Genomic DNA, 56,261 nt, shown 5'->3' on the forward strand with positions numbered 1-56,261 from the left:
GGCCGTCGGCAGCTCGACGTGATCGAGGGTATGGCCGCCGATCTCGTGGCCGTCGGCCGCGAGCGTCGCGACGTCGTCCCACGTCATCGTGGTCTGACGGCCGAGCTTGCTGGTGTTGACGTAGAACGTCGCTGGCACGCCCGCGGCCGCCAGTGGGCCACGCGCGGTCATCTGGCTGGCCAGCCCGTCGTCGAAGGTGAACGACACGACCGTCGGGGCCGCCGTCGCCGCGGTGGCCGTCAGGGACCATGCCACCACGACGCCGAGTGCCAAAGCGCTCGTCCGGTGCATTCCCGCAGCCTGCCCCGCCCGACCGGCGAGCGGTGGGGAAGTACGCCGGGGCCGGCAGGGGAGAAACGTCCCCGGCCGGCCCCGTCCCGCTGAGCGCCTAGGCGTTCAGCTTCTGCTTCAGCGCGTCGAGCTGGGCCGTGATCGCGGCCGGCAGACGCTCGCCGAACTTGGCGAGGTGGGCCTCGATCTGCGGCAGCTCGGCCTTGACGGCCTCACCGTCGACCGAGAGCAGCTGCTCGAGGTCGGCGTCGCTGATCTCGAGCCCGTCGGTGTTCAGGTCGGTCGCCGGCGGCACCAGGCCGATCGGCGTCTCGACCGCCTCGGCGTTCCCGTCGCAGCGGCGGAAGATCCACTCCAGCACGCGGCTGTTCTCGCCGAAGCCGGGCCAGATGAACTTGCCGTCGGCGTCCTTGCGGAACCAGTTGACGTAGAAGATCTTCGGGAGCGTCGCGCCTTCCGTCGCCCCGATCTTCAGCCAGTGGGCCATGTAGTCGCCCATGTTGTAGCCCGCGAACGGCAGCTGCGCGTAGGGATCGAAGCGCAGCTGACCGACCGTGCCGAAGGCCGCGGCCGTCTGCTCGCTCGACATCGTCGCGCCGAGGAACACGCCGTGCTCCCAGTCGAACGACTCGCGCACCAGCGGCACGACCGAGGCGCGGCGACCGCCGAAGAGGAAGGCGTCGATCGGCACGCCGGCCGGGTCCTCCCAGTTCGACGCGATCGACGGCGCCTGTGCCGCCGAGACGGTGAACCGCGAGTTCGGGTGGGCGGCGGGATGATCGGCGTCCGGCGTCCAGTCGTTGCCGTGCCAGTCGATCAGGTGGGCCGGGACCTCGTCCGTGAGGCCCTCCCACCAGATGTCGCCGTCGTCGGTCAGCGCGGTGTTGGTGAAGAGCGTGTTGCCCTCGATCGCGGCGATCGCGTTCGGGTTGGTCTTCTCGCTCGTGCCCGGGGCGACGCCGAAGAAGCCGGCCTCGGGGTTGATCGCGTAGAGCCGGCCGTCCTCGCCGAACTTCATCCACGCGATGTCGTCGCCGACGGTCTCGACGGTCCAACCTGGCAGGGTCGGGACCAGCATCGCCAGGTTCGTCTTGCCGCAGGCCGACGGGAACGCGCCCGTCACGTACTTGACGCCACCCTCGGGCGAGGTCAGCTTGAGGATGAGCATGTGCTCGGCCATCCAGCCCTCGTCGCGGGCCTGGACCGAGGCGATCCGGAGCGCCATGCACTTCTTGCCCAGCAGGGCGTTGCCGCCGTAGCCCGAGCCGTACGACCAGATCTCACGGGTCTCGGGGTAGTGGACGATGTACTTCGTGTCCCGGTTGGTGGGCCACGTCGAGTCCTTCTCGCCCGGGGCCAGCGGCGCGCCGATCGAGTGGACGCACGGCACGAACTCGCCGTCAGCGCCGAGCACGTCGAGCGCCTTCTTGCCCATCCGGGTCATGATCCGCATCTGGACCACGACGTACGGCGAGTCGGTCAGCTCGATGCCGATCTTGCTCTTGTCCGAGCCCAGCGGGCCCATCGAGAACGGCACGACGTACATCGTGCGACCGACCATCGACCCGCGGAAGATGCCCTCGAGCTCCGCCCGCATCTCGGCGGGCTCGCGCCAGTTGTTGTTCGGGCCGGCGTCGACCTCGCGCTCGGCGCAGATGAACGTCCGGTCCTCGACCCGAGCGACGTCCGACGGATCGGACAGCGCCAGGTAGCTGTTGGGCCGCTTGGCGTCCGAGAGGCGGCGGAACGTCCCCGCGTCGACGAGCTCCTGACAGAGGCGGTCGTACTCCTCGGCCGAGCCGTCGCAGAAGACGACCTGCTCCGGCTGGGTCAGCTGAGCGATCTCGTCCACCCAGGCGAGGAGCTTGCGGTTCTCGGTTAGCACGGTGGTGTCAGGCACAGGGAAATTCCTCCGGAGGTCCAGTAGGGAATTCGAGGGATTGAAGCGGAACCGGCGGGTCCGCGCGTTGCGCATGCCTCCAACCGCCCCATACGCCCTACCGCCGTTCAATCGTGGTCGATCATTACCCACCAAAACCGCGCAAGAAGCCACGGAAACACCGAGCGAAACACCGGTCCAGGACGACACTAGACCCCTGACGTGGGACCATCCGCCCGTGCTCCGTCGGCGCCCCCGCGAACCGCTCTTCGAGACCGTGCTCGTCGAGGACGGCCGAATCCGCCTCTTCGATCAGCACCTGCTCCGGCTCCGCCGCGCGGGCGCGACCGGCCACCAGCTGACGGCGGTCCGGACGCTCGCCGGAACCTGGATCCGGACCGCACGGACCCCGACCACCGTGCGCTTCGACGTCGCCGCCGGCGCCCGGGTGACCAGCCGCCCCCGCACCCCCCTCGCCCCGACCCCGGTCCGGCTCGCCACGGTCGCCGGCTACGACCCCGGGAACGCCGACCGCGAGCAGAAGCGGGCCGCGCGCGACTGGGCGACGCCGGCCGAGGCCGAGGCCCGTGCCCGTGGCGCCGACGAGCCGCTGTTGCTCTCCCCCGACGGGCTGGTCGGCGAGACCAGCCGCGCGAGCCTCTTCGTGGTCGCCCCCGACGGGACGATCGCGACGCCGCCGGTCCGGGGGCTGCTGCCCGGCGTGACTCGCGCCTGGGCGCTGGAGACCCTCGCCGCGAGCGAGCTGCCGCTGAGCACCGCCGACCTCGAGACCGCGCGGGCCGCGTTCATCACCACCGCCGGTCGCGGGATCGTGCCGGTGACCGCGATCGACGACCGACCGCTGGGCCGCGACGAACGGGTCGACCGCCTCGCCGAGGCCTGGCGCGCGCTCCGCTGAGCCCGGGCCCCCGCTGCCTCACTCCCCCGGCGGCACGGCGGGGTCGTCCAGCGGCTCCGAGACCCCCGCCAGCAGCACGCCGACCATCCGCGCGAAGAGGTCGTGCGGGACGGCCTCCGGCTCGGCCAGCTTCTGGCGGGCGATCCCGTCGGCGAGCGCGTCGAGCGCGATCGCGACCTGCTCGACCGGGACCGTCAGCCGCAGGCCGAGCTCGCGGGCCCCGAGGTCGAGCAGCCGGCAGATCGCCGCGCGGACCTCGGCGAACTGGGCCGCGACCCGCGGACGGATCTCGGGATCGCGCACGGCGTAGGTCCAGAACTCGGTGTGGAGCAGGACCATCTCCGGCGTCCGCTCGACGATCTCCATCCAGTGCTCGGCGCCGCCGTGCACGCGCGCGGCGACGGTCGGGCCACCGGCCGCGGCCGCCTCCAGCTCGGTGACGTTCTCCCGCAGGTGGGTCTCGACGACCGCCAGGAACAGCTCCTCCTTCGACCCGAAGGCCGAGTAGACCGCCCCGGTCGTGAAGCCGGCCCGCTCGGCCACCTGGTCGACCGAGGCCGCGTGGTACCCGTGCGCAGCGAAGACCTCGCCGGCCGCCGCGATCAGCCGTGTGCGCGTCTCCTGGCGGCGTTCCTCACGGGTCATGCGGCGGGTCTCCATCTGTGTCGATCCTCTCACAGGCAGACACTCACACGAGCGGCCGTTATTCGGATAGCGTCGGTTATGACAGTGCGTCAACGGCGCGCTCGACCGACCGGAGGATCGACATGGCCCAGACGCAGAACCCGCCGCCCGCCGCCCCCACCGCCCCGCGGTCGGGCGCGCGCCCGACCGACAAGATCAGCTACACCGACCTCTACCGGCGCTGGGAGCGTGGCAACTGGAGCGCGATGGACCTGGACTTCAGCCAGGACGCGATCGACTGGCAGGAGCGGTTCACGCCGTTCGAACGCGAGGCCGCGCTCTTCAACTACGCGCTCTTCTTCTGGGGCGAGGACGCCGTCGCCGACAACCTCTCGCCCTACATCGACGCGGCCCCGCTCGAGGAGCAGAAGTACTTCCTCACCACCCAGCAGGTCGACGAGGCGCGCCACGCCGTCTTCTTCAAGCGGTTCATGCACGAGGCGCTCGGCATCGGCAACGGCGACGCCGCCTCCGGCCTCCAGCAGATCCGCCCGCTGCTGAGCTGGGGCTTCAACCAGGTCTTCGACCGGCTCGACCGGATGGCGGACGAGCTGCGCGCCGACCGCTCGATCCCCAACCTCTGCCGCGCGGTCACGCTCTACCACGTCGTGATCGAGGCGACGATGGCCCAGCCGGGCCAGCACATGATCGCCTCGTACCTGGAGGAGCGGGACGTGATGCCCGGCTTCCGCGAGGGCATGGCCCACGTCTCCGCCGACGAGCTGCGCCACATCGCCTTCGGCGTCAAGCTGCTGGCCGACCTGACCCCCGGCAACGAGGAGGCCCGGGCGGCGGTCGCCGAGATGCTGCGCGAGGTCGTGCCGTGGCTGGGCAGCGTCTTCCGCCCGCCGGGATGGGACGAGCGCTACCTGACGACCTTCGGCTGGTCGTTCGACCGGATCGGCGAGGAGTCGATCCACTCGATGGAGACGAAGCTGCGCTCGGCCGGGCTCGCCTTCGAGACCCTGCCCGGGCCGGAGGTCGTCCCGCTCGACCTCTCCCCCGTCGAGCGCTCGCGGGTCGGCATGCAGCTCGCCAAGGGCGGGATCATGGGCCCCGGCGACGAGCGGCCGTCGCAGGACCCGGAGACGATGCGGCTGCTGTTCGACGTGATCCGGCGCGGCGTCGGCCCCGACCACGGACTCGGCGCGCCGGCCACGATCGAGTGGGACTTCACCGACGCCCCCGCCTGGCACGTGCGGATCGACGGCCCGCAGGCGACCGCGGTCGCCGGCCACGCGCCCGATCCGAACCTGCGGCTGCGGGTCGCCTACCGCGACTGGGTCGACGTGGTCGGCGGTCGCGCCGACGCGCGCCGGCTGCTGGTGACCGGTCGGCTGCGACCGCACGGCTCGCTGCGGCTGTTCGCCCGGATGCCGAGGATCTTCCCCCGCTGAGCCCAGGCCGAGGGGTATCTCGGGCGCCGGCGAACGTCGTCGGCGCCCGGTCCCGTCCCCCGCCCACCCGGATCGGTTCCGGGAGCCGGCGCCACGGTGGCGCCGGCTCCTCCCGATCGCGATCAGCGGCGGACGCGGTCGAACTCGGCGACGAGCAACGCCCCGTCGCCGGTCGCGTAGGCCTCCTCGCCGTGGCTGACGAGGTCCATCCCGAGCGCCTCGTCGTCCGCGCTCGCGCGCAGCGGGGCGAACCGCTGCATCAGCTTCAGCAGCACGTAGGTGGCCACGAACGCGTAGGTCGGCGTCGCCAGCACCGCCAGCACCTGCCACAGCAGCTGCTCGGCGTTGCCGTAGAGCAGGCCGTCGGCGACCCCGTTCCAGCTCTTCTGGGCGAAGAAGCCGATGAACAGGATCCCCGTCAGCCCCGCCGTGCCGTGGGCGGCGAGCACGTCGAGGGTCTCGTCGACGCGGGTCCGCGGGCGCCAGATGATCAGGACGTAGCTCGGCAGCGCGACGACGATCCCGAGCACCATCGCCCAGAGCGGGCTGACGAAGCCGGCGGCCGGGGTGATCCCGACGCAGCCGACCACGATCGCCGTCGCCGCACCGATCGCCGTCGCCTGGCGATTGCGGATCAGGTCGAGCACGAACCAGGTCGCCAGGGTGAAGGCCGGCGTCAGCAGCGTGTTGGTGAAGGCCAGGATCGTCGAGTTGCCGGTCGAGAAGCCGCTGCCACCGTTGAAGCCGAACCAGCCGAACCACAGCAGGCCCGCCCCGAGCAGCACGTAGACCGCGTTGTGGGGCAGCAGCGCGACCCGGCCGTAGTCGCGCCGCGCGCCGACCACCAGCGCCGCCGCGAGCGCCGAGAAGCCGGAGGCCATCTCGACCGGCACGCCGCCGGCGAAGTCGAGCGTGCCGCCGGCCTGGAGCCAGCCGCCGCCGAAGGCCCAGTGGGCCAGGACCGCGTAGACCAGCACCGACCACAGCGCCGAGAAGACCAGGAACGGCACGAACCGCATCCGCTCGACGACCGCGCCCGAGACGAGCGCCGTGGTGATGATGCAGAAGGTCGCCTGGAAGGTCATGAACAGCAGGTGCGGGATCTTGGTGCCCTCCCGCGGCTCGAACCCGACGTCCTTGAGGCCGACGTGGCCGAGGCCGCCGATCAGGCCGCCGTCGCCGTCGAAGGCCAGCGAGTAGCCGATCAGCGCCCAGGTGATCGTCGCCACCGCCAGCGCCGCGGCGACCATCATCAGCGTGTTGAGCGTGTTCTTGGACCGCACCAGGCCGGCGTAGAAGAGGCCCAGGGCTGGTGTCATCAGGAGGACCAGCGCGGTCGCCGCCAGCATCCAGGCGGTGTCGCCGCTGTCGATCCCGGTCACCGCGTTCATGCGTTGGTCGGCGTGACGGCCTGGTGGTCGGTCTCGCCGGTCCGGATCCGGACGACCTCCTCGAGATCGACCACGAAGATCTTGCCGTCCCCGACCGCGCCGGTGTGCGCGCCGGTCCGGAGCGCTTCGACCGTCGGCTGGACGAAGGCGTCGGAGACCGCGATCTCGAACCGGACCTTGTCCGCCAGGCCCATCCGCACGGTGGTCCCGCGGTAGGTCTCCTGGCGGTCCAGCTCGCCCCCGTGGCCCTGGACCTTGGTCATCGTGATGCCGCGGACATGCGCGTGGTACAGCGCCTCCAGCACCTCGTTCGTCTTCTCGGGACGAATCACCCCGATCACGAGCTTCATGTCGAACCATCGCTCCTTCGGCGCGCGTGTCGCGGGCGGCCGTCGGCCGCCCCGCAAGCACGCCGCCGGAGCATTGCGGCATGTGCACACCGAACACCTGTCCCGATGTCGAGAAGCCCCGGTGGTGGGCTTGGACAGATGACCAAACGTGTTTCTCGTGGCCGTTCCGGGCGCCCGGATCACGGCTGCGTCGGGCGGAATCCCGCCGTCGCCCGGCCCCCGCCGGGGCGCTCCGCTCAGCCGGTCAGGCGCACGACATGGGTTGCCTGGAGCAACCCTCCGGCGCTGCCGGTGCCCGCCGCAGCGGCAAGCAGCGGGTCGGGCAGCGGCAGTCGCTCGACACGGAAGTCGGCCTCCGGCAGCAGGTTCTCCAGGACCGGCAGGCTCGGCACGTAGGCGAAGCGCCCGCCCGGCTTGAGCGACTGCAGGATCCGCAGGTAGGTGCGCTGGTCGCGGCGCGCCGCGGCCTCGTCGGCCTGCCGCGCCCAGGCGTGGAGCGAGAAGGCCAGGTGCGAGACGACCGTGCCCCAGACCTGGCGGCCCAGGTCGAGCTCGTGCCAGTCGCCGCGGATCACGCCCGGCGCGTCGCCGTGGCGGTCGATCCCGAGCGCCTTGATCCCCGCGCCGCGCAGGCTCTGGACCAGCGCACCGGTCGGCCCGCAGCCGAGGTCGAGGACGGGACTCTCGGCCATCCCGGGGGCGAGCCCGAGCGCCTGGAGCTGGAGCGCCGGCGCGTAGTGCCCGCTGACGACCTCCTGCACGCGCGGCCCGAGCTCGCTGTCGAGCAGCCGCGCGATCCGCTCCTGGTGGCGGGCGAAGACCGCCGCCGCGCCGTCGGCGATCTCGTCGTCGGGGAAGCTCTCCAGCAGCTCGGCGAGGTCGTGGGCGCCGTCGCGGTAGAGCTCCAGCACGCGGTCACGCCACTCGGCGTCGGGCTGCGCGAACTGGTGGCGCTCCTCGAACCAGCGCAGGAGGCCGGCACCGAGCGCCGGAGCCCCGCCGTCGGGGTCGTCGACCCCGCCGCCGGCCCGCAGCCACCGCCGCAACGGCTCGCGCTGCTCGATCAGGAGGGTGACCAGCTCGGCCGGGGGCTGATGGAACCGCGGGTCGCGACCGCGCAGCTCGCCGAAGGTCGATCCCGACCACAGCGCCGCTCGTGCTCGCAGCTGGTTCATCAGGGCCCAACCTGCCCGCTCTGCCGACTCGGGCGCGTCCACGGTCCGAGCGTATCGCTGACGATCGCTCCCGCGCGCGCACGCCGCTCTGGCAGGCTGGCCCTGATCCCGACCGTCACCACCAGGAACGACCGATGAGCACCACCACCCCGACCGGCGACGCCGCCACCGTGACCACGCGACTCCTCAACCCCGCCGCCTACGACGCCGCCGAGTTCGACGCCCCGACCCGCCGGGTCCTGCTGGCGACGATCGCCTGGTTCGAGGCCAAGGGCAAGGTCCGCCTGACCAGCGAGACCCTGACCGACGAGTGGTACGCGGACTTCATCGACTTCCTCGCCCGCGAGCGGGTCTTCGCCACCCTGCTGACCCCCGCCCGCGACGCCGACGGTGCCGAGGGCAAGCGCTGGGACACCCGTCGCAACGCGGTCTTCAACGAGATCCTCGGCTTCTACGGGCTGCCCTACTGGTACGCCTGGCAGGTCACGATCCTCGGCCTCGGACCGATCTGGCAGAGCGACAACGACGCCGCCCGCCAACGCGCCGCGCGATTGCTCGAGGACGGCAAGGTCTTCGCCTTCGGGCTCTCCGAGCGCGACCACGGCGCCGACATCTACTCGACCGACATGGTCCTGACGCCGGACGACCACGGCGGCTTCCGGGCCACCGGCGGCAAGTACTACATCGGCAACGGCAACGTGGCCGGGATGACCTCGGTGTTCGGCCGCCGCAGCGACGTCGAGGGGCCCGAGGGCTACGTCTTCTTCGCCGCCGACAGCCAGCACCCGGCCTACCGGCTGGTCAAGAACGTCGTGCACTCGCAGATGTACGTCAGCGCGTTCGACCTCGAGGACTACCCGGTCGCCGCCGAGGACGTCCTGCACACCGGCGTCGAGGCGTTCGAGGCCGCGCTGAACACGATCAACGTCGGCAAGTTCAACCTCGGCTTCTGCTCGATCGGGATGTGCGAGCACGCCTTCTACGAGACCCTGACCCAGGCCGAGGACCGGATCCTGTTCGGCAAGCGGGTGACCGAGTTCGGCCAGGTCCGCCGGATCCTCAGCGAGGCCTACGCGCGACTGCTGGCGGCCAAGCTCTACGGCGCCCGCGCGGTCGACTACGTCCGCAGCGCCAGCCTCGAGGACCGCCGCTACCTGCTCTACACGCCGCTCAACAAGATGCAGGTCACGACCGAGGGCGAGCGCGTGATCAGCCTGCTCGGCGAGGTGATCTCGGCCAAGGGCTTCGAGCGCGACAGCTACTTCGAGTCGGCGAAGAACATCATCGGCGGCCTGCCCAAGCTCGAGGGCACCGTCCACGTCAACCGGGCGCTGACCCTGAAGTTCCTGCCCGGCTACCTGTTCGGCAGTGCCGAGCTCGACGCGCCCCCGGCGCGTCCGGACGACGCCGACGACGCGTTCCTCTTCCGCCAGGGCCCGACCCGCGGCCTCGGCCGGATCGCGTTCCCGGCCTGGCGGCCGATCTTCGACGCGTTCGCCGCGGTCCCGAACGTGGCCCGTTTCCGCGAGCAGGCCGAGGGCCTGGTGACGCTGCTCCAGGAGGCGCCGCTGAGCGAGGCCCAGATGCAGGACGACCTCGACTTCCAGCAGTCGCTGGCCCAGGTCTTCTCGCTGGTGCCGTACGGCCAGCTGATCCTCGAGCAGGCCCAGCTGGCCGGCACGCCGACCGACGTCGTCGACCTGGTCTTCGAGACCCTGGTCCGCGACTTCTCGACCGGGGTCCTCGACCTCCACGGCAAGGCCTCCTCGACCGAGGCCCAGCAGGCGTGGGCGCTGGCCCACGTGCGCAAGCCGGTGATCGACGAGCCCCGCGCGGACCGGATCTACGCCGAGGTCCGGGCCCTGGCCGGCGCCTACGTGATGCCGGACTGAGGGGCGGCGGCGGGGCCTCAGGGCAGTTCGAGGTGCTCGCCGGCCGGCAGCGGCAGGCGCGCCTCGCGGAGGTCGACCCGGTCCGTGCCCGGGCGCATCGGGACGCCCTCGGCACGGAGCCGCGACCGCTGCTCGCCGCCGCCCGCGAGCGAGCCGTCGGCGCGGACCACCCGGTGCCAGGGAACGCTGCCGCCGCTCGTCCGCAGGACCCGCCCGACCAGCCGCGGGGCGAGCGGATCGAGGTCGCCGTAGGTCCGGACGTAGCCCTCCGGAATCGCCCGCACCCCGTCGAGGATCCGCCGCTGGCGATCGTCGTCGCTCATCGCCCGATGATCGCGCACCGGCGGCAGCGTTGGGCGCGGGTGTGGGCGCGGGGCGGACCAGCCCCCAGATCCGACCGCTCCTCGATGCGTTGTCCACCGTGACGGTGGACAACACATCGAGGAGCCCGGCCGCCGCGGCCGGCGTCGTTCCCCGATGCGTTTGCCACCTCCACGGTGGAGAAACGACCACCGGCGCCCGAGCGCCGGCCGACCTCACCCGCCTGAGCGCCCGCCTCCGTGTCCCGCCGCCAACGCCGTCCCGCACCGGCGCCCGCTCGCCCACGCCGCCCAACCGACACGCGCCGCCCAACCGACGCGCCGCCCGACCGACGCACCGCCCGACCGACGCACCGCCCCACCCCCGCCCTACCTGCACCGACCTCCGCCCGCGCCTGCGAGACTGCCCCGCGTGCGTGCGACCGTGACCCGTTGGCGTCGGAACTCGGTCGTCTCGACGATCGTGATGATCGCCGTGGTGATCGGCCTGGTCTTCACCGTCCAGGCGCTGGCGGTCAAGCCCTACGCGATCCCGAGCGGATCGATGCTCCCGACCCTGGCGATCGGCCAGCGGGTGCTGGTCGAGCGGGTCGGCCACCACCTCGGCGGGACGCCCGCGGTCGGCGACGTGATCGTCTTCCACCCGCCGGTCGGGGCGACCGAGCAGTCCTGCGCGGCCGACGACGAGGGCCAGGGCACGCCGTCGCCGTGCGCGACGCCGGCCGCCCGGCGCGCCGACGACACCTTCATCAAGCGCGTGGTCGGCGTTCCCGGGGACCGGATCGAGCTGCGCGAGGGACGGGTCGTCCGCAACGGCAAGCCCGCCCGTGAGCCGTTCATCGCTCCCTGCGCGTCAGGTGACGTCTGCGACTTCGGGCAGGCGATCACGGTTCCGCCGAACACGGTCTACGTGCTCGGCGACAACCGCGGCCAGTCCGACGACAGCCGCTTCTGGGGGCCGGTCCGCAAGGACTGGGTGATCGGCAAGGCGTTCGGCAGCTACTGGCCGCCGAAGAAGGTCGGCGGCCTGTAGGACTACTCGCCCGGGTTCTTCTTCGGGACCAGCACGCGGCGCTTGAACTCGGCGACCAGCAGGCCGTCCTGGTTGAAGACGCGGGTGTGGACGATCACGACGCCACGGTCCGGCTTCGTCCGCGAGGCCTTCTTCGAGAGCACCTCGGTCTCGACGAACAGCGTGTCGCCGTGGAAGACCGGGTTGGGGTGCGAGAGCTCGTCGGTGGCGAGGTTGGCGATCGCCAGGCCGGAGATGTCCGAGACCGAGATGCCCAGCGCCAGCGAGTAGACGTACGGCCCGACGACGACGTTCTTGCCCTGCTGTGAACGCTTCGCGTAGACGTCGTTCAGGTGCAGCGGGTGGTGGTTCATCGTCAGGAGGCAGAAGAGGTGGTCGTCCCCCTCCGTGACGGTCTTGGCGGGCCAGTGCTTGTACGTCGCGCCCTCCTCGAACTCCTCGAAGTACCGGCCGTACTGGTGCGCGCCGGTCGCGTGGCGGACCTCGGGAAGGTCATCGGTACCGGGCGTGAAGGTGGGCTCGTCGGACATTGCTGCTCCAGGTCTGGTGACGGATCTGACCGGGAGTCTGTCGAACCGACCCGCCGACTGAGGTTTTGGCAAATGATAACTTTAGGTGCATGGACGCCATATCGACGGGGTCGGCCCCGCCCACGACCGCCTCGGCGTCCCCTCCCGAAGGCGGTCTGAGCCCGCTCGAGGAGGCCCGGGCGAAGGGCAGGTTCCGCGGTCGGCTGGCCCTGCTCGGGCCGGCGTTCGTCGCCGCGGTCGCCTACGTCGATCCCGGCAACTTCGCGACCAACATCGAGTCGGGCTCGAAGTTCGGCTACCTGCTGGTCTGGGTGGTCGTGATGTCGAGCGCGATGGCGATGCTCGTCCAGTACCTCTCGGCCAAGGCCGGCCTCGCAACCGGCCGCAACCTGCCCGAGCTGGCCCACGACCGGTTCGGCAAGAAGACCCGCTTCGGCCTCTGGCTGCAGGCCGAGGCGGTCGCGATCGCCACCGACCTGGCCGAGTTCGTCGGCGCCGCGATCGGCCTCAACCTGCTCTTCGGGACGCCGCTGTTCGTCGCCGGCCTGATCACCGCGGTGGTCGCCTTCGGCGTGCTCGCCCTCGAGCAGCGCGGCTACCGCAAGTTCGAGCTGGCGATCGCCGCGATGCTCGGACTGGTCGCCTTCGGCTTCGTCTACGACCTGATCGCGGTCGGCCACCAGTCCGCCTCGGGGATCATGAACGGCCTCGTGCCCGGCCTCTCCGGCTCGGACTCGCTGCTGCTGGTGGTCGGCATCATCGGCGCGACGGTGATGCCGCACGTCGTCTACCTCCACTCGGCGCTGACCCAGAACCGGATCCAGCCGCGCGACGCGGGCGAGCGTCGGGAGCTGCTCAAGTGGCTGCGGATCGACGTCGGGCTCGGGCTCGGGATCGCCGGGCTGATCAACCTCTCGATGATGCTGATGGCGGCGGCGCTCTTCTACCGGATCGGCGACACCGGCATCGACTCGATCGAGGCCGCCCACGCCGGCCTCGGAACCTACGTCGGGGGCGGCGCAGCGCTGGCCTTCGCCGTCGCGCTGCTGGCCTCCGGGATGTCGTCGTCGAGCGTCGGCACCTACGCCGGCCAGGTCGTGATGCAGGGCTTCATGGGCTGGCGGATCCCGTTGTTCCTGCGGCGGCTGGTCACGATGACCCCGGCCCTGATCGTGCTCGCGCTGGGGCTCCCGACGACCGACACGCTGGTCATCTCCCAGGTCGTGCTGTCGTTCGGGATCCCGTTCGCGCTGGTCCCACTGATCATCGTCACCCGCAACCGCGCCGTGATGGGCGAGATGGTCAACCGGCGCGGCACGACGATCGCCGCGAGCGTGATCGCGGCGATCATCATCGGCCTGAACCTCTACCTGATCTTCGACACCGTCTTCGGCTGATCGGCGCCGGCGGGGGCTACGCCTCGGCGCCGGCGGGCAGCGGCACGCGCGTCCAGCTGGTCACGTACTCCAGCCCGCTGCGGACGTACAGCTGGGTGACCGGGCAGCGGCGCTCGGTCTCCGACTGCAGCCGGGCGAACTGCTCGGCGTCGGCGTCGGTCTCGACCTCGACCTCGAACATCACGCGGTCGAAGTTGGCGTTGCCCTCCGCTCCACCGGCCAGCACCGAGGGGTCGAGGTCGCCGACGGCGGAGGCCCGGAAGCTCCCGAGCTCGATCCCGAGGTCCTTGGCGACCAGCTGGGCCGTGATCTGGTTGCAGCCGGTCAGCGCGCCGAGCACGTAGGAGAGCGGGCTTGGCTGCGCGTCCTGCCCGCCGAACGCGGTGTAGGTGTCGGTGTGGAAGACGTGGTGGTTCGACTTCCCACCGACGGTGACCTGCTGGGCGACGCCCGTTCCCTCACCGGCGACGGTGATCGGGACGATCTGCTTCTTGGTGGTCGACATGCGGGCTCCTCGACGGATGGGTATAGAACTACCGAAAGCCTATCCATTTTCCCGGATATTCACTCCGTCCGGTCCGCCGCCCCGCTGCGGCTCGCCGGAGGGCGCGCGGGAACCCGCGCTCGGTCCGCACGCTTCCGGCGCTCCGCGTCCTGCCGCTCGTGCCAGCGCACGCTGTTGCCGTCGCGTTCGATGTCGACTGCCCGGGTCGGGTCGAACAGCCGCGTCCCGCTGGCGTCGAGACCGGGCCCGGCGACGTCGACCGCCGGGATGTAGCGCGCCTCGTTGCTGCCCCCGCCGATCCCCCGCAGCCTCCGTTTGCGCGTGCCGCTGCCGAAGTACAGGCGGGGAGCGAGGCCGCGGTTGGGCTCACGGGTCTCCTCGGCGATCACCTGGTGGGTCGAGCGGTCGAAGACGATCACCCGGTCCGCGAGCAGCCCCGGAGGCATCCCTCCCGCGTCCCGGCTCCGCGGCACCGCGGGGATCCGCACCGCGACCCGGTTGGCCGCGGCGAACGCCGGCGGCAGGTCGACGACCGTCACCCGCGAGCTCTCGGCCAGCGCCTCGAAGGCGGCGGCCTGCTGCTCCCCCGAGAGCTGCGGGGAGGTGGCCAGGTCGATCAGCGCCCAGCTCCGCTCGGTCGCCGGCGACAGCGTGCTGGTCCGATTCCCGAGGCCGGCCGCCGCCTGCACCGCCCACGCCCGCTGGCGGGCTGCGAGCCGGCCCTTCACCCAGCGGACGAGGGCATCCGGCTCCCGCGGGACGACCTGCGGGTCGGCGACCACGCCCGACACCCCGAAGCCGGCATCGTCGATGATCGTGGGCTTGCCGCTGCTGGCCGGCAGGACGTGCGTCCCGGGCCCGCTGTCGTCTCCGCGCAGCGACGCGAGCACCCCCGCCGACCGCAGCAACGGCTCGTTCTCAATCGCCCGCGGCGGCCGCATGCGGCCGTCCTGGTACGACTCGCCCCGCGGACCGCTCCAGACGTCCCGGACCCACTCGGTCTCCAGCACCGCCCGCTCGACCGAGCAGCTGCTGCACCGTCGTCCCTCCAGCGCCAGCCGCTGCACGCTCACCGTCCGCGACCAGCGCCAGCCGGCGGGCGCGGGGTTGCGGCGGGTCGCATCGGCGGCAGCCGACAGCAGCTCGCGGGCGCCGGCCTCGCCGACGAACGTCCCCGGGTGGCCCCGTTCGAAGGCGGTGATCGCGATCACGCTGACCGCCACGACGACGGTCCCGCTGATGCCGGCGACCAGCGGCCGGCGGCGTCGAGGACGGTCGCGCTCCCGGCGCGACGCCGCGGTACGGACGTCGCGGACGTGGCGGTCGTCGACGGTCCCCGGCTCACGCAGCGGCGCGAACAGCTCGCGCACGGCGTCGTCATCGTCACGCATCGTGGTCTCCTGTGACCGTGCGGGTGTCGAGGTGGTCGCGCAATGCGGCCCGCCCCCGTGAGAGCAGCGCCCGGACGCTGCCGGGACGACAGCCGATCGCCGCGGCGATCCGGTCGTCGTCGAGGTCGTGGACGTAGCGCAGGGTCAGCGCCGCCCGTTGACGCTCCGGGAGCCGGGCCAGCAGCCGATCGAGGTCGTCGCCCGGCGTCGTCGGCTCCTGCTCGCCGCGACCGCTCAGCGCCATGTGGTCCTCCTCGACCGACCGGCGCCGACGGCCACGCCGGACCGCGCGCAGGGCGGCCCGGGTCGCCGAGCGGTAGAGCCAGGCGTCGAGCGCGTCCGCGTCGCGGAGCCGGTGCACGTGGCGGACCGCCTCGATCGCGACCTCCTGGGCGACGTCGTCAGCGGTCGCGTGATCCCCGGCCAGCACGCCGAGAGCAGTCCGGCGACCGACGTCGAGCGCGCGCCGGGCGACGTGATCGAGGTCGAACGGGACCGTCGCCGCTCCTGGTGAAGCGGCGACGGTCCGTACGCAGCGAGGTGGTCGTCCACCGACCACCGGCGCCCCCTGCTCGGGCAGCGAGCCCGAGGAGAGCGCCTCGCGGTCGGTGGTCACTGGAGCTCCTGGTCGGGACGGGACGTAGGCACCTCAAGACGTAGAGGCGCGTGCCCCCGCGTTCTGTTGCGTCGATCCTTGCCGCTGCCCCGTCGGGCGCGCGCCACTTCCCACCCGCCGCTGCCCGGGCCCCGTCGGCCGACCCCCCGGGCGGGGGGCCACGACGGCGAGCCAGGGATAGGATCCGCCCCTCATGCGCAACCCTCGTGACTTCTTCAAGCCGCTGGCCGTCGGAGCGCCGGAGCCGCTACGCGAGATCCCCGTGCCCCCGTCGCGGATGATCCACTTCTTCGACCCGAGCAACGAGAAGATGCGGGCGAAGCTGCCGGACATCGCCGCCAAGGCCGACATCGTCCTGGGCAACCTCGAGGACGCGGTGCCGATCGACCGCAAGGAGTCGGCCCGCGCCGGCCTGGTCGAGGTCGGCAAGACCGCAGACCTCGGCGGCACGCCGCTGTGGACGCGCGTCAACTCGCTCGAGAGCCCCTGGGTCCTCGACGACCTGACGACGCTGGTGACCGAGATCGGCAACCAGCTCGACGTGATCATGATCCCGAAGGTCGAAGGCGCGCAGGACATCCACTACGTCGACCGCCTGGTCGCGCAGCTGGAGGCCAAGGCCGGCGTCACGCGGCCGATCATGCTCCACGCGATCCTCGAGACCGCCTCGGGGATGGCGAACGTCGAGGAGATCGCCGGCGCCTCGCCGCGGATGCAGGGCATCTCGCTCGGGCCGGCCGACCTCGCCGCCTCGCGCCGGATGAAGACCACCCGCGTCGGCGGCGGTCACCCGGGCTACGTCTCGATCAGCGACCCGACCTCGGCCGACGACCTCGAGGCCGGCCGCGTCCGCGCTCAGCAGGACCCGTGGCACTACACCGTCGCCCGCATGGTCGACGCCTGCGTCGCCAACGGGATCCTCCCGTTCTACGGGCCGTTCGGCGACATCAAGGACGTCGTCGCCTGCGAGGCCCAGTTCCGCGCCGCCTTCATCCTCGGCTGCGTCGGCACCTGGTCGCTGCACCCGGTCCAGATCGCGATCGCCAAGAAGGTCTTCTCGCCCGACCCGGACGAGATCGCCTTCGCCAAGAAGATCATCGAGGCGATCCCCGACGGCAAGGGCGTCCACATGATCGACGGCAAGATGCAGGACGACGCCTCCTGGAAGCAGGCCAAGGTGCTCGTCGAGCTGGCCGAGCAGCTGGCCGAGAACGACGACGAGCTCAAGGCCGCGTACGGGTTCTAGGACGCCAGCGGAACCGTCGCCCGGGAGCATTAGACTCCCGGGCAATGGCCCCCCACGACGCCTTCGGTCGGCCCCTCGACGAGCCCGATCCGACCGAACGGCTGCGCGCGAGCGAGGCCCGCACGGCCCCCGCCGCCGCCAGGAGCACCCGGTCGGGACCAGGCGACCAGCGACCAGATCGCCGAGCATCCGGGCACGGTGCCCTCCGGCTGCTGGCCACGCTCGTCCTGCTCGCCGGCGGCGGGGCCGCGGTGGCCTCCACGCTGAGCCGCGCGGTCGACCGCGCCCACGACGACCAGCGGGTCGCCGAGCACGAGCTGGCCAAGGATCCTCTCGGCCCCCGCTCGCTTCTCCGCACGGTGGCCTTGCGGCAGGCGATGGAGCGGCTCCGGGACGAGGCCGACCCGGACGAGCGGATGACCAACCTCAGCGCCACGCCCGAGCGGGTGCTGGTGACGCTCGTCGACGCCCAGGACCAGCAGCGCTGGCTCTCGATCGGGGCCACCGGCGGCGTCCGCTCGACCGACCTCAACTCGACCGCGAGCGGCGACGTGGCCGCCCCGCTCTCCGTGCTCAGCACGATCGATCCCGCGCCCGCGACCCGCTTCCTCGCCCGCAAGTACGCCGCGCTGCAGCCGCACGCGCGCGAACCAACGCTGGCCCTGATCGTGACCAGCGTCTCGAGCAGCACCACCACGGTCTCCTCGACCGGGGCGCAGGCCGGGATCCCCCAGACCACCACGGGCAAGGTCCGGTACCGGTACCGCTGGTCGATCGGCTTCCGCGGCGTCCGCCAGGCCGACGCCAACTGGCTGCTGAACCGCGACGGAAAGCTGGACCGATGACCGCCTCCGCCCCCGTGGCCCGCCGCCGCAATCCGCTGTGGCCGCTGCTCGGCGCGCTCCTGATCGTCGCCGCCGCCTGCCTGATCAGCAACGCCGCCTTCGAGGTCTCCCGTGGGCCCTCCGAGTGCGGGGGCGACGCCGCCGCCTGCCCCGAGGGCTTCGTCTTCGGGCTGCTGGCCGGCGTCGGCTCGGTCTTCCTGATCGCCCCGATCGGGGTCGTGCTGCTCACCCGCGCGCTTCCGAACGCGATCCTGATCGCGCTCACGCTCTGCTTCGGCGGCGCCGCGGCCGGCTGCTACGTCGCCGGATTCGTCGCCGACCCGGTCACCGACAGCACCGCCGGGTACTGGGTCGGCACCGGCATCCTCGGGGTGCTGGCGCTGCTGCTGCTCTGGCCGGCGCTGCGGCTGAGCGTTCCCGCCCACGGCGAACGGCTGCCGACGGCGGTCGCCGAGGCCGAGAGGCGGGAGGCCGCGGCGCGGGCCGCCAAGCCGACCGCCAACGCCCCTCGTGCCTCCGTCAGCGGCAGCGTCAAGATCTCCGGCTCGCCCGCGATCGGCGACCTCCACGACCTGCTGGCCCACGGCCTCGCCAACGGCCAGCTCGCCACCGACGGTGCGAAGCGGTCGACCGATCCGAACGAGCGGGCGCGGGTCACGCACCTGATCGACCTCCACCGTCGCGGCACGCTCGACGACGACGACCTGCTGAACGCGCTCCAGGCGCTGCGGGACGCGCGCTCGGGCGGGACGACCGGCAAGGCCTGAGCCCGCGGGCTCATCCAGGCGCTGTCAGTCCGCGGCCGGGAACAGGTGCCCGGTGAGCTCCGACAGGCCGGTGACGTCGTGCACGTCCCCGGCCAGCTGGGGCACCAACAGCACCGGCTCCTCCCCCGCCACGCCGGCCGCGAGGTGTGCCGCGACCAGCTGCTCGTCGCGCTCGGCCTCGTGGCGGACGCGTTCGTAGATCGCCGCCGCCGCGTCGGCGACCGCCGGGTCCTCGAGCGCGTCGCGGAGCGCCTCGCGGACCGTCTCGGGATCCGCGTCGGCGTCCGCCTGCGGCATCCGGTTGACGACCAGTCCGCCGTAGTGGATGTCGCGGCCCTCCAGGGTCCGGCGGAAGGCGGTGGCCTCGTCGAGCGAGTCCGGTCGCGGCGAGGCGACGAGCAGGAAGACGGTCCGGCGCTCGGCCAGCAGCAGCCCGACCGCCTTCGCCCGCTGGCTGAAGCCGGCCGACATCCCGCCGAGCGCGGTGAAGAACTCGGTCAGGTCGGAGAGCAGGTCCATGCCCGTGACCCGCTTGAGCAGCCCGGTGAAGACGTTCGCCCCGCGCCCGAGCAGGCCGAGTCCGCCGGCCGCCGGCCGCAGCAGCAGTTGGAGCGCCCGCGAATCGAGGAACGAGTGCAGCCGCTGGGGCGCGTCGAGGAAGTCGAGCGCGTTGCGGGTCGGCGGCGTGTCGAGCAGGACCACGTCCCAGCGCTCGGTGGCCAGCAGCTCCTGGAGCTTCTCGACCGCCATGTACTCCTGGGTCCCGGCCACGACGCTCGAGAACTCGCGGTAGACGCGGTTGGCGAGGATCCGCTCGGCGGCCTCGGGCGTCTCGGAGTAGCGCCGGATCAGCCCGTCCCAGGTCGACTTGGCGTCGAGCATCACCACCCACAGCTCGCCGGCACCGTCCCCATCGTCGGGCAGGGGCACCCGCACCGGCTCGTCGGCGCCGCCCTCGAGGCCGAGCGCGTCGGCCAGCCGGCGGGCGGGATCGATCGTGAGCACGCAGACCCGGCGGCCCTGACGGGCGAGGCCGAGGCCGATCCCGGCCGCGGTCGTGGTCTTGCCGACGCCGCCCCCGCCGGCGAGCACGACCACGCGGGCGTCGCTGGTCGTCGTGGACAGGTCGAGCGTCGAGGCGATGCGAGCGGCGCTCACCGGACCGCCTCCCCGAGCGTCGTGCCGAGCGCCTCGATCGCGCTCACGTCGAGCTCCCGATCGGCCCGCGGCAGCGTCACCAGGGGCACCCCGGGGTCGAGCCCGGCCCGCAGCCGCTGCTCCTGCCCGTCCTCCTGACGCGCCCGCCGGTCCTCGACGACGACCGCCCGCGCCACCCGCGCGGCGAGCCCGTCGTCCGGGGCGCCCGGCGACGACGACCCACCCGCCCCGGCCGGCACCGCCACCGCTCCGGCGAGCGCGGCGACGGCTGCTGCTCCCGCCTCGTCGAGCCCGGTCGTCCGGCGCTGGTTGAGGACCACGAGCCCGAGGCCGACGTCCAGCTCCGCCAGCTTGCCGGCCGTCTCCAGCGTCTCGTTGACCGGCGTCTCCTCGGGCAGCGCGCAGAGCACCACCGCGGTCCGCGAGCGGTCCTCCATGTGCGCGGAGATCTCGTCGGCGCGCTTGCGGATCGGCCCGCCGCGGGCCAGGTCGCCGTAGGTCGTCGGCGAGCGCAGCATCGCCGTCGCGTGCCCGGTCGCCGCGACGTCGACCACGACCAGGTCGTAGTCGGCGTGCTTGCGACCGCGGTCCTCGCGGGCCAGGTCCCACATCCTGTCCATCGTGCAGACCTCGCGCAGGCCGGGAGCGGCGGCGAGGGTCAGGTTGAACAGCCGGTTCTGGAACATCACCCGGTGGACCGGGCCGCCGACCTGCGCGCGCAGGAAGTCGTGGGCGGCCTGGATCGGGTCGATCGAGAGCAGCGACAGCCGCGGCCGGATCGGGGTCTCGCGGTGGCCGACCGGTGGCCGCCCGAACAGGGTCGAGAGCCGCTCGCCGCCGATCTCCGCCAGCAACGTGCGCTGTCCGGAGGCGGCGGCGTGAAGCGCGAGGGCGGCGGCGACCGTCGTCTTCCCGGTCCCTCCCTTGCCCGTCACGAGGAGCAGGCGGCGATCCAGGAGCGACATCATGTCCAGCCTACGGGGCGCTCCGGCAGAGGGAGCGCGCCGGCCGGACGGAGATCAGGCCCAGAACTTGGTGTAGGTGACGCTGTCGCCGCCGCCGACCTTGGTCGGGTCGCCGGCCGGGGAGCCGAAGATCAGCAGGTCCATGCCGTCGGGGCCGGCCTCGAACTGGCGGATGACCTCGGGGGCGATCCGCAGCGCGTCGAGCGTCTCGAGCTCGATGAAGTCGTGGTCGACCTTCACGCGGCCGCTGCCGGCGATCACGACGTGGATCTCCTCCTGCTCCTTCTGCTTGTGGCCGAAGGGCTGGCGCTGGCCGGGCTTGATCCGCTGGAAGCCGAGCGCGCTCTCCTTGCTGCCGAGGGCGGCACGGGCAAAACGGGTCTCGAGCTGGTCACCGAACCCGGCCGTGGCGGCCAGGTCCTTGATGTCGTTGACGAGATGCACCTTGGTGACGTTCGGCATGACCCCCATCGTCGCACGGACGGCGCCCCTCGTTCTTCCCGGTCCGTGGCGCGCGCAGGCCCCGCTCGTCGGCCCGAATTTGCTACGAACGGCGCTCCGCGGCGCCGGCCGACGGCGGTCGCGAAACGCCCACCCCGTCGACGATCCGCCGCTCCCGGTGGCGGAGGCCCCGGCACCCGCGGCCTGGCGGATCGACCCCGACCCTGCCAGGCTGCCTGGCGACGATGAGCCCCGCCCGCGATCCCTTCGGCCGCCCGATCGTGCCGCCGGTTTCCCCGCCCGCCGCCGATCCGAGCCCCGGCCCGTCCCCGACGGGTGCCGGCCCAGGACCCGGCTCGTCCCCGACCGGCGGACCACCCCGCCTGAAGCGCGGGTGGGGCGCCCCGATCCTCGGGATCGTCGTGATGCTCGTGCTCGGGGTGCTCCTGGCCAACACCTTCGTCTCCGGCAGCGACCGCGCGGGCTCGACCTCCGCGGTCGGCACGGCCGACGCCGGAGCGCCCAACGGCGGCGAGGACGAGCGCGAGGCCTCGCTGCTCTCACCGGCCGGCGCCCGGCGCGCGCTCGGACAGCTGCGGAGCGAGCTGCAGCCGGGCGAGCGGATCGTCTCGCTCTACCTCCGCGACGACGAGCTCGACGTCATCACCACCAACGGCCCCGACCGACCGGGACGCCGGATGACGATCGACGCCGAGGGCCTCGCCGAGAACCGCGAGCAGCCCGGCGACGCCGTCCACCGCGGCCTCACGATCGCCCAGCTCGACGACGCGGCCCCGCAACGGCTGCTGGCCGCCGTCCACCGCGGGCTCGGCCGGGCGCCGACGGTCCAGTTCCTGCTGCTCGACGGCGGCGAGGGCGACGGCGACCCGGTCACCTGGGCCGCCTATCTCGACGGGGTCCCGTCCGCGCAGGAGCGGTGGGAGGGAGACGCCCACGGACGCCACGTCGTGCGCACGTCCGATGGTGCCCCCGCCCCCGCGCCGGGTCACCGCGGACCGGCCACCAAGCCCGCCGGCACCAACCGCTCGTCGCTGCTGCGCCGGGAGAACCTGCGGCGGGCGCTCTCGGCGGCCCGTGCCGCGACCTGGGCCGACGCGCGGGTGCTGGGTGTCGACGTCTGGCCCAACCACGCCTCGGTCACCGTCCGACGCGGCTACCGGCAGCGGCACTACACCGTCGACGCCGCGTTCGGGGTGCAACTCGACTCCCGCAGCGAGACGCCGCAGAAGGGCGGCCTGGCGTTCGCCGCGATCGACCCCGCGGGCCCGGAACGAGCGCTGGCCCGGATCAGCCGGCGGACCGGGAGGAACGCCACCAAGCGGGCCGACTACGTGATCCTCTCGCCCCGCAATCCGGTCTTCCCCGACGACCGGACCACCTGGAACGTCTACCTGCGCGGCGGCGACCCCGCCGCTCGCTACTGGCGCGCGACGGTCGATGGCCGCCGGGTCGGACGGGCCGGCGAGGCGAACGCGCCCTAGGACCGGCCGCGAATCTCGCGGCCTCCAGAGACGGCCCGTCCCGCCCGCCACCGCCCAGCGGCCGACCGGCGGTCGCCTCGCGGCGCGAACTGGAAGGATTCCGCGACATGAGCGCACTCTCCGGATCCGCCCGTCCCCTGCGGCCGCGGCGTACATGCCACTCGGTCCCCGGCTCGAGCGAGAAGTTCCTCGCCAAGGCGCCGACCCTGGCCGCCGACCAGGTCTTCCTCGACCTCGAGGACTCCGTCGCCCAGAGCGAGAAGGAGGCGGCCCGCGCCCGCATCATCGAGGCGCTCAAGACGCTCGAGTTCCCCGCCGAGAAGACCGTCGTCTTCCGCGTCAACGGGACCGACACGCCGTTCTACTACCGCGACCTGATCGACGTCGTCGAGCAGGCCGGGGACAAGATCCACGCGGTGATGCTGCCGAAGGTCCAGACCCCGGGCGACATCGAGCTGACCGACAAGCTGCTGACCCAGATCGAGCTGGCCAAGGGCTACGAGGTCGGCCGAATCGGGATCGAGGCCCAGATCGAGGACGCCAAGGGCCTCGTCAACGTCGAGCAGATCGCCGTCGCCTCCCAGCGGATGGAGACGCTGATCTTCGGGCCGGGCGACTACTCCGCCGCGATCGGGATCCCGATCACCCAGATCGGCGGCACCCCCGAGGGCTACCCCGGCGACCACCTCAACTACCTCTACTCGCGGCTCGTCGTCGCCGCCCGCGCGGCCGGCATCCAGGCGATCGACGGCCCCTACGCGGCGTTCAAGGACGAGGACGGCCTGCGCGAGCGCACGAAGCTCGTCCGCGCGCTCGGCCTCGACGGCAAGTGGACGATCCACCCCGCCCAGATCGACGTGATCAACGAGATCTTCACCCCCACGCGCGAGCAGTGGGAGAAGGCCGAGGCGATGCTGGCCGCCTACCGCGAGGCGACCGAGTCCGGCGCCGGTGCCGCGATCTTCGAGGGCGAGATGGTCGACGAGGCCAACCGCAAGATGGCCGAGCGGGTCGCCGGCCAGGGCCGCGCCGCCGGCTACTGAGCCGTTCCCGGGCGGAAGCGCGGAGGCCGGCCGGTCGTCGCGCTCCCGCCCACTGCCGGCGCGCCCCGCCCCGCCGCTACCGCGGTTCCGCGAGCCGCGCGTCGAGCGCCTCCTCGTCGGGGACGAACCAGACCTGGCTGCCGCGGTTCGACTCGCCAACGAAGTCGCGGAGGGCGTCGCTATCCGCGATCTGCTGCTCGATCGCGCCGACGATCGCGATCCGGATCCGGTAGGTCGCCGCCTTCCCGAGCACCTCCCCCGCGACGCCCGAGCGCAGCCGGAGGAACTCCGGGTCGAGCCGCGCGACCGGGATCGCCAGCATCTCGACCTCGCCGTAGCAGGCGTTGCCGATCAGGTCGGTCGTCTCGGCGTTGGCAGAGACCGGAGCCCCGTCGCTCTCGAGGTACTGGACCCGGAAGCCGTGACGGTCGTCGATGCGCATCCGACGAGCCTAGATGAGCGGTTCCACGACGTCGCCAACGTGAGGCGCGCCCAGTTTCGTAGCGCTCACGGGGGCGGCCGGCGCGAGCGCACCGTTCTGGGGACATACGCACCGCTTTCGGTGCCCTCGCAACCAGAGCGACGGCGAGAGCACCGTCGTGAAGAACGATCGTCTCGAGAGAGAGACGCGACGCCCCCGTGGTCGCCGGGCGACCGTCGAAAGCAGCCGTGACCGAGGCCCGGGATCGCGTGCGAGCCAGCCGCCGTTGGACCGCCTCACCACCCGCACCACCCGTGACACCGCGACCGGAGTCGGGTTCGAGATAGCGTGTCGGACGACGGACGGGCCCACCGCCCTTCCCGTCCCGACCACGCCGCACCCGCGCGCGTCCGGAGCCCGCCGTACCGGCGACCACGAGCGAAGCAGGCCGACAGCACACCATGAAGCTCATCTACACCTACACCGACGAGGCGCCGGCACTGGCGACCCACTCGCTGCTGCCGATCGTCAAGGCGTTCGCCGGCGCGGCCGGCGTCGCCGTCGAGACCCGCGACATCTCGTTGGCCGGGCGGATCCTGGCCCACTTCCCGGACCGTCTGACCGACGCCCAGCGGGTCCCCGACGCGCTCGCCGAGCTCGGTGCGTTGGCCAAGACGCCGGCCGCGAACATCATCAAGCTGCCGAACGTCAGCGCCTCGGTCCCCCAGCTGAAGGCCGTCATCGCCGAGCTGCAGGCGGCAGGCTTCGGGATCCCGGACTACCCGGAGAGCCCGCAGGACGACGAGCAGCGCGCCGCCCGCGCTGCCTACGACGCGGTCAAGGGCAGCGCCGTCAACCCGGTCCTGCGCGAGGGCAACTCCGACCGCCGCGCGCCTGCGTCGGTCAAGCGCTTCGCCCAGAAGCACCCGCACTCGATGGGCGCCTGGTCTTCGGACTCCAAGTCGCACGTGGCGACGATGTCCGGCGGCGACTTCCGCTCCTCCGAGCAGTCGACGACCCTCGCCGCGGCCGACGACCTGCGGATCGAGCACGTCGCCGCCGACGGCAGCGTGACCGTGCTGAAGGCCTCGACCCCGGTCCTGGCCGGCGAGATCGTCGACGCCACCGTGATGCGCCGGAGCGCGCTCGACGCGTTCCTGGCCGAGCAGATCGCCGACGCCAAGGCGCAGGGCGTGCTGTTCTCGCTGCACCTGAAGGCGACGATGATGAAGGTCTCCGACCCGATCATCTTCGGCCACGCCGTCCGCCAGTTCTTCGCCGCCGTCTTCGCCGAGCACGGCGAGACGCTGGCCGAGGTCGGCGCCGACCCCAACGACGGCCTGGCCTCGGTGCTGACCGCGCTGGAGAAGCTGCCGGCCGACAAGCGCGCCGAGATCGAGGCCGCGATCACGGCGACCTACGAGAGCGCACCGTCGGTCGCGATGGTCGACTCCGACCGCGGGATCACCAACCTCCACGTCCCCAGCGACGTGATCGTCGACGCCTCGATGCCGGCGGCGATCCGCTCGTCCGGCCAGATGTGGAACGCCGCCGGCGAGCTCCAGGACACGAAGTACGTGATCCCGGACTCGAGCTACGCGCCGCTCTACGCCGAGACGATCGACTTCTGCCGCGAGCACGGCGCCTTCGACCCGGCGACGATGGGCACGACCCCCAACGTCGGCCTGATGGCGCAGAAGGCCGAGGAGTACGGTTCGCACGACAAGACCTTCGAGATCGCCGCGGCCGGATCCGTCCGGGTCGTCGACTCGTCGGGCGCGACGCTGCTCGAGCACGCGGTCGAGGCCGGGGACATCTGGCGTGCCTGCCAGGCCAAGGACGCCCCGATCGCCGACTGGGTCCGCCTGGCCGTCGAGCGGGCTCGCGCGACCGGCGCCCCGGCCGTCTTCTGGCTCGACGAGACCCGCGCCCACGACGCCGAGGTCCTCAAGAAGGTCAAGGCGTACCTGCTGGAGCACGACACCGACGGGCTCCAGATCGAGATCAAGAACGTCGCCGACGCGACCCGCTTCACGCTCGAGCGGGCCAAGCGCGGCGAGGACACGATCTCCGTCACGGGCAACGTCCTGCGCGACTACCTGACCGACCTGTTCCCGATCCTCGAGCTGGGCACGAGCGCCAAGATGCTCTCGATCGTCCCGCTGATGCAGGGCGGCGGCCTCTTCGAGACCGGTGCCGGCGGCTCGGCCCCGAAGCACGTCCAGCAGTTCGAGAAGGAGAACCACCTCCGCTGGGACTCGCTCGGCGAGTTCCTGGCGCTGGCGGTCTCGCTCGAGTTCCTGTCCACGAAGACCGACAACCCGCGCGCGGGGATCCTCGGTCGGACCCTCGACGAGGCGACCGGCAAGCTGCTGGAGACGGGCAAGTCGCCGTCGCGCAAGGCCGGCGAGCTGGACAACCGCGGCAGCCACTTCTACCTGGCGCTCTACTGGGCCCAGGCGCTGGCCGCCCAGACCGACGACGCCGAGCTGGCCGCCGCGTTCGCCGCGCTGGCCGAGCGGCTGGCCGCCGACGAGCAGGCGATCGTCGCCGAGCTGGCCATGGTCCAGGGTGCCCCGGTCGACCTCGGCGGCTACTACTTCGTCGACCGCAAGCTCGCCGACCAGGCGATGCGCCCGAGCGCGACGTTCAACGCCGCGATCGACGCGCTGTAGGAGGACGCCGCCGCGCCCGACCGGGGCGCGGCGGTTCCTCAGCCGTTCTTCTGCGCGGCCAGCGCCTTCTGCTTGGCCGCCGTCTTGGAGATGACCTGGCCGATCAGCTTCAGGTACTCCTCGACTCCGGAGGCCCGGAACTTGCCGTGGTCCCAGGCGCGGACCCAGGCCTGCAGGTCGTCGAGCTCGATCAGCTCGTTGAGCAGGTCGCGGCGGATGTCGACCGTGACCCGGGCGTCGGGCGTGATCGCCTTGGTGACCTTCGGCCCCGGCATCTGGATCCGGATCAGCTGGGTGTCGCGCCCGCCGTGGACTTCCGCTGCGGCGATGATCTTCAGCGGCTTGAGGGCCGGCACGTGCTCCAGCAGCTGCTTCAGGGCGGTTTCGACCGCGGTGCGGGAGTCAGGGTTCGACATGGACGAACTCTACCGCCGGTCCTCGGCCGGTGCCTGCGGCGCAGCGCCCGTTGCCGAGCGGGTTCCGCAGACGGCTCCGGTCAGCCACGGTTCGCGGCGTCCGTCGGCCACTCCCGGGCCAGCAGGGCGTAGACGACCTCGTCCGACCATTCGCCCTTGAGGCGCTTGTTCTCGACCAGATGCGCCTCGCGGCGCATGCCCAATCGCTCCATCAAGCCGGCCGAGGCACCGTTGCGCGCATCGGTGCTACCGACGATCCGGCGCAGCCCGACCGTCGCGAAGCCCAGCTCGAGCGTCGCCGCTCCCGCCTCGCGCGCGTAACCCCGACGCTGGTGGTCGCGGTGGAAGATGAAGCCGATCTCGCCGGTCCGGGTGTCGCGGTCGTGCCAGTACAGCGACATCTCCCCGATCAGCTCGCCGGTCTCCCGGAGCACCACCGCGAGCGCGAACGCGTCGTCCTCGTCGACGAGCAGGGTCTCGCGGCGTCGGCGCTCCAGCAGCTCCGCTGCCTCGTCGAGCGAGCGGGTCTCCCGCGGCACATAGCGGACGGCGTCGGGGTCGCCGTAGAGCCCGTGCAGCGCTTCGAGGTCGTCGGCGGTGAACAGGCGCAGCTGGAGACGCTCGGTCTCGATCGGAAAGCTCGGCGTGGCCATCGAAGGCGATCATCGCAGCCCGAGCAGGCCTCTCCCGCCGGATCGCTTCCGTACCCTCTGGCGGGTGCCCGAGCTGCCCGAAGTCGAAGCCGCCCGCGCGCTCGCCGAGCGCTGGACCGTCGGCCGCACGATCGTCGCGGTCGACGACACCGACGAGTGGGTCTGCCGCCCGCACGAGCCGGGCGAGATCGCCCAGGCGATCGTCGGTCACCGCGTCGAGGCAGCTCACCGGGTCGGCAAGTCGATGTGGCTGGAGCTGGACGACGGCCACCGGCTCGGCCTCCACCTGGGAATGGCCGGACGGCTGGTCGGCCTGGCCCCGGAGGGCGTTGGCCCCGACCACGAGACGACGGCGCTCTCCCCCGGCGGCGCCTCCGACGTCTCCGGCACCGAGCTGGCGGACGCCGTCACCCGCCGCGTCACCCGCCTCGATACGGCCGTCGCCGCCGCGCACGGGCTGCCCGACGCCGCCGGCGAGCCGCTGACCGTCGCTGAGCGGACCGCCTGGTCGATGCCGGCCCGGAGCGGCGCGCGGACCCTGCCCGGCGACGGCTCGTGGACGCGACTGGCCCTCGACCTCGACGACGGCGGTCGGCTGCTGCTGTTCGACAAGCGCCGACTCTCGCGGGTTCGCCTCGATCCCGACCTCTCGCACCTCGGTCCGGACGCGCTGACCGTCGACGTCGACGCGTTCGTCGAGCGGGTCGGGCGCGGCAGCGCGCCGCTGAAGGCCCGGCTGATGGACCAGTCGACGATCGCCGGAGTCGGCAACCTGCTCTGCGACGAGGTCCTCTGGCAGGCCGAGCAGCCGCCGCTGCGTCCGGCGGGCGACCTCGACCGGGCCGAGCTGGAGCAGCTCCACGAGGTCCTGATCGCCTGCACGAAGGCGGCGATGGTCAACGGCGGCGTCCACACCGGCGACGTGATCGACCACCGTCGCAAGGACGAGCACTGCCCCCGCTGCGGCGCCGAGATGGTCCGCGGCACCGTCGGCGGCCGGACGACCTGGTGGTGCTCGTTCGAGCAGCAGTGGCCGCCGGGCGAGGACGACTAGCGGTCGACTCGACGCAGCTCCGCTCCGGGAGCGGGGCCCAGTACCAGCGGTGGGCGCGCCCTCGTTCGCTTCGAGGTCGACCACCGTCCAGGTGGCAAAGCTCGTGGAGAGCGATGCGGGTGGTCTACCTCCCGACGGCCTTGCTCCCGCTGGCACCACCTCTTCCCCATCGATTCGGCTCCTGCGTGTCCAACGCAGCACCCCACCTGACGCGAGAACAGGACCACGAACCGTCAAACATTGGTCCGAACTGGCCCACCACAGCCCACCGAACGGCTGTACGCCATCTCGAGGTCACTACGGTCTGCTTCGATGCGATTCAGTTACGCCCCGCCGGGCCGACCAACTCCTCACCGTTCAGCGCACCTGGCCACAGCAGTCGCTCGGTGGCGTCGGCTCGCCGTCCTCGCATTGCTGGTCCTTGGATTGGGCTTCGGAGGTGCCGGCGGAGCGCTCGCTTCCGCAGCCGGACTGCCGTCGCTGAGCGACGGCGCGATCCGCATAGGTGGTTCTCCAATGATCGCCGCCGGTGGGAAACACGGTTGCGGGATCCGAACCGACGGCACCGCTACCTGCTGGGGCGACAACACCGACGGACAGACGAACGTCCCGCCGGGCGTCACGTTCACCGCGATCACCGCCGGTACCTCCCACAGCTGCGGGATCGAGACCAACGGCACCGCCACCTGCTGGGGCAACACCGCCGACGGACGGACGAGCGTCCCACCGGGCGAGCGCTTCACTGCCATCACCGCCGGCGCCAAGCACAGCTGCGGGATCCGGACCGACAACACCGCCACCTGCTGGGGCGACAACACCGACGGGCAGGCGGCGGCCCCGCAAGGCGAGCGCTTCACCGCGATCACCGCCGGCGCTGCGCACACGTGCGGAATCAAGACCGACGGCACCGCCAGCTGCTGGGGTGCGTCCGGCAACGGACGCTCGGCCGTCCCGGCGGGTGCACGCTTCACCGCGATCACCGCCGGCGCTGCGCACACGTGCGGGATCAAGACCGACGGCACCGCCAGCTGCTGGGGCGACAACGCCTACGGACAGACGAACGCCCCGTCGGGCGAGCACTTCACCGCGATCACCGCCGGCGCTGCGCACACGTGCGGGATCAAGACCGACGGCAACGCCAGCTGCTGGGGCACCGACGCCGACGGACAGACGGAGGTCCCGCCGGGCATCACGTTCACGGCGATCACCGCCGGTGCTTCCCACGGATGCGGGATCAAGACCAACGGCACCGTCAGCTGCTGGGGCAGCAGCGCCGACGAACGCACGATCGCGCCGCCGGGCCAGTTCGGCTACGGCCAGATCGAAGTCGGCGAGGTCCACAGCTGTGGGCTGAAGACCAACGGAACCGCTGTTTGCTGGGGGTACAACTATGCCGGCCAGGCGGCGGTCCCGGCGGACACGCAATTCACCGTCGTCAGTGCCGGCAACGACCACAGCTGCGGAATCCGCACCGACGGCACCGCCACCTGCTGGGGCGACAACACCTACGGACAGACGAACGCCCCGCCGGGCGAGCGCTTCACCGCCCTCAGCGTCGGTGCGCAGTCCAGCTGCGGGATCCGGACCGACGGCACCGCCACCTGCTGGGGCGCCAGCTACTACGGGCAGACGAACGTCCCGCCGGGCGTGACCTTCACGGCGGTCAGCGTCGGTTTGTACGGCAGTTGCGGACTCAAGACCGACGGCACCGCCGTCTGCTGGGGCGACGACAGCTACGGAAAGCCGATGACGGTCCCGCCCGGCCTCGAGCTCACCGCCATCACGTCGTCCGGCCAGCTCCACAACTGCGGAATCCGCACCGACGGCACCGCCGTCTGCTGGGGCGACAACACCTACGGACAGACGAACGCCCCGCCGATCGAACGCTTCAGCGCCATCAGCGCCGGCCGCCGGACCAGCTGCGGGATCCGGGCCGACGGCACCGCCGTCTGCTGGGGCGACGACTTCGGCGGCACGATCACCCCGCCCACCGACGAGCACTTCACCGCCATCAGCGTCGGTGTCGATCACGTCTGCGGGATCAAGACCGATGGGGCCACGCTCTGCTGGGGCAACGACCTCTACGGGCAACTGGGCGGGGCTCCGCGGTTCATCAGCGCCCCGCCGGCGGCCGCGGTGCCGCAGGGCCCCTACACACACAGGTTCCAGGCCACCCCGAGGTCGGACTCGTACGGGAACGGGTCGACGACGTACCGGGTCACCGACGGCCAGCTTCCGCCGGGCCTCACCCTGGACGCCGCCACGGGGGAGCTCTCCGGCACACCGACCGAGGAGGGAGCCTTCTCCGGTACGGTCACGGCTTCCAACGCCTACTTCGCGCCCGACGCGACCCAGGCGTTCTCCTTCACGGTGGACATCACTCCGCCGGCGACACCGACCCTGACCGCCAGCGACCCCACCTCGCCCTCCCGCGTACAGACGCCGAGGCTGATCGGCACGGCCGAGCCCGGCACGACGGTCCAGATCTACAGCAACAGCAGTTGCACCCGCAGCGAGGCCATGGGCTCCGCGGCGACCTTCGCCTCGCCCGGTCTGTGGATCAGCTTCGGCCTCAGCAACCGCACCACGACCTTCTTCGCGACGGCGACCGACGCGGTCGGCAACGTCTCCGACTGCTCCAAGGGACTGACGTACGTCAGCGACCAGAGCCCGCCCCTTGCCCCGACCCTGAACCGCCCGGCCTCGCCGTCCCGCGAGCTGTCCCCGATGCTGACCGGCAAGGCCGAGGCCGACTCGACGGTCCGGATCTACACCGGCGGCAACTGCACCGGGATCCCCGTGGTGACCGGGGCAGCCTCCGCGCTGGCCGCCCCCGGCCTGCAGGTCACGGTCGTGGCCGATTCGAACACGACGTTCAGCGCGACCGCCACCGACAAGGCCGGCAACGTGTCGACGTGCTCGGCGGGCGTCACGTACGTCAACGACCGCACCCCACCCGCGGTACCGGTCCTCGGCCGGCTCGATCCGGCCTCGCCGGGCACCGCGCTGACGGTCCGCATCACCGGGCAGACCGAGTACTACCCGCAGGTACGCATTTACACCACCGACACCTGCACGGGAGCACCGGCGGCGACCGGAAGCGCTACGCAGTTCGCCAGCCCAGGGCTGGCGGTCACCGTTGCCGCTGACGCCACGACGACGCTCTACGCGACCGCGACCGATGACGCCGGCAATGTCTCGGCCTGCTCGACCGGACTCTCGTACCGCAACGACCGCACGGCACCGGATGCTCCGGCCCTGACGGGCACCAGCCCGGCGTCGCCCGCGCAGAGCCTGACGCCCAGGATCCTCGGGGCCGCCGAGCCGGGCTCGACCGTGCGGGTCTACGACGACGCCAGCTGCACCGGCACGCCGCTGGCGACCGGCAGCGCCGGCGATCTCGCGAGCCCCGGTCTCCAGGTCACCGTCGGTTCGGAGAAGACCACCCGTCTCTACGCGACCGCGACCGACCAGGTCGGGAACGTCTCGGCGTGCTCCGGCGCGCTCGCGTACCGCAACGACCGCACCGCGCCCGACACACCCATCCTGCTCCGTACCGACCCCGCACCGCCGGCGCAGAGCCTCACGCCGCGCGTGGTCGGGTCGGCGGAGCCCGGAGCCACGGTCCAGATCTACGGCAACGCCAACTGCTCCGGCGCGCCCTTGACGACCGGCGCCGCCGACGCCTTCGCCGACTCCGGCCTGATCGTCACGGTCACGGCCGACAGAACCACCACGTTCTCCGCCACCGCGACCGACGAGGCCGGCAACGTCTCGCTCTGCACCACCACCGGGCTGGCGTACCGCAACGACCACACCCCGCCGCCGGCCCCGACGCTGTGGATCAACCGAACCTCACCGGGCACGGCGCTCGAGATCCGGATCCTCGGCGAAGCCGAAGGCGAGTCGACGGTCCGCGTCTACGCCAACGAGAGCTGCGCCGGTCGGCCGCTGGCGACGCTGACGGCGAGCAAGCTGGCCGAGCTCGGGCTCGCCGAGACCGTGTCCGCCAACAGCTCGAACCGCTATTCCGCCACCGCCACCGACCAGGTCGGAAACGTCTCGGGCTGTTCGCAGCCGGTGAGCTACACGCACCGCCCGGACCCCGTCCCCGATCCGCCGTTGGTTCCGGACCCGCCGACCGCCCCCACCCCGCCGACGGTTCCCACCCCACCGTCGAATCCCACCCCGCCGTCCGTCCCCGGCCCGCAGCCCGAGCCATCCCCGACGACGTGCATGACCGGCAAGCTCACCCTGACCACGCTCACCCGGACCGGCAGCGGCCGACGTGAACGGCTCCTCGTCGCCGGCCTCGCCGACCCCGCCTTCGCCGGCCAGAAGCTGACCGTCAGCGTGCAGGACCGCCCCGGGGCCAAGGCCCGACCGGCGGGATCGGCCAGCGTCAGCGCAGGCGGCAGCTACCAGCTCACGATCGCGGCCCCGAGCGGACGGAAGGCGGCGAAGAGCCGCTACCTCGTCCAGCTCGCCAACGGCGTCAAGACGGCCGCACGCGAGCCCGACCGCGGCGTCGTCCTGCGCTCCCAGAAGATCGAGCAGAACGGCCAGGTCCGGATCACCGCGACGCTCCCGGCGAGCAAGCCGGGCACCGCCGTCCGGATCCAGCGCGAGATCGCCTGCCAGGCCGGACGCACGACGGTCGCGACGGTCAAGACCAACGGCAAGCGCCAGATCGCGGCGACCCTCCCGGCGGTCGAGGGGCAGGCCGCGATCTACCACCTCAGCGGGGGCGGCGGGCGAGCGACGCTCACCGTGCCCGCGCGCTGACCAGGCACCGCGGGTACGGTCGGCAGAGGGTCTTCGCTCGCGGAGCGCAGGACCTCTGCCGCTCCCGCCGGGCCCCGTCGCTGCCCGCTGTGGCCCGGCTCGGTCAACCGGCCAGCGGGCCCGCGGGAAGCTTCAATCCGCGGCCGGCACGACCACCCCGTGCAGCAGCAGGTCGACGACCTCGTTCCGGGCCTGCTCCGCCGGCCAGCGGTGGCCGCTGCGCATGTGGCGGTAGGTCCAGCCGACAGCGTTGAAGAGCAGCGTCGCCGTGCGGACCGGGTCGTCGACCCGCAGCGTGCCGTCGGTGGCCCCGTCCTCGAGGATCCGGCGGACCCCGTCGGTGAAGGTCGCGCGGGTCAGGACCGCACCGTCGCCGTCCTCGTGGAAGACGTGCGGGGCGGCGGCGTCGAGCGCCTCGATCGTGCCGAGGTAACGCTCGTTGACGTCGCAGAGGGCGGCCAGCGCCAGCTCGAGTCGCGTGCGCGCGTCCCCCGTCGCGACCAGCGCCGGCAGCAGCGCCGCTCGGTGCTCCTCCTCGAGCAGGGCGCCGAGCTGGGCGAGGATCTCCGGCTTGCCGATCCCGCGCCGGTGGAGCGTCATCCGCGACAGGCCCGCCGCCTCGGCCAGCTCGTGGACCGTCACGTCGCGCCAGTCGCGATCGCCGACCTGGTCGCGGATCCGCCGGACCCGCTCGACCTCGAGGACTCCGCTAGACGCCCGCTCCACGTGCGGACCGTAGCACGCCGTTACCGCCGCGTCACAGACGCCCCGACGTCGCTCCCCGCCGGATCGGTCGCCTCGACCAGCACGTCGGCCGGGCGGTGCTCGACCGGCGTCCGGTCCCGCAGGCGCAGGGCGAAGACCAGCGCGAGCCCGACGAACGAGAGCAGCACCGCCATCGTCACGGTCAGGCCGCGCGCGTCCGCGAGCGCCCCGAAGGCCGGCGCCAGCAGCCCGCCGACCGAGCCCGAGAGGCCGAGCGTGACCCCGCTGGCGGTCGCGATCCGGTTGGGCAGGTAGTCCTGGCCGAGGGTGATCTGGGCCGCGAACGGCGTGAAGATCGCCATCCCCAGCACCGCGATCGCGGCGAAGCTCGCGACCAGGCCCGGGGCGATGACGACGACCGCGGCCGCCGGCAACGCCAGCGCGTAGCCCGCGCGGACCGTCCGCACGCGTCCCCAGCGGTCGGCCAGCAGCCCGCCGCCGTAGGTTCCGACGGCACCCGCGGCGATGAAGGTGGTCAGGGCCAGCGAGGCGGTCCCCTTCGAGACGTCGAAGTGGTGGATCAGCGAGAGCGCCACGAACGAGGTCGTGCCGACGTAGGCGATCGACCAGCAGACGACCACCGCGATCAGCCAGCGGAAGGCGCGCCAGTCGTCGGGGCGGGTCGCGGCCGCCGGTCCCGCCGACGCCGCCGCCACCCCTGCGCCCGCCGCCACGGCCGGCCGCAGCCGCGGCATCGCGTAGCTGTAGAGCGCGAACATCGCGACCGCCGGGATGGCCAGCAGCCAGGTGCCGGAGACGCCCGTCGCCCCGAGCACCGCCGCGACGACCAGCGGCGCCGTCGCCCCGCCGATCGTCCCGCCGACCTGGAAGATCCCGAGCACCCGCGACGAGCCGCGGCCGACCGCGCGCGCGGCCTGCGCCGCGGGCGGATGGTAGGCGGCGATCCCGATCCCGGCCAGCGCGATCGACAGCCAGGTCAGGACGTAGGCCTGACCGACCCCGGAGAGCCCGATCCCGATCCCGGCGACCAGCATCCCGACGGCGATCATCCACCCCAGCCGGAAGCGGTCGGCCAGGTGCCCGAAGCCGGGCTGGACCACGCTCGAGAGCGCCGTCGCGGCGACGGTGATGCCGGTCGCCGCCGCGTAGCTGTACCCGCGCTCGGCGACGAGGAACGGGAGGATCGCCGGGACCGACCCCTGGTAGAAGTCGTTGACGGCGTGGCTCCCGGTCAGGAGCCAGAAGTCTGGCCTGCGCTGCACGTTGGTCCCTATTCTTCAGATGTCTGATGACTAGTCGCGGAGCTCCGGGCGGAGGCACCGCAACGAACCGACACCCTACAAGTCCTCAGACATCTGCGTAATCTGGGCCGGACCAGACGACGGAGCACCGGCACCGACCACGTCGTGGCGCCGCCCCAGGTCCGACCTGGCGCGGCGATCAACCCCAGCGGACGCCGGCGGGCGCACGACCCGCGCCGCGGCGCCGCCTCAGCCGTGCGCCTCGTCCGCGACCCGCGCCGCCCAGCGGCCGCCGACCCGGTCGACCACGATCGGGAGCCCGAAGCAGGCGCTCAACGGCTCCGCCGCGAGGACCGCATCGACCGGCCCGCAGGCGACCACGCGCCCCTCGCGCAGCAGCAGCGCGTGGGTCGTCGTCGGCGGGATCTCCTCGAGGTGATGGGTGACCGTGACCGTCGGCAGCCCGGGCCGCTCGCGGGCGCTGGCGATCAGGGCCCGGACCAGCCGCTCGCGCGAGGGCAGATCGAGGCCGGTCGCCGGCTCGTCGAGCAGCAGCAGCTCCGGCCCGGTCGGCCCGCCGCAGGAGCCGACCGCGGCTCCTTCGGCGACCAGCGCCCGCGCCAGCAGCAGCCGCTGCCGCTCTCCCTGCGAGCAGTCGCCGTAGCGACGTCCGGCCAGCTCCTCCGCCCCGACCAGCCGCAGCTCGCCGAGGACCCGCTGGTCGTGCGCCGCGACCAGCCGCCGGCGCTGGAGCGCGATGCTGCCGAAGACCCCGGTCAGGACCACCTCGTGACCACTCAGTCCGGGCTTGAGCGCCCGCGCGGTCGCCGCGTCGACGTGCCCGATCCGCTCCCGCAGGACCCGCAGGTCGGTCCCGCCAACGCGGCCGCCGAGGACCTCGACCCGCCCGACGGTCGGCTGGAGCTCGCCGCCCGCCAGCTGCAGCAACGTGCTCTTGCCGGCACCGTTCGGCCCGAGCACCGCCCAGTGCTCGCCCGCACGGACGGTCCAGTCGACCCCGTCGAGCAGCAGCAGCGGCCGGCCGTCGCGGCCGTGCCGCCGGACGCCGACGCCGTCCATCCCGATCGCCGTCGGTCCCCCCTCGACGCCCAATCGACCCCACCCGGCGACCTCGACCCGTGCATCGGCATCTCGCATTGTTACGCGACGGTATCAGGCGTCTGCGGCGAGCACGGACGCTCCTCCTCACCGGTCGCGATCCGTTCACCGCGAACGCCACCGAACCCGTCAGACTCGGACCATGTCGGAGCGCGCGTCGACCTCCTCCCCCACCACCGGCACGGACCGGATGTCGGGCCTGTCCGACGAGGTCGGCCTCTACCACCGCACCTACACCACGCTCCTGCGCTCGACCGGCGAGACGCGCCTGCGGGTGCTCGAGCCGTCGCATGTCGCGATGGGCTCCAGCCTCCACCCGCTCGCCGCCAGCGACGAGCTCGACCTCGGCGCCTTCCTCTACGCCGTCCGACGCCTGCCCGACGAGGTCGCCGAAGCGCGCCTGATCGTGCTCGGCCAGGAGTACGCGCAGTTCGCCGACGCCGGGATCGACCTGGCCGACTGGCCCGAGGCCGAGTCCCCCGCCCGCCGGCGGCTGTGGCGGGTCGGCGACGACGTGCTCGCCGTGCTCGTCGCCAGCACCTCCGACGTCGACGACCTGGTGCCGACGCTGGTCGCCTTCCAGATCGAGTGGAACAAGATCCGCGCCCGCCTGCGCGGCTCCGGCCAGACCACCGCCCCGACCGATCCCGCCCAGCTGGCGGCGGTCGTCGGCGGAACCGAGGACGACTGGAACCGGCTCCGCGAGTCGTGGGGCGAGCGCTTCACCGCCCGCCTGCACGGGATGCCGCAGCGCCGCTGCGACCTGCGCCTGCGCTCGCTGGGGATGAACTACGTCGGCTACGGGCGCCTGACCCGCGACTGGTGGCGACCGGTCCACAACGCGCTGGTCAACGAGGCACTCCACGAGCGGCCGATCTACTTCGTCTCGTCCAACACCCACGCGCTGGCCAACCTGGTCACCGGCGTCGCCCGCCAGAACGCCGACACGCTGCTGCAGTCGGTCGAGCGCCACGGCCCGGAGGACCTGCGGCTCGAGTTGAACCGGATCCGCGACGGCCGCAGCGACGGCTCGATCGAGAACCTCCTCTACTTCGCGGCCCGCGGCGTCTACGAGCGGCACCCCGACGAGCGGATCGTCGCCGACCGCCGGGCCGGCGTCCTCGACCTCACCCCGACCGGGGCGCTGCGGGTGCCGGCGCAGGTGATGGCGCTGGACCGGATCGACCCGGCCAACCTCGACCCCCGGCTCGGCCAGGTCGACGCCGACGCGCTCCGCTCCAGCAACGCGGTCGTGATCAACATCGACTATCCGCTGGGCAGCTCGGCCTACAACATCCTCCGCGAGGTCGCCGTCGACGTGACCCGCCTCAAGGGCGTCTACGTGCTCGGCAAGGCCGCGACGCTCAACGCCGACGTCGGCGACGTGCTGATCTCCGGCGTCGTCCACGACGAGCACACCCGCACGACCTACTGGCTCGACAACGCCTTCACCGTCGAGGACCTCCAGCGCGACCTCCGCTACGGGACCGGACTGGACAACCAGAAGGCGGTCACCGTCCGCTCGACCTTCCTCCAGAACCGCGACCACCTCGACTTCTACTACCGCGAGGCGTACACGGTCGTCGAGATGGAGGCCGGACCGTTCTGCGCCGCGGTCCACGAGCTGGCCGACGCCGATCGCCATCCGGTCGGCGAGGCGGTCAGCCTGACCCGGCTGCCGCTCGACTTCGGGGTCATCCACTACGCCTCGGACACGCCCTACACGCAGGCCCGCACCCTCGGCGCCCGCGGCCTGAGCTTCTTCGGGATGGACTCGACGTACGCGGGATCGCTCGCGATCATGCGGCGGATCCTGCGGTTGGAGGGGGCGCTCCCGGGGGCCTGACCGGCGCGCCCTGGGCCAGGGGTCTCTTGCGAACACGACTGCGTACCTGGTACACAAGCGACACGCCAGACCGGCCGCAGAAGGCGGCCGGCGCGTGTATCGGAGGAGAAGCCATGTTCGCTATGTCTCATAGGGCGACCCCAGGTCGTCCCGTCGGCGTCGTCGCCGTCACCGTTGCCCTGCTCGCCACGCTCGTGCTCGCGCTCTCGGCGAGCGCCGCCCGCGCGGCCAGCCCCGACTACGTCGCGCTCGGCGACTCGTACTCGGCCGGTTCGCTGGTCCTGCCCGCCGACCCCAGCTCGCCGCTCTGCCTGCGCTCCCAGTCCAACTACCCGAAGCTGACCGCCCAGTCGCTCGGCCTGTCGCTGAACGATGTCACCTGCGGCGCGGCGACCACCGAGCACATGACCACCAGCCAGTACCCCGGGGTCGCCCCGCAGTTCGCCGCGCTGAAGTCGGACACGAAGGCCGTCACGCTCGGCATCGGCGGCAACGACGAGACCCTCTTCGCCGGTGCGATCGTCACCTGCGGCGGGCTCGGCGCGGTCAACCCGCTGACCGTCTTCAACATCGGCGCGCCCTGCCGCGACCTGATCGCCAGCGACTACTACGCCAAGGCCGACGCGATCAAGCCGAAGATCGCCGCCGTCGTCAACGGGATCCAGACCCGCTCGCCGAACGCCGAGGTGCTCGTCGTCGGATACCCCGACCTGCTCCCCCAGAGCGGTCGTTGCTGGCCGACGCTGCCGCTGACCTCGGGCGACATCGCCTTCCTCGAGCAGCTGACGCGCCGGCTCAACACGTCGGTCCGGACCGCGGCCCAGGAGAACGGCGCGACCTACGTCGACCTCTACGCGCAGAGCATCGGCCACGATGCCTGCAAGAGCGCCTCGGTCCGCTGGATCGAGCCGCTGATCCCGAACGTGATCACCGGCTCCGCCGTGCCGCTGCACCCCAACGGCCGGGGGATGACCGCCGCGTCGGCCGCCGTCGACAGCGCGTTGCAGGCGGCGGGCTTCTAGCGGTCCGGCCCGCGAGGCTCGCGGGCCGGTCCACTTCGCGGTGCCGGGCGTCACGCCCGGCACCGCGGCCACCGCGGCGGTCGGGCCGCTTCCCGACGCGCCGGCGGCCGCCCTACAGGGGCTCGCCGCAGAGCGACCCCGGCAGCCGGGTCAACGAGACCGGGACCGGCGACTCCGCGATCGCCTGCTGGACCCGCGCCAGGTCATCGGCGGTCGCGTCCGTCGACAGCTCGATCGAGACGCCGTTGCCGATCGTGTCCTCGCCGATGCCCAGCAGGCAGCGTGAGGAGAGGTCGTCGAGCTTGCCCGAGATCGCCTCCTGCGCGCGGTGCATCTGCTTCAGCGTGTGCTTGACCGTGACGTAGCTCGTCCAGCGCGCGATCCGGTAGCGGCGGGCGATCTTCCGCAGCGGCGCGCGCCGCGTTCCCGGCAGCGTCTGGACGACCAGCCCGGGCCGGCAGGACCGGAAGTAGAAGCTGACGACGCCGCGCCGTCCCTGCATCCGCTGGATCGCCGCGTCGCCACGGTCCTGGACCCGCAGCAGCAGCCGGGCGCGCTTCCGCGAGATCTTGCACTCGTCGACCACGTAGTCGATCGCCATCTCCTCGACCACCGGCGACTCGGCGCGGGCGGTCGCCGCGCGGGAGGCCGGCCCGGTCAGGCGCCCGACGGCCGCTGGTGGGGCGGGCACGGAACGGGAACCGATGGCCGCTGGTGGGGCCAACGCGGAACGGGGACCGATAGCCGCTGGTGGGGCCAACGTGGAACGGCCGATGGCGGCGGGAGCAGCCGGCGCAGCACGCAGCGCCTGTCCCACGAGGACGGCAGGCGGCGCGCCGGCCGCCGACGGGGCCGCGGACAGCGCGGCCGCGACGGCGAGGGACAGGCTGAGGACGGCGCGGGAACGCCCGCGGGACACACGACGCATCCCGCGACGATACCCGCGGCCCGAGCCCCAGGCGCCAGCCCGCGACCCGCGGCCCCGAGCCCCAGGCGCCAGCCGCGACCCGGGTTCTCGGGCCCCGCCGTCAGCCAGCCGCCGCGGCCTCGCGGGCCGCGCGTGCGGCCCGGTTGACCGCGCTGACGATCGCGTCGAGCGAGGCGCGGACGATGTTCGGGTGGATCCCGACGCCCCAGAACGTCCGGCCGTCGATCCGGCACTCGACGTAGGCCGCCGCACGGGCGTCGCCGCCGGCCCCGAGCGCGTGCTCGGCGTAGTCCTCGACGGTGACCGTCCCGGCCAGCGCCTCGAGCGCGCCGACGAAGGCGTCGATCGGGCCGTTGCCGATGCCCTCCAGCCGGTGCGGCTGGCCGTCGACGTCGAGCTGGATCTTGAGCAGGTCACGGCCGTCGGTCTGCGACGCGGTCTGGTGCTCCCAGACGCGGTAGCGGCCCCACGGCGGCGAGCCACCGGGCAGGTAGGCGTCGGAGAAGATCTCCCACAGCCGCACGGGCGTGACCTCGCCGCCGGCGGCGTCGGTCGTCGCCTGGACGATCTGGGAGAACTCGGCCTGCAGCCGCTTCGGCAGATCGAGCCCGTGCTCGGCCTTCATCAGGTAGGCCATGCCGCCCTTGCCCGACTGGCTGTTGACGCGGATGACCGCCTCGTAGCTGCGACCGACGTCGTGCGGGTCGATCGGCAGGTACGGGACCTCCCACGGCTGCTCCTCGACCGGCACGCCGGTCTCGACCGCCGTCTTCGCCCGCTTGGCGAAGACCTTGTTGATCGCGTCCTGGTGGGTGCCCGAGAACGACGTGTAGACCAGGTCGCCGCCGTACGGGTGCCGCTCGGGCACCGGCAGCTGGTTGCAGTACTCGACGACCCGCCGGATCTCGTCGATGTCGGAGAGGTCCAGCTGCGGGTCGACGCCCTGCGTGTGCAGGTTGAGGGCAAGCGTGATCAGGCAGACGTTGCCGGTCCGCTCGCCGTTGCCGAACAGGCAGCCCTCGACACGGTCGGCGCCGGCCATCAGCGCCAGCTCGGTCGCGGCGACGCCGGTCCCGCGGTCGTTGTGCGGGTGGACGGAGAGGATGATCGCCTCGCGCCGCGCGAGGTTGCGGTCCATCCACTCGATCTGGTCGGCGAAGACGTTGGGGGTCGCGACCTCGACCGTCGACGGCAGGTTCAGGATCACCGGCGCGTCCTCGGTCGCCTGCCAGACGTCGGTGACGACGTTGCAGGTCCCCAGCGCCAGCTCCGGCTCGGTCAGCACGAAGACCTCGGGCGAGAACTGCAGCCGGACGTCGGTCCCCGGCAGCCGGTCGACGCCGCGCAGGACGTCCTCGGCACCCTTCCGGACCAGGCCGAGCAGCCCGTCGGCGTCGACCCCGAGCACGTGCTCGCGCCACTGCGGCGAGGTCGCCGTGTAGAGGTGGATCAGCGCGCTGTGGGCGCCCTCGAGTGCCTCGTAGGTGCGGTCGATCAGCTCGGTCCGGGCCGGGGTCAGGACCGAGATCCGGACGTCCTCCGGGATCGCGTCGTCCTCGATCAGCCCGCGCACGAAGTCGAAGTCGGTGCTGCCCGACGCGGGGTAGCCGACCTCGATCTCCTTGAAGCCCATCCGCACCAGCAGGTCGAACATCTGCCGCTTGCGGGTCGCGTCCATCGGGTCGATCAGCGACTGGTTGCCGTCGCGAAGGTCGACCGCGGCCCACAGCGGGGCCCGCTCGATCCGCTGGTCGGGCCAGGTCCGGTCCTCGAGCACGAACGGGACCCGCTCGACGAACGGGCGGTAGCGCTGCGACGGCATCGTGCCGCCACGCTGGCGGTTCCAGGCCGGCTGATCGGCGGGGACGGGACCGGTCGGGGCCGCGAGCCGCGAGCGGGCCGCCGTGCTGTCGCGGTCGCTGTTGCTGACGGAGGTGCTCATGACCGGGAGGTCCCCTGCTCTTCGTGGTTGGTGTCCAGCAGCCCGCGCAACGAGCGGGCGGTGACGGTGATGTTGGCGTGGGTCGCGGCGGCCGCAGCGGCGGGGTCGCGGTCGCGGATCGCCTGGGTCAGCTCGGCGTGGGCCTCGGTCGAGTCGACCTCGTCGAGCACGACGTCGCGGACCACGGTCACCAGCGCCTCGCGCAGCGCCGTCAGGAAGGAGCCGAACATCTCCTCCAGCAGGCTGTTGTGGGCGGCGGCGACGACGGCGACGTGGAAGTCGAGGTCGGCGTCGACGAACGGCTCGACCTCACCCTCGGCGCGGCGCGCCTGGCGCACGGCCAGGGCACGGTCGATCTCGACCAGGTCGGCGTCGGTCCGGCGCTCGGCGGCGAGCCGGGCGGCCTGGACCTCGAGCGCCTCGCGCAGCTCGTAGACCTCGAGCACGGCGGCGCGACGAACGCGCGGCTCCCACTCGGGCGGCGGGGTCAGCGCCCGGACGAAGGTGCCCGAGCCCTGCCGCGTCTCGAGCTGACCGGCGTGGACGAGCACCCGGACCGCCTCGCGGACGGTCGAGCGGCCGACGCCGAGCTGCTCGGCCAGCTCGGTCTCGGCCGGCAGCCGTTCGCCGACCGGCCAGGTGCCGGACGCGAGCTGCTCGCGCAGCTGGGTGACCGCGAGCTCGCCGAGCGGGCCGCGGCCGAGGGAGGACAACGCCATCGCCGGATCGTACAAGTCCTCAGATGTCTGTGCGCAGTCGAGCCCTCGGGCGGGCGGGGGCGGCGAGGGTTCGGCGTCATCTCGCGTCGCCCCCTGCACCGCCGCCGTGCGCCTGCCGCTACCTCACCAGCCGACCACGGTCATCGCCGCGATGAGCAGCGCCGCCGTGATCGTGACCGCGACCACGAGCACGGCCCCGCGCTCGTCGGCGGCGTAGCGCTCGTCACGACGCCGGGCCCGGTACGACGCCCGGCCCCGGCGGGCCACGACCAGCCCGAACCCGGCCAGCAGGAGCGCCAGCGGGCCGCCGAGCTCGACCGTCCCGCGGTGCACGCTGGCGGTCAGCGTCAACGCGCCCAGGCTCAGGAGCACGAGCCCCGTCCGCTGCCAGGCGAGCGCGGTCCGCTCACTGGCCAGCCCCGGATCGTCAGCGGGCAAGCGCATCGAGCACCAGCGCCACGATCAGCGCGACGGCGAGCAGGCCGACGCCGGCCGCCAGGGTCAGGACCGTCTCGGACAGCGGCAGCGGCTGCCCCAGCCGCATCGCCCGCTGGACCGCCCGCCAACGGCGCAGGCTGATGAAGGCAAGCACCGCGCCGAGCAGCATCGGCGCGATCGCCGCCACCAACCGTGCGGCCGGTGAGGCGAAGTCGAGCAGCTGCCCGACCGCGAGGCCGCCGCCGATCAGCGCCAGCGCCGTGCGGTTCCAGGCCAGGAACGTCCGCTCGTTGGCCAGGGTGAAGCGCGGATCGGGCTCCTCGCCCACGTCGGACAGGTCGTCGAGTCGCAACGACGTCAGCCTACCCCCGGGTCGGGCCGCGCCGAGCGGGTCAGGTCCCGAAGACGCGGTCGCCCGCGTCGCCGAGACCGGGCCGGATGAAGCCGTTCTCGTCGAGGCCGCGGTCGAGCGCGGCGGTGATGATCGGCACGTCGGGGTGCGCCGCCTGGACCGCCGCGACGCCCTCCGGGGCCGCGACCAGCACCACCAGGCTCAGCTCACGGGCCCCGGCCTCGCGCAGCGCGGTCAACGCGTGGACCGCGCTGCCCCCGGTCGCCAGCATCGGGTCGAGCACGAACGTCCGCGCGGCCGGGACCTCGTCCGGCAGCCGCTCGAAGTAGCGGCGCGGCTGGAGCGAGGCCTCGTCGCGCTCGAGCCCGATGTGCCCGACCCGCGCGGTCGGGACGACCCCGAGGAAGGCATCGAGCATGCCCAGGCCGGCGCGCAGCACCGGCACCAGCACGACGTCCCCGGCGACCCGCCGGGCAGGGGTCGCCTCCATCGGCGTCTCGATCGTGACCTCGACCGACGGCAGGTCGCGGGTCGCCTCGACGGCCAGCAGGACCGCGGCCGAGCGCAGCGCCCGCCGGAAGCCCTCGCGGTCGGTATCGCGGTCGCGCAGCGCCGCCATCCGGTCGGCCAGGAGCGGGTGATCGACGACGCGCAGGTCCGGCACGGCGTGCATCCTCGCAGGCATGGCCGGTGTGGCGCCGGCTTGACCGACCGGTCACAGCCGCGAGCCGACCTTCGCGTAGGCTCGCCGGCATGCTGATCGTCACCACCAACGATGTTCCCGGCCACCGGATCGACGAGGTGCTCGGCGAGGTCTTCGGCCTCACCGTCCGCTCGCGCAACGTTGGCTCGAACATCGGCGCCGGCTTGAAGTCGCTCGTCGGCGGTGAGCTGAAGGGGATCACCAAGATGCTCCACGACAGCCGCGAGGAAGCCCTCCAGCGGCTGTCCACCGAGGCCGAGGCCAAGGGCGGCAACGCCGTCCTCGCGTTCCGCTTCGAGACCACCGAGTACGCCGCGACCGGCACCGAGGTCTGCGCCTACGGCACGGCCGTGCGGGTCAGCCCGGCCTGAGCCCGGGCCCGGGGCGGGGGCGAGGCGGGACGGGACGCCGAGCGCAAACGTCGCCGCGACTCCAGGGGGCAGAACGGTGCGCTCGGTCCCCCACCTCCGGCGAACGCACCGTTCTGGGACGGCGGCGGCGCCTCAGCCGCCGTCACGCACGGCCGGGTCCCGGCACGCCTGCGCGAGGTCGACGCAACGGTCGGCGACGACCCGGCCACCGACCCGCATCCGCCCATCCGCGGCCGGTGCACCCTCGATCAGCGAGCCGCGCCCCTGCCGGATCGTGACCGGGCGGCCGATCGCGGCCACCAGCCGCAGCGCCGCCGACCCGGTCGCCTCGTCCTCGGCGATCCCGACCCCGTCGGCGAACACCCGGCAGCGGATCGTCCCCGCCGCCTCGTCGTCCCAGGCCCAGGCGTCGCGGTGCACGTCCGGCCCGCGCGGGACGGTCAGGGCGTCGATCTCGGCCGGGCGCCCGTACTGCCGCAGCTCGAACGGCGGCGCGGCGGCCGGGTCGGCCTCGATCCAGGCGCCGGAGGCGTCGGCCGCGGTCGCGACCTCGCCCGCCGGGGGCCGCAGGACCGTCGGGCCTGCGCCGTTCGCCGCCTGCGCCAGCAGCCACGACGTCCCGACCAGCGGGTGCCCGGCCAGCGGCAGCTCGACCGCCGGCGTGAAGATCCGGACCCGCCCGGTCGCGGCGTCGTCGACGAAGACCGTCTCCGAGAAGCCGAGCGCCGCGGCGACCCCGAGTCGTTCCGCGTCCGGCACCGCGGCACCGTCGAGGACGACCCCGAGCGGGTTGCCGTGGCGGCCGGACAGGTCGCAGAAGACGCGCAGGACGTGCAGCTCGGGCATCGCTCCAGGCTAGATGGTCGATTCCGCGGCCTCGCGGAACACCCATCTCGACGACCGCAGGCGACGCCGCACCCTGCGTCCGCGCTCCCGCAGCCGCGCCGGGACCGCCGTCCTCCGCGCCTGCGCGCTCCCGCAGCCGCGGCGGACCGCCGAACGCGCCTGCGCGCTCCCGCAGCGCGCCGAGGCCGACGCCCCGTCCTCAGCCGGTCCGCTGGACCGGCAGCCCGGCGGCAGTGATCGCCGCCACGACCTCCTGCGCGTGGTCGCCGCCGCGCGTCTCCAGCGTCAGGCGCACGGTCGTCTCCCCCACGTGCAGATCGACGGCCTCGCGCACGTGCTGGACCTCGACGACGTTCGCGCCGACGCCCGCCACGAGGTCGAGCAGCCGCGCCAGCGAGCCGGGCCGGTCGGGCACGGTCGTGACCAGGCCCAGCCGGCGGCCGACGAGCGTCTCGTGGTGCCGCGCGATCTGGGCCAGCAGCCCGGTGTCGACGTTGCCGCCGGAGAGCAGCAGGACCGTGCTCCCGCTGGCCGGCGCCGGCACCAGGTCGCGGAGCACGGCCGCGAGCCCGACCGCCCCGGCGCCCTCGACGACCAGGTTGACGCGGTCGATCAGCAGCACCATCGCCTCGGCGATCGCGTCCTCGTCGACGCCGACGACCTCGTCCACCAGCGCCGAGATCAGCGACCCGGTGAGCTCGCTCGGGTGCTTGACCGCGATCCCGTCGGCGATCGTCGTCGACGGTCCCGGCCGGCCCACGTCACCGAACGACGACAACGGCGAGCGGCTGACCCGGGTCGCCAGCGCCGCCCCGCGGGCGGCGGCCTGGACGCCGACGATCCGGACCTCGGGCCGGACCGCCTTGATCGCGGTCGCGGCGCCGGAGATCAGCCCGCCGCCCCCGATCGGCACGACCAGCTGCGCCAGGTCCGGAACCTGCTCCAGCAGCTCCTCGCCGACCGTGCCCTGGCCGGCGATGATGTCGAGGTCGTCGAACGGGTGGACGAACGCCATCCCGTGACGGTCGGCGTGGTCCCGCGCGGCCTGGACCGACTCCTCGACGGCGCCGTCGACCAGCTCGACGGTCGCCCCCAGCGCGACGCACGCCTCGACCTTGGCGATCGGCGCCCCGACCGGCATGAAGACGAAGGCCGGCACGCCCCGTAGCGCGGCGGCGGCCGCGACCGCCCGCGCGTGGTTGCCGGCACTGCCGGCGACGACCCCGTTAGCGGCCCCGTCGCCGAGCGCCGCGAGCTTCGCCGCCGCCCCGCGCAGCTTGAACGAGCCGGTCCGCTGCAACGACTCGGCCTTGAGGTCGATCGGCGCCCCGAACCGCTCGCTCAGGCCCTCCGAGCGCACCACCGGCGTGACCCGCACGACGTCCGCGACCGCGGCGCGGGCGCGGGCCCGACGCGCGGCGTCCGGGGCGTCAGGCGGGAGCGCGGCGGTCATCACTCGAGCCTACGCCGCCACGAGGCGACGGCCCCGCCCGCACCCTACGGCCGGGCGTCGATGTGGTGGGCGCGGGTCGACGGCAGCTCGTGCGGGCCGCCGGGCTTGGCGGCGAGCGTCTGGACGATCGAGATGTGGCCGCTGTCGAAGACCGCCGCCGAGGCCGCCATGTAGAGCCGCCAGACCCGCTCGCGCTGGAAGCCGACCTCGGCGACCGCCTGCTCGCGGTGCGCGGCGAGGTTGGCGCACCAGGCCCGCAGGGTCCGCGCGTAGTGCTCGCGCAGCGATTCGACGTCGCGCACCTCGAAGCCGGCCTGCTCGAGCACGTTCACCACGGCCGCCAGCCGGTGCAGCTCGCCGTCGGGGAAGACGTAGCGGTCGATGAACGACGCCTGCCGCTGCTCGCCGTCGTGGAGCCGCGTGATCCCGTGGTTGAGCAGCAGGCCGCCGGGCCGCAGCAGGGCGAACAGCTGGGCGGCGTAGACCGGCAGCGCCCGCTCGCCGACGTGCTCGTACATCCCGACCGACGCGATCTTGTCGAACGGCCCGTCGCCGACCTCGCGGTAGTCCTGGACGCGGATCTCGATCCGGTCGGCGAGCCCGGCCTCGCGGACCCGCTCACGGGCCAGCTCGGCCTGGGCCGGCGAGGCGGTGATCCCGACCGCCCGCACGCCGTAGCGCTCGGCGGCGTGGATCACCAGGCTGCCCCAGCCGCAGCCGACGTCGAGCAGCCGCTCGCCCGGCGCCAGCTGCAGCTTGCGGCAGATCAGGTCGAGCTTGCGCGTCTGCGCCGCCTCGAGGTCGTCGTCCTCCCCCTCCGGTCCCGCGAAGTAGGCGCACGAGTAGACCATCGTCGGCCCGAGCACCAACCGGTAGAAGTGGTTGGAGATGTCGTAGTGGTACTGGACCGCCTTGGCGTCGCTGTCGCGGTCGTGGCGGTGCCCGCGGACCTTCGCCTCGGCCTCGGGCAGCGGCGCCGGCCGGACCGCCCCCAGCCGAACTGCGGCCCGCACGGCGTCGAGCTTGTCGCGGGCCGTGATCCGCAGCCCCCGCACGTGCTGGCCGCGGGCCAGCGCGTCCTCGATGTCGCCGTCGAGGTCGACGAGCCCGAGGACCCAGGCTCGCGCCAACCCCAGCTCCCCGGTGTTGCGCAGCAGCTGCGTCAGGGCCTCCGGCGCGCGGAACACGACGGTCGGCGCCGCCGGATCACCGGCCGGCAGCGTGCTGTCGTCCCAGAAGCGGACGGCGAGCGGCAACGGCTTGCCGAGACGGCGGAAGATCCGTTCGATGGTCGGAGCGAGGACGGCGGCGACGCCACCGTCGGGCCCCGGGGTCGTGGCCACGCCACGACGCCGGCGGACGCCCGGGCCTCCGGTGGCCCGTGGGCTCCGAGCCGCCGCGGGGTCGGCGGGGCTGGTCGGTTCCGGGCCGTTCTCCGAGCCCGAGATAGCGGTCCTGCGGGTGGTCGACATGGCACTCCCGTTCGGTCGCCCGCGATCGTGCGGGCACCACGACGTGTACATCGACCAGCCTACGCACGGAGTGTGCGACCCCCGTCCGTACGGGTGATCCGACCGCCCCCGGGGTAGTGCCTCCCCGAGATCCGGGCGTCCGGCTCCGGTCTCGTCCGCCACCGGGCACGAGCGACCATCCTCGTCGTTCCCTCCGCCCGCCGGCGTAGCCTGGCCGGCATGACCCCCGCCCTGACCGGAAGCTGCGGCTGCGGTGCCGTGCGCTTCGAGATCTCCGAGCCGCTGACCGCTGCTGCCTACTGCCATTGCACCCGCTGCCAGCACCGCACCGGAACCGCGGCTCAGGCCTCGGCGAGGACGGTCCGCGGATCGTTCCACCTGCTGCAGGGTGAGGAGCAGCTCGGGCGCTGGACGCCCGGTGGCCTCGAGAAGGTCTTCTGCCGCGCCTGCGGCTCCGCGGTCTTCGCGCAGGACCCCGCGGATCCCGCGACCGTCGTCGTCCGTCTGGGCGCGATCGACGGTGACCCGGGGGTGCGCCCGTCGGCCCGGCAGTTCGTCGCCTACGCCGCCGTCTGGGAGCCGATCCCCGACGACGGCCTCCCCCGCTTCGACGAGCGCATCCCCGGCTGACGCCGCCGGGGTCGCCCGTCGCGCGGGTGCCGAGGCCCGACTAGATCGCGTACCGCTTCAGGAGGCCCTTCGCGATGCCCATCCGCTGGATGTCGCTGGTGCCCTCGCCGATCAGGAGCAGCGGCGCGTCGCGGTAGATGCGCTCGATCTCGTACTCCTTCGAGAAGCCGAAGCCGCCGTGGATCCGCAGCGAGTCCTCGGCGTTCTTGTGGCCGGCCTCGGAGGCCGCCAGCTTGGCCATCGCGGCCTCGGTGTCGGAGCGCTCGCCCTTGTCCTTCAGCTCCGCGGCGCGGTAGGTCAGCAGCCGCGCGGCCTCCAGGCGGGTGTACATGTCGGCCAGCTTCTCCTGCACCAGCTGGTGCTGGGCGATCGGCTTGCCGAAGGTCTCGCGCTCCTGGGCGTACCGGATCGCCAGCTCGAAGGCGCGTTGCGCGACCCCGACGCCACGGGCGGCGACGTTGACGCGACCGACCTCGAGCGAGTCCATCATCTGCTTGAAGCCCTTGTTGAGGCCCTCCTCGCCACCGAGGATCTGGTCGGCGGAGAGCTTGTAGCCGTTGAAGACCAGCTCGGTCGACTCGACGCCCTTGTAGCCCATCTTCTTGATCTTGGGCGGGACCTCGAAGCCCTCGTACTCGCCGGTGTTGACGCCGACGCCCGGCTCCTTCTCGCAGATGAAGCAGGTCATGCCCTTGTACTTCGGGCGCGCGTCGGGATCGGTGACGACGAGGACGAAGACCAGGCCGCTCATCAGGCCGTTCGTGACCCAGAGCTTCTGGCCGTTGATCTCGTAGCGACCGTCGTCGAGCTTCTTCGCGGCGGTCTTGATCGCCTGCACGTCGGAGCCGCAGTGGGGCTCGGAGAGCGAGAAGGCGGCACGCAGCTCGCCGGTGGCCATCGAGGGCAGGTACTTCTGCTTCTGCTCCTCGGTGCCGAACTTCATCAGCAGGTACGCGCCGATGAAGTGGGTGTTGATGATCCCCGGGACGGAGATCCAGCCGCGAGCGAGCTCCTCGGCGATCCGCGCGTACGTCTGGAGATCGAGCCCGAGGCCGCCGTACTCCTCCGGCAGGGTCGTCCCGAACAGGCCGAGCTCCTTCAGGCCCTCGACGATCGGCTCGGGCCAGGTGTCGGTCGCGTCGTAGTGCTCCGCGTTGGGGATGATCTGCTCGTCGGTGAACTGCCGGACCAGCGCGACGATCTCCTCGCGGACCTCGGGATCGGTGGGCTCGGACGTGAAGGCGGTAGCCATGGGGCTGCTCCAAGGGCGACGGGTAGAAGACCGCGACCGGGACGACGAGACGCCGTCCGGACACGGAGGGAGACCCCCAAAGATACCCCCCGATCGGGGAGTTCGCCCCGCGGGCGCAGGCACGCCCGCGCCCGGAGCGGCCCGACGGCCACGGGTCCGCCGCCTCCCGCGTGTAGCGTCCGGGCATGGCCATGGTTGCGACCGCGGTGACGTGTCCGCCCGTCCTCGCCCGAGCGGAGGACGGCCGGTGACGTTCCGCCCGGCGATCGGGATCACCTGCGCCCGCGAGACCGTCGCGCACGGCGGGAGCTGGCGGCAGCCGGTCGACTTCGTCCCGACCGCCTACGTCGCCGCCGTCCAGCGGGCCGGCGGTCGCGCCCTGCTGCTGCCGACCGACGCCGGCGACCCGCACGAGCACGCCGCGGAGCTGCTGCGCGGCCTCGACGGCCTGCTCCTGACCGGCGGCGGCGACCTGTCGCCGGAGTCCTACGGCGGCGAGCGCCACCCGACGACCGCCGGCGACAGCGCCGAGCGCGACCGGTTCGAGATCGCCCTCGTGCGCGCCGCCCAGACGCAGGACCTGCCACTGCTGGCGATCTGTCGCGGGCTCCAGGTCGTCAACGCCGCGGGCGGCGGGACGTTGCTCCAGCACCTGCCCGAGGTCCTCGGCAGCGAGCGCCACCGGCGGATCCCGGGGACGCTCGACGAGCGCAACGCCCACGGGGTCCGGCTCGCGCCGGGGTCGCTCGCGGCGCGCGCGGCCGGCGGCGAGCACGCCGCGGTCCGCTCCCACCACCACCAGGCGGTCGATCGGATAGCGCCGGGCTGGCGGGTCACCGGCCACGCGGGCGACGACGAGCTGGTCGAGGCGATCGAGCGCCCGGACCGCCGCTTCTGCCTGGCCGTCCAGTGGCACCCGGAGGGCGACCCTGACAGCGGCGTGATCGCCGCGCTCGTCGCCGCCGCCCGCGAGGCGGGCGGCGGGGCGGGAACGGCCAACGGCCGGGGTGGGGACCGCTAGCTCGCCGGCGTCGGCAGCGCGATCACGGCGTCGATCTCGACCTGCGCGCCCTTCGGCAGCGCCGAGACGCCGAACGCCACCCGCGCCGGCGGGTCGTCGGCGAAGAACCGCGCGTAGACCTCGTTGACCTCCGCGAAGGCGGACATCTCGGTCAGGTAGACCGTGCAGCGGACCGCATCCTCGAGCCGGGCGCCGGCGCCCTCGGCCACGGTCCGCATGTTCTTCAGGCACTGCTCCGCCTGCTCGGCCGGGGTGCTGCCGACCAGCTCGCCGGTGACCGGATCGAGCGGGATCTGGCCGGAGCAGAAGAGCAGGCCGCCCGCGGCGACCGCGTGGACGTACGGGCCGACGGCCGGCGGAGCGTCGGCAACGGTGAAGGGACGGCGATCGGTGCTCACGGCGTACTCCGGGGAGAGAGGGGGTTCGATACGAACCGCCGACGATACTGCGGTGCCTGGCGCCGTATAGCCTGGCCATCGTGTCCCGTCCCCATCTGCTCGTCGCCTCCACCCTCGCGGCGCTCACCGCCTCACTCGCGGTCGCCAGCGGCGCCTCTGCCGCGGCCTTCCGCAACTGCGGCGACCAATCAGCCGGACGGACCCAGTGCGCGCGGGTGGTGGTCCCGATCGACCGCGCCAACGTCGTCCCCGGCGACCTCCGCCTCGCCGTCCGCCGGCTCCAGCTCGGCAAGCGTCAGGTCCAGCACCGCAAGCAGGCGGTGCTCTTCCTCGCCGGAGGCCCGGGACAGGCGACGACGACGCTCGTCTCCGACGTCGCCCCGGCGGTGGCGCCGCTGCTGAAGGACCGCGACCTGCTGACCGTCGACACCCGCGGGACCGGACGCTCGACCGACCTGATCGTCTGCCCCGAGCTGGAGACGACCGCGGCCTCCGCCGCCGACAGCCCCGACCCCGCGCTGGTCGCCTCCTGCGCGCGGCGGCTCGGCCCGGCGGCCGACTTCTACGGGACCGGCGACGTGGTCGCCGACATCGAGGCCGTCCGTCAGGCCGGCGGCTACGAGAGCCTGCTGCTGGTCGGCGTCTCGTACGGGACCTACACCGCCCAGCGCTACGCGGCCACGTACCCGCAGCGCGTCTCCGGGCTGGTGCTCGACTCGGCGGTCCGCCTCGACGGCGGCGACCCGTACTCGCTCGCGACCGTCCGCGCGCTCCCGCGCGTGCTCGGCAACTCGTGCCGGGCCGGCGCCTGCCGCGGGGTCACGAGCGATCCCCGCGGCGACTTCGCCCGGACCCTCGCCCGGCTGCCGCTGACCGCGTCGGTCGACGCCGGCAACGGCCGCCGCCGGCCGACCACGATCAACGGCGACGCGCTCCTCTACCTCGCGCTCGCGGGGGACTTCGACCCGCTCCAGCGGGCGAACCTGCCGAGCGCCCTGCGCCGCGCCGCCGAGGGCGACCCGGCACCGCTGGCCCGACTGGCCCGCGAGTCCGGCCTGCTCCCACTGCCGACCGATGACGACGATCCCAGCGCGACCGCCGGTGCCGCCGGCGAGTTGAGCACCGGCGAGTTCATCGCCACCACCTGCCGTGACACCCGCTTCCCGTGGACGGCTGCGGTTCCGGCCGGCAGCGCCCGCCTCGCCCTCGCCCGCCAGGCGCTCGACGCCGTCGGGCCGGTCGGTCGCGGCGGGTTCCCGACCGAGGCGCTGCTGAACATCAGCTCGGCGAGCACCTGCGCGCTCTGGCCCGCCGTCCCCGAGCCGGCCCCCAGCTTCGGCGCGCTGCCGCAGGTCCCGACGCTCGTCCTCAGCGGCGAGGACGACGCTCGGACCCCGACCGAGGAGGCGAAGGCGCTCGTCGCCCGCACGCCCGGCGCCGCGCTGCTGACCGTCCCCGGCCAGGGGCACTCGGTCCTCTCCAGCGAGCGCAAGTGCGTGACGCGCGCGATCAAGGCCTACGCCAAGGGCGCGCCGGTCCCGGCCTGCCGTGAACGGGCGACGCCGCCGAAGGCCACCCCGTTGCCGCCGCTGTCCGCGCGTGCTCTCGGGACGACGCCGCGCCGCCGGGCCGCCGCCGTCGCCTCCGCGACCGCCGACGACGCGGCCCGGACGGTCCTGCTGCGGCTGCTGCAGACGTTCGGGGACAACATGGGGTCGGGTGACGAGGACAGCTTCAGCCTGCGCGTCGCCGGCCTCCGCAGCGGCTACGCCGTCCTGACCGAGAACGACCTCACGCTCCGCCGGCTCGGCTACGTGCCCGACACGGCGGTCAGCGGTCGGCTCGGCAACCGCAGGACGACGACGCTCGACGTGCGCGGGCGCGGCCTCCGCCCCGGCCGTTACCGGGTCGCCAACCCGCTCGCCGACCCGGAGCGGCTGCTGAAGCTGCTCGGGGTCGACACGCTCACGATCGAGTCGCTGGCGCCGAAGGTCCGGCGCGCGATCACCCGCCTCACGCGCGAATAGGCCCCCAACCTCGACCCCGCGACGGCTCGACGGGTCCCCCGTTCGAGCGTCGCTGCGGCCGAGGAGGTCCCGGGGTATGGCAGGCTGGGCGGGATGCCCAACGCCCTGGCCGCGGAGACCTCCCCCTACCTGCTGCAGCACGCCGACAACCCCGTCGAGTGGCTTCCGTGGGGCCCGGAGGCGCTCGAGCGCGCGCAGCGAGAGGACAAGCCGCTGCTGGTCTCGATCGGCTACAGCGCCTGCCACTGGTGCCACGTGATGGCCCACGAGTCGTTCGACGACCCGGAGACGGCCGCGGTGATGAACGAGCACTTCGTCTGCGTCAAGGTCGACCGCGAGGAGCGGCCCGACGTCGACGCGCTCTGCATGGAGGCGGTCCAGGCGATGACCGGACAGGGCGGCTGGCCGCTGAACGTCTTCCTGACCCCGGAGCAGCAGCCGATCCACGGCGGGACCTACTTCCCGCCCGAGCCGCGCCAGCAGCTGCCGTCGTGGCGGGTGGTGCTGGAGGCCGTCGCCGAGGCGTGGCGGGAACGGCGCGAGGAGATCCGCGCCCAGCTCTCGGACGTCGCCGAGCGGCTGTCGGGCGCCAGCCGCCTGACCCCGGCCGACGAGGTCCCCGCCGCGAGCGTGCTCGACGCCGCGGTCCGCGGGATGCGCGAGCAGTACGACGCGATCCAGGGCGGCTTCGGCGGCAGCGGCGAGGGACCGAAGTTCCCGCCCCACCCGTCGCTGCTGTTCCTGCTCCAGCGGGCCGTCGCCGACGGCGATCCGTCCGGCGACGACGAGACCCGCGCGCTCGCCGCGGCGATGGCCCGGCAGACGTTGCGCTCGATGGCCTCGGGCGGGATCCACGACCAGATCGGCGGCGGCTTCTCGCGCTACGCGGTCGACGCCAGCTGGACGGTCCCCCACTTCGAGAAGATGCTCTACGACAACGCCCTGCTGGCGCGGGCGTATCTCCAGGGCTGGCAGCTGTGGGGCGACGAGCAGCTGCGCGAGGTCGCCGAACGCACGCTGCTGTTCGTCGCCCGCGAGCTGCGGGGACCGGAGGGCGGCTTCCTCGCCGCGCTCGACGCCGACAGCGAGGGCGTCGAGGGCCGCTTCTACGTCTGGACCCCGGACGAGATCCGCGCCGCACTCGATCCCGCCGACGCGGCCGCCGCGATCCTCTGGTTCGACGTCGGCGCGCAGGGCAACTTCGAGGACGGCCGGACGGTGCTCGAGGATCGCGGCCCGCGCCCCGACGAGGCCGCCTGCGAGCGGATCCGCGACGGCCTGCTCGCGGCCCGCTCCCAGCGCGTCCGGCCGGGGACCGACGACAAGCGACTCGCCGGCTGGAACGGCCTGGCGATCCACGCCTTCGCCGAGGCGGGCGCCCTGCTCGAGCGTGAGGATCTGCTCGCCGTCGCGCGCGAGGCGATGAGCTTCGTCCGTCGCGAGCTGGTCATCGACGGTCGCCTGATGCGGTCGTGGTCGCACCGCACCGGCGGTAGAACCGGGGCGGGCGGGCATCCCATCCCTCGCCATGCCGCGGTCCTGGAGGACTACGCCTACCTGCTCGAGGCGGCCGTCGCGCTCTACGAGGCCGACGGCGACCCCCAGCAGCTGGAGTGGGCGGGCGAGCTCGCCGACGTGCTGCTCGCGCGCTTCGTCGACCCCGGGAACGGCGGGTTCTTCTCGACCGCCGACGATGCCGAGGCGCTGCTCGTCCGCCGCAAGGAGCTCGACGACGCACCGATCCCGTCCGGCGGCGCGTCGGCCGCGCGCGGGCTGCTGCGACTTGCGGCGCTGACCGCGGAGCCGCGCTACGCCGACGCCGCCGCCGGCTGGCTGCGGCTGGTCGCGCCGCTCGCCGAGCGTCACCCGCAGGCGGTCGCCTACGCCCTGCTCGCGCTCGACGAGTACCACCGGCGTCCGCGCGAGGTGGCGATCGTCGGCCCGCCCGAGACCCGCGAGGCGCTGGTCGCCGTCGTCCACGAGCGGCCGCGGCCGGGGCTGGTGCTCGCGACCG

51 protein-coding genes (1 of these 51 running past the window's edge) are annotated in these 56,261 nt (G+C 73.1%); 20 read left to right on the plus strand and 31 right to left on the minus strand.

From position 1 onward, the window contains the following. On the minus strand, positions 1-258 hold a 258-nt coding region (locus ACVUH9_RS16035), incomplete at its 3' end, for a polysaccharide deacetylase family protein (RefSeq protein ID WP_475758667.1). A gap of 130 nt (positions 259-388) precedes the next feature. Next, positions 389-2,191: a phosphoenolpyruvate carboxykinase (GTP) gene (locus ACVUH9_RS16040; protein WP_475758669.1), complete on the minus strand. Its 1,803-nt coding sequence runs from the start codon at positions 2,189-2,191 to the stop codon at positions 389-391. 217 nt (positions 2,192-2,408) lie between these two features. Between ACVUH9_RS16040 and ACVUH9_RS16045 the strand changes: the two genes are divergently transcribed. Beyond that, complete coding sequence (locus tag ACVUH9_RS16045) at positions 2,409-3,089, plus strand: aminotransferase class IV (RefSeq protein ID WP_475758671.1); 681 nt, start codon at positions 2,409-2,411, stop codon at positions 3,087-3,089. Between the two features lie 18 nt (positions 3,090-3,107). Here the strand turns inward: ACVUH9_RS16045 and ACVUH9_RS16050 are convergent, their stop codons facing one another. Then, positions 3,108-3,749 carry a TetR/AcrR family transcriptional regulator gene (locus tag ACVUH9_RS16050; RefSeq protein WP_475758673.1) on the minus strand — a complete coding sequence of 214 codons (642 nt, stop codon included), beginning with the start codon at positions 3,747-3,749 and terminating at the stop codon, positions 3,108-3,110. A 107-nt stretch (positions 3,750-3,856) separates the two neighbouring features. Here ACVUH9_RS16050 and ACVUH9_RS16055 point away from each other — a divergent pair, with 107 nt between their 5' ends. Next, positions 3,857-5,170: a ribonucleotide-diphosphate reductase subunit beta gene (locus ACVUH9_RS16055; protein WP_475758675.1), complete on the plus strand. Its 1,314-nt coding sequence runs from the start codon at positions 3,857-3,859 to the stop codon at positions 5,168-5,170. A gap of 122 nt (positions 5,171-5,292) precedes the next feature. On the opposite strand, the gene ACVUH9_RS16060 is transcribed toward ACVUH9_RS16055, so the two are convergent. From ACVUH9_RS16060 to ACVUH9_RS16070, 3 genes are all read right to left on the minus strand, one after another. Next, complete coding sequence (locus ACVUH9_RS16060; protein WP_475758677.1) at positions 5,293-6,561, minus strand: ammonium transporter; 1,269 nt, start codon at positions 6,559-6,561, stop codon at positions 5,293-5,295. Continuing rightward, positions 6,558-6,911 carry a P-II family nitrogen regulator gene (locus tag ACVUH9_RS16065; RefSeq protein ID WP_475758678.1) on the minus strand — a complete coding sequence of 118 codons (354 nt, stop codon included), beginning with the start codon at positions 6,909-6,911 and terminating at the stop codon, positions 6,558-6,560. Before ACVUH9_RS16065 ends, ACVUH9_RS16060 begins: the two co-directional genes overlap by 4 nt. A gap of 236 nt (positions 6,912-7,147) precedes the next feature. Further along, positions 7,148-8,086 (minus strand): class I SAM-dependent methyltransferase, encoded by a 939-nt coding sequence (locus ACVUH9_RS16070; protein WP_475758680.1) that lies wholly within the window; start codon positions 8,084-8,086, stop codon positions 7,148-7,150. 134 nt (positions 8,087-8,220) lie between these two features. Here ACVUH9_RS16070 and ACVUH9_RS16075 point away from each other — a divergent pair, with 134 nt between their 5' ends. After that, positions 8,221-9,978 (plus strand): acyl-CoA dehydrogenase family protein, encoded by a 1,758-nt coding sequence (locus ACVUH9_RS16075; protein WP_475758682.1) that lies wholly within the window; start codon positions 8,221-8,223, stop codon positions 9,976-9,978. A gap of 17 nt (positions 9,979-9,995) precedes the next feature. On the opposite strand, the gene ACVUH9_RS16080 is transcribed toward ACVUH9_RS16075, so the two are convergent. After that, positions 9,996-10,301 carry an MGMT family protein gene (locus ACVUH9_RS16080; RefSeq protein ID WP_475758684.1) on the minus strand — a complete coding sequence of 102 codons (306 nt, stop codon included), beginning with the start codon at positions 10,299-10,301 and terminating at the stop codon, positions 9,996-9,998. 409 nt (positions 10,302-10,710) lie between these two features. Between ACVUH9_RS16080 and lepB the strand changes: the two genes are divergently transcribed. Beyond that, entirely contained in the window at positions 10,711-11,331 is a 621-nt protein-coding gene (gene lepB / locus ACVUH9_RS16085; RefSeq protein ID WP_475758686.1) for a signal peptidase I, read from the plus strand. Between the two features lie 2 nt (positions 11,332-11,333). Here the strand turns inward: lepB and ACVUH9_RS16090 are convergent, their stop codons facing one another. After that, positions 11,334-11,861, minus strand: a complete 528-nt coding sequence (locus tag ACVUH9_RS16090; RefSeq protein WP_475758688.1) for a MaoC family dehydratase — start codon at positions 11,859-11,861, stop codon at positions 11,334-11,336. Positions 11,862-11,950: 89 nt separating this feature from the next. Between ACVUH9_RS16090 and ACVUH9_RS16095 the strand changes: the two genes are divergently transcribed. After that, positions 11,951-13,258: an Nramp family divalent metal transporter gene (locus tag ACVUH9_RS16095; protein ID WP_475758690.1), complete on the plus strand. Its 1,308-nt coding sequence runs from the start codon at positions 11,951-11,953 to the stop codon at positions 13,256-13,258. A gap of 16 nt (positions 13,259-13,274) precedes the next feature. On the opposite strand, the gene ACVUH9_RS16100 is transcribed toward ACVUH9_RS16095, so the two are convergent. The 3 genes from ACVUH9_RS16100 to ACVUH9_RS16110 are packed head-to-tail and all read right to left on the minus strand — an operon-like array spanning position 13,275 to position 15,770. After that, positions 13,275-13,763, minus strand: coding sequence for an OsmC family protein (locus tag ACVUH9_RS16100; protein WP_475758692.1), 489 nt, complete (start codon positions 13,761-13,763; stop codon positions 13,275-13,277). A 59-nt stretch (positions 13,764-13,822) separates the two neighbouring features. Then, positions 13,823-15,154 carry a hypothetical protein gene (locus ACVUH9_RS16105; protein ID WP_475758693.1) on the minus strand — a complete coding sequence of 444 codons (1,332 nt, stop codon included), beginning with the start codon at positions 15,152-15,154 and terminating at the stop codon, positions 13,823-13,825. Then, positions 15,147-15,770, minus strand: coding sequence for an RNA polymerase sigma factor (locus ACVUH9_RS16110; protein ID WP_475758695.1), 624 nt, complete (start codon positions 15,768-15,770; stop codon positions 15,147-15,149). The genes ACVUH9_RS16105 and ACVUH9_RS16110 overlap by 8 nt, the downstream gene beginning before the upstream one ends. 193 nt (positions 15,771-15,963) lie before the next feature. Between ACVUH9_RS16110 and ACVUH9_RS16115 the strand changes: the two genes are divergently transcribed. The 3 genes from ACVUH9_RS16115 to ACVUH9_RS16125 are packed head-to-tail and all read left to right on the plus strand — an operon-like array spanning position 15,964 to position 18,628. Next, positions 15,964-17,016: an HpcH/HpaI aldolase/citrate lyase family protein gene (locus ACVUH9_RS16115; RefSeq protein ID WP_475758697.1), complete on the plus strand. Its 1,053-nt coding sequence runs from the start codon at positions 15,964-15,966 to the stop codon at positions 17,014-17,016. Positions 17,017-17,060: 44 nt separating this feature from the next. After that, a complete protein-coding gene (locus tag ACVUH9_RS16120) occupies positions 17,061-17,861 on the plus strand; it encodes a hypothetical protein (RefSeq protein ID WP_475758699.1) in 801 nt (266 codons plus the stop codon). Continuing rightward, positions 17,858-18,628: a hypothetical protein gene (locus tag ACVUH9_RS16125; RefSeq protein WP_475758701.1), complete on the plus strand. Its 771-nt coding sequence runs from the start codon at positions 17,858-17,860 to the stop codon at positions 18,626-18,628. Before ACVUH9_RS16120 ends, ACVUH9_RS16125 begins: the two co-directional genes overlap by 4 nt. Before the next feature lie 24 nt (positions 18,629-18,652). Here the strand turns inward: ACVUH9_RS16125 and ACVUH9_RS16130 are convergent, their stop codons facing one another. The 3 genes from ACVUH9_RS16130 to ACVUH9_RS16140 are packed head-to-tail and all read right to left on the minus strand — an operon-like array spanning position 18,653 to position 21,213. Further along, positions 18,653-19,786: an ArsA family ATPase gene (locus ACVUH9_RS16130; protein ID WP_475758702.1), complete on the minus strand. Its 1,134-nt coding sequence runs from the start codon at positions 19,784-19,786 to the stop codon at positions 18,653-18,655. Continuing rightward, a complete protein-coding gene (locus tag ACVUH9_RS16135) occupies positions 19,783-20,751 on the minus strand; it encodes an ArsA-related P-loop ATPase (protein WP_475758704.1) in 969 nt (322 codons plus the stop codon). Before ACVUH9_RS16135 ends, ACVUH9_RS16130 begins: the two co-directional genes overlap by 4 nt. 54 nt (positions 20,752-20,805) lie before the next feature. Then, on the minus strand, positions 20,806-21,213 hold the full coding sequence (locus ACVUH9_RS16140) for a cupin domain-containing protein (RefSeq protein ID WP_475758706.1): 408 nt from the start codon (positions 21,211-21,213) through the stop codon (positions 20,806-20,808). 224 nt (positions 21,214-21,437) lie between these two features. Here ACVUH9_RS16140 and ACVUH9_RS16145 point away from each other — a divergent pair, with 224 nt between their 5' ends. Then, complete coding sequence (locus ACVUH9_RS16145; protein WP_475758708.1) at positions 21,438-22,694, plus strand: hypothetical protein; 1,257 nt, start codon at positions 21,438-21,440, stop codon at positions 22,692-22,694. A gap of 107 nt (positions 22,695-22,801) precedes the next feature. Next, the gene (locus ACVUH9_RS16150; protein ID WP_475758710.1) at positions 22,802-23,737 is read left to right on the plus strand and encodes an HpcH/HpaI aldolase/citrate lyase family protein; all 936 of its coding nucleotides are present in this window, start codon (positions 22,802-22,804) and stop codon (positions 23,735-23,737) included. 76 nt (positions 23,738-23,813) lie between these two features. Here the strand turns inward: ACVUH9_RS16150 and ACVUH9_RS16155 are convergent, their stop codons facing one another. Next, positions 23,814-24,179, minus strand: a complete 366-nt coding sequence (locus tag ACVUH9_RS16155) for a DUF4180 domain-containing protein (protein ID WP_475758712.1) — start codon at positions 24,177-24,179, stop codon at positions 23,814-23,816. 440 nt (positions 24,180-24,619) lie between these two features. Here ACVUH9_RS16155 and ACVUH9_RS16160 point away from each other — a divergent pair, with 440 nt between their 5' ends. Beyond that, positions 24,620-26,833: an NADP-dependent isocitrate dehydrogenase gene (locus ACVUH9_RS16160; protein WP_475758713.1), complete on the plus strand. Its 2,214-nt coding sequence runs from the start codon at positions 24,620-24,622 to the stop codon at positions 26,831-26,833. Between the two features lie 38 nt (positions 26,834-26,871). On the opposite strand, the gene ACVUH9_RS16165 is transcribed toward ACVUH9_RS16160, so the two are convergent. Both ACVUH9_RS16165 and ACVUH9_RS16170 read right to left on the minus strand, forming a co-directional pair. Continuing rightward, on the minus strand, positions 26,872-27,249 hold the full coding sequence (locus ACVUH9_RS16165) for a hypothetical protein (RefSeq protein WP_475758715.1): 378 nt from the start codon (positions 27,247-27,249) through the stop codon (positions 26,872-26,874). A gap of 80 nt (positions 27,250-27,329) precedes the next feature. After that, positions 27,330-27,902 (minus strand): GNAT family N-acetyltransferase, encoded by a 573-nt coding sequence (locus ACVUH9_RS16170; RefSeq protein WP_475758717.1) that lies wholly within the window; start codon positions 27,900-27,902, stop codon positions 27,330-27,332. Positions 27,903-27,966: 64 nt separating this feature from the next. Here ACVUH9_RS16170 and ACVUH9_RS16175 point away from each other — a divergent pair, with 64 nt between their 5' ends. Together ACVUH9_RS16175 and ACVUH9_RS16180 are read left to right on the plus strand one after the other, a co-directional pair. Further along, on the plus strand, positions 27,967-28,956 hold the full coding sequence (locus tag ACVUH9_RS16175; RefSeq protein ID WP_475758718.1) for an Fpg/Nei family DNA glycosylase: 990 nt from the start codon (positions 27,967-27,969) through the stop codon (positions 28,954-28,956). A gap of 516 nt (positions 28,957-29,472) precedes the next feature. Beyond that, positions 29,473-33,741: a putative Ig domain-containing protein gene (locus ACVUH9_RS16180; protein ID WP_475758720.1), complete on the plus strand. Its 4,269-nt coding sequence runs from the start codon at positions 29,473-29,475 to the stop codon at positions 33,739-33,741. Between the two features lie 132 nt (positions 33,742-33,873). Here the strand turns inward: ACVUH9_RS16180 and ACVUH9_RS16185 are convergent, their stop codons facing one another. The 3 genes from ACVUH9_RS16185 to ACVUH9_RS16195 all read right to left on the minus strand — a co-directional run bounded on the left by ACVUH9_RS16185 (position 33,874) and on the right by ACVUH9_RS16195 (position 36,866). Continuing rightward, a complete protein-coding gene (locus ACVUH9_RS16185; RefSeq protein ID WP_475758722.1) occupies positions 33,874-34,467 on the minus strand; it encodes a TetR-type transcription factor C-terminal domain-containing protein in 594 nt (197 codons plus the stop codon). A 20-nt stretch (positions 34,468-34,487) separates the two neighbouring features. After that, complete coding sequence (locus tag ACVUH9_RS16190; RefSeq protein ID WP_475758724.1) at positions 34,488-35,729, minus strand: MFS transporter; 1,242 nt, start codon at positions 35,727-35,729, stop codon at positions 34,488-34,490. Between the two features lie 228 nt (positions 35,730-35,957). After that, the gene (locus ACVUH9_RS16195; RefSeq protein ID WP_475758726.1) at positions 35,958-36,866 is read right to left on the minus strand and encodes an ABC transporter ATP-binding protein; all 909 of its coding nucleotides are present in this window, start codon (positions 36,864-36,866) and stop codon (positions 35,958-35,960) included. 103 nt (positions 36,867-36,969) lie between these two features. On the opposite strand from ACVUH9_RS16195, the gene ACVUH9_RS16200 reads away from it, so the two are divergent. Both ACVUH9_RS16200 and ACVUH9_RS16205 read left to right on the plus strand, forming a co-directional pair. Beyond that, positions 36,970-38,673 (plus strand): DUF6909 family protein, encoded by a 1,704-nt coding sequence (locus ACVUH9_RS16200; protein ID WP_475758728.1) that lies wholly within the window; start codon positions 36,970-36,972, stop codon positions 38,671-38,673. A 113-nt stretch (positions 38,674-38,786) separates the two neighbouring features. Then, positions 38,787-39,695 (plus strand): SGNH/GDSL hydrolase family protein, encoded by a 909-nt coding sequence (locus tag ACVUH9_RS16205; protein WP_475758730.1) that lies wholly within the window; start codon positions 38,787-38,789, stop codon positions 39,693-39,695. Positions 39,696-39,807: 112 nt separating this feature from the next. Here ACVUH9_RS16205 and ACVUH9_RS16210 read toward each other — a convergent pair whose 3' ends face one another. The 6 genes from ACVUH9_RS16210 to upp form a co-directional block, all read right to left on the minus strand. After that, a complete protein-coding gene (locus tag ACVUH9_RS16210; RefSeq protein ID WP_475758732.1) occupies positions 39,808-40,386 on the minus strand; it encodes a hypothetical protein in 579 nt (192 codons plus the stop codon). A 337-nt stretch (positions 40,387-40,723) separates the two neighbouring features. Further along, positions 40,724-42,565: a 2-isopropylmalate synthase gene (gene leuA, locus ACVUH9_RS16215; RefSeq protein WP_475758734.1), complete on the minus strand. Its 1,842-nt coding sequence runs from the start codon at positions 42,563-42,565 to the stop codon at positions 40,724-40,726. After that, on the minus strand, positions 42,562-43,284 hold the full coding sequence (locus ACVUH9_RS16220) for a FadR/GntR family transcriptional regulator (protein ID WP_475758736.1): 723 nt from the start codon (positions 43,282-43,284) through the stop codon (positions 42,562-42,564). Before ACVUH9_RS16220 ends, leuA begins: the two co-directional genes overlap by 4 nt. Before the next feature lie 123 nt (positions 43,285-43,407). Then, positions 43,408-43,728 (minus strand): DUF202 domain-containing protein, encoded by a 321-nt coding sequence (locus tag ACVUH9_RS16225; protein WP_475758737.1) that lies wholly within the window; start codon positions 43,726-43,728, stop codon positions 43,408-43,410. Next, positions 43,712-44,074 (minus strand): YidH family protein, encoded by a 363-nt coding sequence (locus tag ACVUH9_RS16230; protein WP_475758739.1) that lies wholly within the window; start codon positions 44,072-44,074, stop codon positions 43,712-43,714. The genes ACVUH9_RS16225 and ACVUH9_RS16230 overlap by 17 nt, the downstream gene beginning before the upstream one ends. 40 nt (positions 44,075-44,114) lie before the next feature. Then, positions 44,115-44,738 (minus strand): uracil phosphoribosyltransferase, encoded by a 624-nt coding sequence (gene upp, locus ACVUH9_RS16235; RefSeq protein ID WP_475758741.1) that lies wholly within the window; start codon positions 44,736-44,738, stop codon positions 44,115-44,117. An 89-nt stretch (positions 44,739-44,827) separates the two neighbouring features. Between upp and ACVUH9_RS16240 the strand changes: the two genes are divergently transcribed. Continuing rightward, positions 44,828-45,148, plus strand: a complete 321-nt coding sequence (locus ACVUH9_RS16240; RefSeq protein ID WP_475758743.1) for a YbjQ family protein — start codon at positions 44,828-44,830, stop codon at positions 45,146-45,148. Between the two features lie 132 nt (positions 45,149-45,280). On the opposite strand, the gene ACVUH9_RS16245 is transcribed toward ACVUH9_RS16240, so the two are convergent. The 3 genes from ACVUH9_RS16245 to ACVUH9_RS16255 form a co-directional block, all read right to left on the minus strand. Further along, entirely contained in the window at positions 45,281-45,994 is a 714-nt protein-coding gene (locus ACVUH9_RS16245) for a PhzF family phenazine biosynthesis protein (protein WP_475758745.1), read from the minus strand. A 199-nt stretch (positions 45,995-46,193) separates the two neighbouring features. Continuing rightward, the gene (locus ACVUH9_RS16250; protein ID WP_475758747.1) at positions 46,194-47,447 is read right to left on the minus strand and encodes a pyridoxal-phosphate dependent enzyme; all 1,254 of its coding nucleotides are present in this window, start codon (positions 47,445-47,447) and stop codon (positions 46,194-46,196) included. Between the two features lie 44 nt (positions 47,448-47,491). After that, positions 47,492-48,790 carry a class I SAM-dependent methyltransferase gene (locus ACVUH9_RS16255; RefSeq protein WP_475758749.1) on the minus strand — a complete coding sequence of 433 codons (1,299 nt, stop codon included), beginning with the start codon at positions 48,788-48,790 and terminating at the stop codon, positions 47,492-47,494. Positions 48,791-49,138: 348 nt separating this feature from the next. On the opposite strand from ACVUH9_RS16255, the gene ACVUH9_RS16260 reads away from it, so the two are divergent. Continuing rightward, positions 49,139-49,549 carry a GFA family protein gene (locus ACVUH9_RS16260; protein ID WP_475758751.1) on the plus strand — a complete coding sequence of 137 codons (411 nt, stop codon included), beginning with the start codon at positions 49,139-49,141 and terminating at the stop codon, positions 49,547-49,549. Between the two features lie 40 nt (positions 49,550-49,589). Here the strand turns inward: ACVUH9_RS16260 and ACVUH9_RS16265 are convergent, their stop codons facing one another. After that, entirely contained in the window at positions 49,590-50,801 is a 1,212-nt protein-coding gene (locus tag ACVUH9_RS16265; protein ID WP_475758753.1) for an acyl-CoA dehydrogenase family protein, read from the minus strand. Positions 50,802-51,048: 247 nt separating this feature from the next. On the opposite strand from ACVUH9_RS16265, the gene ACVUH9_RS16270 reads away from it, so the two are divergent. Then, positions 51,049-51,822, plus strand: coding sequence for a gamma-glutamyl-gamma-aminobutyrate hydrolase family protein (locus ACVUH9_RS16270; protein ID WP_475758755.1), 774 nt, complete (start codon positions 51,049-51,051; stop codon positions 51,820-51,822). Here ACVUH9_RS16270 and ACVUH9_RS16275 read toward each other — a convergent pair. Further along, positions 51,819-52,220, minus strand: a complete 402-nt coding sequence (locus ACVUH9_RS16275) for a Rid family detoxifying hydrolase (protein ID WP_475758757.1) — start codon at positions 52,218-52,220, stop codon at positions 51,819-51,821. The genes ACVUH9_RS16270 and ACVUH9_RS16275 overlap by 4 nt on opposite strands. An 80-nt stretch (positions 52,221-52,300) precedes the next feature. Here ACVUH9_RS16275 and ACVUH9_RS16280 point away from each other — a divergent pair, with 80 nt between their 5' ends. Together ACVUH9_RS16280 and ACVUH9_RS16285 are read left to right on the plus strand one after the other, a co-directional pair. Further along, entirely contained in the window at positions 52,301-54,247 is a 1,947-nt protein-coding gene (locus ACVUH9_RS16280; protein WP_475758758.1) for an alpha/beta fold hydrolase, read from the plus strand. 93 nt (positions 54,248-54,340) lie between these two features. Then, positions 54,341-56,261 carry the 5' portion of a thioredoxin domain-containing protein gene (locus ACVUH9_RS16285; protein ID WP_475758760.1) on the plus strand. The gene runs 149 nt beyond the window's last position, so the window shows 1,921 of its 2,070 coding nt (coding positions 1-1,921); its start codon is at positions 54,341-54,343; its stop codon lies off the right edge, out of view.

Source organism: Patulibacter ginsengiterrae (assembly GCF_056269115.1).

Excerpts from the sequence above, each read along its gene's own strand:
- ACVUH9_RS16050 (WP_475758673.1), bottom strand. The coding sequence starts at position 3,749 with ATGGAGACCCGCCGCATGACCCGTGAGGAACGCCGCCAGGAGACGCGC.
- ACVUH9_RS16055 (WP_475758675.1), top strand. The coding sequence starts at position 3,857 with ATGGCCCAGACGCAGAACCCGCCGCCCGCCGCCCCCACCGCCCCGCGG.
- ACVUH9_RS16060 (WP_475758677.1), bottom strand. The coding sequence starts at position 6,561 with ATGAACGCGGTGACCGGGATCGACAGCGGCGACACCGCCTGGATGCTG.
- ACVUH9_RS16065 (WP_475758678.1), bottom strand. The coding sequence starts at position 6,911 with ATGAAGCTCGTGATCGGGGTGATTCGTCCCGAGAAGACGAACGAGGTG.
- ACVUH9_RS16070 (WP_475758680.1), bottom strand. The coding sequence starts at position 8,086 with ATGAACCAGCTGCGAGCACGAGCGGCGCTGTGGTCGGGATCGACCTTC.
- ACVUH9_RS16075 (WP_475758682.1), top strand. The coding sequence starts at position 8,221 with ATGAGCACCACCACCCCGACCGGCGACGCCGCCACCGTGACCACGCGA.
- ACVUH9_RS16080 (WP_475758684.1), bottom strand. The coding sequence starts at position 10,301 with ATGAGCGACGACGATCGCCAGCGGCGGATCCTCGACGGGGTGCGGGCG.
- ACVUH9_RS16090 (WP_475758688.1), bottom strand. The coding sequence starts at position 11,861 with ATGTCCGACGAGCCCACCTTCACGCCCGGTACCGATGACCTTCCCGAG.
- ACVUH9_RS16095 (WP_475758690.1), top strand. The coding sequence starts at position 11,951 with ATGGACGCCATATCGACGGGGTCGGCCCCGCCCACGACCGCCTCGGCG.
- ACVUH9_RS16100 (WP_475758692.1), bottom strand. The coding sequence starts at position 13,763 with ATGTCGACCACCAAGAAGCAGATCGTCCCGATCACCGTCGCCGGTGAG.
- ACVUH9_RS16105 (WP_475758693.1), bottom strand. The coding sequence starts at position 15,154 with ATGCGTGACGATGACGACGCCGTGCGCGAGCTGTTCGCGCCGCTGCGT.
- ACVUH9_RS16115 (WP_475758697.1), top strand. The coding sequence starts at position 15,964 with ATGCGCAACCCTCGTGACTTCTTCAAGCCGCTGGCCGTCGGAGCGCCG.
- ACVUH9_RS16120 (WP_475758699.1), top strand. The coding sequence starts at position 17,061 with ATGGCCCCCCACGACGCCTTCGGTCGGCCCCTCGACGAGCCCGATCCG.
- ACVUH9_RS16125 (WP_475758701.1), top strand. The coding sequence starts at position 17,858 with ATGACCGCCTCCGCCCCCGTGGCCCGCCGCCGCAATCCGCTGTGGCCG.
- ACVUH9_RS16135 (WP_475758704.1), bottom strand. The coding sequence starts at position 20,751 with ATGTCGCTCCTGGATCGCCGCCTGCTCCTCGTGACGGGCAAGGGAGGG.
- ACVUH9_RS16140 (WP_475758706.1), bottom strand. The coding sequence starts at position 21,213 with ATGCCGAACGTCACCAAGGTGCATCTCGTCAACGACATCAAGGACCTG.
- ACVUH9_RS16145 (WP_475758708.1), top strand. The coding sequence starts at position 21,438 with ATGAGCCCCGCCCGCGATCCCTTCGGCCGCCCGATCGTGCCGCCGGTT.
- ACVUH9_RS16150 (WP_475758710.1), top strand. The coding sequence starts at position 22,802 with ATGAGCGCACTCTCCGGATCCGCCCGTCCCCTGCGGCCGCGGCGTACA.
- ACVUH9_RS16155 (WP_475758712.1), bottom strand. The coding sequence starts at position 24,179 with ATGCGCATCGACGACCGTCACGGCTTCCGGGTCCAGTACCTCGAGAGC.
- ACVUH9_RS16160 (WP_475758713.1), top strand. The coding sequence starts at position 24,620 with ATGAAGCTCATCTACACCTACACCGACGAGGCGCCGGCACTGGCGACC.
- ACVUH9_RS16165 (WP_475758715.1), bottom strand. The coding sequence starts at position 27,249 with ATGTCGAACCCTGACTCCCGCACCGCGGTCGAAACCGCCCTGAAGCAG.
- ACVUH9_RS16170 (WP_475758717.1), bottom strand. The coding sequence starts at position 27,902 with ATGGCCACGCCGAGCTTTCCGATCGAGACCGAGCGTCTCCAGCTGCGC.
- ACVUH9_RS16180 (WP_475758720.1), top strand. The coding sequence starts at position 29,473 with ATGATCGCCGCCGGTGGGAAACACGGTTGCGGGATCCGAACCGACGGC.
- ACVUH9_RS16195 (WP_475758726.1), bottom strand. The coding sequence starts at position 36,866 with ATGCGAGATGCCGATGCACGGGTCGAGGTCGCCGGGTGGGGTCGATTG.
- ACVUH9_RS16200 (WP_475758728.1), top strand. The coding sequence starts at position 36,970 with ATGTCGGAGCGCGCGTCGACCTCCTCCCCCACCACCGGCACGGACCGG.
- ACVUH9_RS16205 (WP_475758730.1), top strand. The coding sequence starts at position 38,787 with ATGTTCGCTATGTCTCATAGGGCGACCCCAGGTCGTCCCGTCGGCGTC.
- leuA (WP_475758734.1), bottom strand. The coding sequence starts at position 42,565 with ATGAGCACCTCCGTCAGCAACAGCGACCGCGACAGCACGGCGGCCCGC.
- ACVUH9_RS16220 (WP_475758736.1), bottom strand. The coding sequence starts at position 43,284 with ATGGCGTTGTCCTCCCTCGGCCGCGGCCCGCTCGGCGAGCTCGCGGTC.
- ACVUH9_RS16225 (WP_475758737.1), bottom strand. The coding sequence starts at position 43,728 with ATGCGCTTGCCCGCTGACGATCCGGGGCTGGCCAGTGAGCGGACCGCG.
- ACVUH9_RS16240 (WP_475758743.1), top strand. The coding sequence starts at position 44,828 with ATGCTGATCGTCACCACCAACGATGTTCCCGGCCACCGGATCGACGAG.
- ACVUH9_RS16245 (WP_475758745.1), bottom strand. The coding sequence starts at position 45,994 with ATGCCCGAGCTGCACGTCCTGCGCGTCTTCTGCGACCTGTCCGGCCGC.
- ACVUH9_RS16250 (WP_475758747.1), bottom strand. The coding sequence starts at position 47,447 with ATGACCGCCGCGCTCCCGCCTGACGCCCCGGACGCCGCGCGTCGGGCC.
- ACVUH9_RS16260 (WP_475758751.1), top strand. The coding sequence starts at position 49,139 with ATGACCCCCGCCCTGACCGGAAGCTGCGGCTGCGGTGCCGTGCGCTTC.
- ACVUH9_RS16265 (WP_475758753.1), bottom strand. The coding sequence starts at position 50,801 with ATGGCTACCGCCTTCACGTCCGAGCCCACCGATCCCGAGGTCCGCGAG.